The organism is Thermanaerovibrio velox DSM 12556 (genome assembly GCF_000237825.1).
Lineage (GTDB): Bacteria > Synergistota > Synergistia > Synergistales > Synergistaceae > Thermanaerovibrio > Thermanaerovibrio velox.
Genome location: NZ_CM001377.1, coordinates 1,757,281 through 1,814,951 on the forward strand (window position 1 = coordinate 1,757,281; position 57,671 = coordinate 1,814,951).

At 62.8% G+C, this 57,671-nt stretch carries 50 protein-coding genes and 1 pseudogene (1 of these 51 running past the window's edge); 12 read left to right on the plus strand and 39 right to left on the minus strand.

Annotated features, from left to right (window positions below):
* Positions 1-101 precede the first annotated feature (101 nt).
* Positions 102-2,678, plus strand: coding sequence for a PAS domain-containing protein (locus tag THEVEDRAFT_RS08465; RefSeq protein ID WP_425358259.1), 2,577 nt, complete (start codon positions 102-104; stop codon positions 2,676-2,678).
* 68 nt (positions 2,679-2,746) lie between these two features.
* Positions 2,747-3,946, plus strand: a complete 1,200-nt coding sequence (locus THEVEDRAFT_RS08470) for a M20 family metallopeptidase (RefSeq protein ID WP_006584315.1) — start codon at positions 2,747-2,749, stop codon at positions 3,944-3,946.
* A gap of 102 nt (positions 3,947-4,048) precedes the next feature.
* Here the strand turns inward: THEVEDRAFT_RS08470 and THEVEDRAFT_RS08475 are convergent, their stop codons facing one another.
* Entirely contained in the window at positions 4,049-5,818 is a 1,770-nt protein-coding gene (locus THEVEDRAFT_RS08475; protein ID WP_006584316.1) for a methyl-accepting chemotaxis protein, read from the minus strand.
* A 177-nt stretch (positions 5,819-5,995) separates the two neighbouring features.
* Positions 5,996-7,879, minus strand: coding sequence for a molybdopterin-dependent oxidoreductase (locus tag THEVEDRAFT_RS08480; protein WP_006584317.1), 1,884 nt, complete (start codon positions 7,877-7,879; stop codon positions 5,996-5,998).
* A 187-nt stretch (positions 7,880-8,066) separates the two neighbouring features.
* Here THEVEDRAFT_RS08480 and THEVEDRAFT_RS08485 point away from each other — a divergent pair, with 187 nt between their 5' ends.
* Positions 8,067-9,311 carry an MFS transporter gene (locus THEVEDRAFT_RS08485; protein WP_245522658.1) on the plus strand — a complete coding sequence of 415 codons (1,245 nt, stop codon included), beginning with the start codon at positions 8,067-8,069 and terminating at the stop codon, positions 9,309-9,311.
* Positions 9,312-9,421: 110 nt separating this feature from the next.
* Here THEVEDRAFT_RS08485 and THEVEDRAFT_RS09245 read toward each other — a convergent pair whose 3' ends face one another.
* Genes THEVEDRAFT_RS09245 through THEVEDRAFT_RS08505 form a run of 4 tightly spaced genes read right to left on the minus strand, consistent with a single transcriptional unit; the run spans position 9,422 to position 15,374 of the window.
* Entirely contained in the window at positions 9,422-12,175 is a 2,754-nt protein-coding gene (locus tag THEVEDRAFT_RS09245; protein WP_006584319.1) for a diguanylate cyclase, read from the minus strand.
* A gap of 17 nt (positions 12,176-12,192) precedes the next feature.
* A complete protein-coding gene (locus THEVEDRAFT_RS08495; RefSeq protein WP_006584320.1) occupies positions 12,193-13,431 on the minus strand; it encodes an HDOD domain-containing protein in 1,239 nt (412 codons plus the stop codon).
* A gap of 3 nt (positions 13,432-13,434) precedes the next feature.
* Complete coding sequence (locus THEVEDRAFT_RS08500) at positions 13,435-14,514, minus strand: C45 family autoproteolytic acyltransferase/hydrolase (RefSeq protein ID WP_006584321.1); 1,080 nt, start codon at positions 14,512-14,514, stop codon at positions 13,435-13,437.
* A complete protein-coding gene (locus THEVEDRAFT_RS08505) occupies positions 14,511-15,374 on the minus strand; it encodes a metallophosphoesterase family protein (RefSeq protein WP_006584322.1) in 864 nt (287 codons plus the stop codon). The genes THEVEDRAFT_RS08500 and THEVEDRAFT_RS08505 overlap by 4 nt, the downstream gene beginning before the upstream one ends.
* 106 nt (positions 15,375-15,480) lie before the next feature.
* Here THEVEDRAFT_RS08505 and rsmG point away from each other — a divergent pair, with 106 nt between their 5' ends.
* Entirely contained in the window at positions 15,481-16,179 is a 699-nt protein-coding gene (rsmG, locus tag THEVEDRAFT_RS08510; RefSeq protein ID WP_040825947.1) for a 16S rRNA (guanine(527)-N(7))-methyltransferase RsmG, read from the plus strand.
* Between the two features lie 110 nt (positions 16,180-16,289).
* On the opposite strand, the gene THEVEDRAFT_RS08515 is transcribed toward rsmG, so the two are convergent.
* Positions 16,290-17,732 carry an NAD(P)/FAD-dependent oxidoreductase gene (locus tag THEVEDRAFT_RS08515; protein WP_006584324.1) on the minus strand — a complete coding sequence of 481 codons (1,443 nt, stop codon included), beginning with the start codon at positions 17,730-17,732 and terminating at the stop codon, positions 16,290-16,292.
* Between the two features lie 200 nt (positions 17,733-17,932).
* On the opposite strand from THEVEDRAFT_RS08515, the gene THEVEDRAFT_RS08520 reads away from it, so the two are divergent.
* Positions 17,933-18,988, plus strand: a complete 1,056-nt coding sequence (locus THEVEDRAFT_RS08520) for a class I fructose-bisphosphate aldolase (RefSeq protein ID WP_006584325.1) — start codon at positions 17,933-17,935, stop codon at positions 18,986-18,988.
* A gap of 74 nt (positions 18,989-19,062) precedes the next feature.
* Here THEVEDRAFT_RS08520 and THEVEDRAFT_RS08525 read toward each other — a convergent pair whose 3' ends face one another.
* The 24 genes from THEVEDRAFT_RS08525 to THEVEDRAFT_RS08625 all read right to left on the minus strand — a co-directional run bounded on the left by THEVEDRAFT_RS08525 (position 19,063) and on the right by THEVEDRAFT_RS08625 (position 42,387).
* Positions 19,063-20,820: an NADH-dependent [FeFe] hydrogenase, group A6 gene (locus tag THEVEDRAFT_RS08525; protein ID WP_006584326.1), complete on the minus strand. Its 1,758-nt coding sequence runs from the start codon at positions 20,818-20,820 to the stop codon at positions 19,063-19,065.
* Between the two features lie 17 nt (positions 20,821-20,837).
* Positions 20,838-22,628 carry an NADH-quinone oxidoreductase subunit NuoF gene (locus THEVEDRAFT_RS08530; protein WP_006584327.1) on the minus strand — a complete coding sequence of 597 codons (1,791 nt, stop codon included), beginning with the start codon at positions 22,626-22,628 and terminating at the stop codon, positions 20,838-20,840.
* 14 nt (positions 22,629-22,642) lie between these two features.
* Positions 22,643-23,047 carry a (2Fe-2S) ferredoxin domain-containing protein gene (locus tag THEVEDRAFT_RS08535; protein ID WP_006584328.1) on the minus strand — a complete coding sequence of 135 codons (405 nt, stop codon included), beginning with the start codon at positions 23,045-23,047 and terminating at the stop codon, positions 22,643-22,645.
* Complete coding sequence (locus THEVEDRAFT_RS08540; protein ID WP_006584329.1) at positions 23,040-23,564, minus strand: NADH-quinone oxidoreductase subunit NuoE family protein; 525 nt, start codon at positions 23,562-23,564, stop codon at positions 23,040-23,042. The genes THEVEDRAFT_RS08535 and THEVEDRAFT_RS08540 overlap by 8 nt, the downstream gene beginning before the upstream one ends.
* A 138-nt stretch (positions 23,565-23,702) precedes the next feature.
* Entirely contained in the window at positions 23,703-24,332 is a 630-nt protein-coding gene (gene mobA, locus THEVEDRAFT_RS08545; protein ID WP_006584330.1) for a molybdenum cofactor guanylyltransferase, read from the minus strand.
* Positions 24,325-24,600, minus strand: coding sequence for a formate/nitrite transporter family protein (locus THEVEDRAFT_RS09990; RefSeq protein ID WP_425358260.1), 276 nt, complete (start codon positions 24,598-24,600; stop codon positions 24,325-24,327). Before THEVEDRAFT_RS09990 ends, mobA begins: the two co-directional genes overlap by 8 nt.
* Positions 24,539-25,120, minus strand: a complete 582-nt coding sequence (locus THEVEDRAFT_RS08550; RefSeq protein ID WP_245522660.1) for a formate/nitrite transporter family protein — start codon at positions 25,118-25,120, stop codon at positions 24,539-24,541. Before THEVEDRAFT_RS08550 ends, THEVEDRAFT_RS09990 begins: the two co-directional genes overlap by 62 nt.
* 161 nt (positions 25,121-25,281) lie before the next feature.
* Entirely contained in the window at positions 25,282-26,490 is a 1,209-nt protein-coding gene (gene hydF, locus THEVEDRAFT_RS08555; RefSeq protein ID WP_006584332.1) for a [FeFe] hydrogenase H-cluster maturation GTPase HydF, read from the minus strand.
* Between the two features lie 9 nt (positions 26,491-26,499).
* Positions 26,500-27,927: a [FeFe] hydrogenase H-cluster radical SAM maturase HydG gene (hydG, locus tag THEVEDRAFT_RS08560; protein ID WP_006584333.1), complete on the minus strand. Its 1,428-nt coding sequence runs from the start codon at positions 27,925-27,927 to the stop codon at positions 26,500-26,502.
* A gap of 113 nt (positions 27,928-28,040) precedes the next feature.
* The gene (gene hydE / locus THEVEDRAFT_RS08565; protein ID WP_006584334.1) at positions 28,041-29,123 is read right to left on the minus strand and encodes a [FeFe] hydrogenase H-cluster radical SAM maturase HydE; all 1,083 of its coding nucleotides are present in this window, start codon (positions 29,121-29,123) and stop codon (positions 28,041-28,043) included.
* Positions 29,120-29,458 (minus strand): TM1266 family iron-only hydrogenase system putative regulator, encoded by a 339-nt coding sequence (locus THEVEDRAFT_RS08570; protein WP_006584335.1) that lies wholly within the window; start codon positions 29,456-29,458, stop codon positions 29,120-29,122. Before THEVEDRAFT_RS08570 ends, hydE begins: the two co-directional genes overlap by 4 nt.
* Positions 29,459-29,806: 348 nt before the next feature.
* A complete protein-coding gene (locus THEVEDRAFT_RS08575; RefSeq protein ID WP_245522661.1) occupies positions 29,807-30,493 on the minus strand; it encodes a methylenetetrahydrofolate reductase in 687 nt (228 codons plus the stop codon).
* A complete protein-coding gene (locus THEVEDRAFT_RS09995) occupies positions 30,468-30,686 on the minus strand; it encodes a methylenetetrahydrofolate reductase (protein WP_245522662.1) in 219 nt (72 codons plus the stop codon). Before THEVEDRAFT_RS09995 ends, THEVEDRAFT_RS08575 begins: the two co-directional genes overlap by 26 nt.
* A gap of 51 nt (positions 30,687-30,737) precedes the next feature.
* On the minus strand, positions 30,738-33,158 hold the full coding sequence (locus THEVEDRAFT_RS08580) for a homocysteine S-methyltransferase family protein (RefSeq protein ID WP_006584337.1): 2,421 nt from the start codon (positions 33,156-33,158) through the stop codon (positions 30,738-30,740).
* 146 nt (positions 33,159-33,304) lie between these two features.
* Positions 33,305-34,450, minus strand: a complete 1,146-nt coding sequence (locus THEVEDRAFT_RS08585) for an NAD(P)/FAD-dependent oxidoreductase (protein WP_006584338.1) — start codon at positions 34,448-34,450, stop codon at positions 33,305-33,307.
* Between the two features lie 49 nt (positions 34,451-34,499).
* Complete coding sequence (locus tag THEVEDRAFT_RS08590) at positions 34,500-35,147, minus strand: response regulator (RefSeq protein ID WP_006584339.1); 648 nt, start codon at positions 35,145-35,147, stop codon at positions 34,500-34,502.
* The gene (locus THEVEDRAFT_RS10000; protein ID WP_040825449.1) at positions 35,147-35,932 is read right to left on the minus strand and encodes a sensor histidine kinase; all 786 of its coding nucleotides are present in this window, start codon (positions 35,930-35,932) and stop codon (positions 35,147-35,149) included. Before THEVEDRAFT_RS10000 ends, THEVEDRAFT_RS08590 begins: the two co-directional genes overlap by 1 nt.
* Entirely contained in the window at positions 35,883-36,350 is a 468-nt protein-coding gene (locus tag THEVEDRAFT_RS10005; RefSeq protein ID WP_040825451.1) for a hypothetical protein, read from the minus strand. Before THEVEDRAFT_RS10005 ends, THEVEDRAFT_RS10000 begins: the two co-directional genes overlap by 50 nt.
* A gap of 205 nt (positions 36,351-36,555) precedes the next feature.
* The gene (ggt, locus tag THEVEDRAFT_RS08605) at positions 36,556-38,280 is read right to left on the minus strand and encodes a gamma-glutamyltransferase (protein ID WP_040825953.1); all 1,725 of its coding nucleotides are present in this window, start codon (positions 38,278-38,280) and stop codon (positions 36,556-36,558) included.
* Positions 38,281-38,307: 27 nt separating this feature from the next.
* Positions 38,308-39,441, minus strand: coding sequence for a succinylglutamate desuccinylase/aspartoacylase family protein (locus tag THEVEDRAFT_RS08610; protein WP_006584342.1), 1,134 nt, complete (start codon positions 39,439-39,441; stop codon positions 38,308-38,310).
* Positions 39,442-39,452: 11 nt separating this feature from the next.
* The gene (locus tag THEVEDRAFT_RS09595) at positions 39,453-39,596 is read right to left on the minus strand and encodes a hypothetical protein (RefSeq protein WP_006584343.1); all 144 of its coding nucleotides are present in this window, start codon (positions 39,594-39,596) and stop codon (positions 39,453-39,455) included.
* Positions 39,597-39,609: 13 nt separating this feature from the next.
* A complete protein-coding gene (locus THEVEDRAFT_RS08615; RefSeq protein ID WP_006584344.1) occupies positions 39,610-40,899 on the minus strand; it encodes a TRAP transporter large permease subunit in 1,290 nt (429 codons plus the stop codon).
* A gap of 4 nt (positions 40,900-40,903) precedes the next feature.
* Positions 40,904-41,488 carry a DUF6305 family protein gene (locus tag THEVEDRAFT_RS08620; protein ID WP_006584345.1) on the minus strand — a complete coding sequence of 195 codons (585 nt, stop codon included), beginning with the start codon at positions 41,486-41,488 and terminating at the stop codon, positions 40,904-40,906.
* A 170-nt stretch (positions 41,489-41,658) separates the two neighbouring features.
* Positions 41,659-42,387: a Rossmann-like domain-containing protein gene (locus THEVEDRAFT_RS08625; RefSeq protein WP_006584346.1), complete on the minus strand. Its 729-nt coding sequence runs from the start codon at positions 42,385-42,387 to the stop codon at positions 41,659-41,661.
* Between the two features lie 160 nt (positions 42,388-42,547).
* Between THEVEDRAFT_RS08625 and THEVEDRAFT_RS08630 the strand changes: the two genes are divergently transcribed.
* Positions 42,548-44,203, plus strand: a complete 1,656-nt coding sequence (locus tag THEVEDRAFT_RS08630; protein ID WP_006584347.1) for a methyl-accepting chemotaxis protein — start codon at positions 42,548-42,550, stop codon at positions 44,201-44,203.
* 16 nt (positions 44,204-44,219) lie between these two features.
* Here THEVEDRAFT_RS08630 and THEVEDRAFT_RS08635 read toward each other — a convergent pair whose 3' ends face one another.
* Entirely contained in the window at positions 44,220-45,359 is a 1,140-nt protein-coding gene (locus THEVEDRAFT_RS08635; protein ID WP_006584348.1) for a glycosyltransferase family protein, read from the minus strand.
* A 75-nt stretch (positions 45,360-45,434) separates the two neighbouring features.
* On the opposite strand from THEVEDRAFT_RS08635, the gene THEVEDRAFT_RS08640 reads away from it, so the two are divergent.
* Positions 45,435-45,662: a hypothetical protein gene (locus THEVEDRAFT_RS08640; RefSeq protein WP_006584349.1), complete on the plus strand. Its 228-nt coding sequence runs from the start codon at positions 45,435-45,437 to the stop codon at positions 45,660-45,662.
* Positions 45,659-47,569 (plus strand): DNA topoisomerase (ATP-hydrolyzing) subunit B, encoded by a 1,911-nt coding sequence (gene gyrB / locus THEVEDRAFT_RS08645; protein WP_006584350.1) that lies wholly within the window; start codon positions 45,659-45,661, stop codon positions 47,567-47,569. The genes THEVEDRAFT_RS08640 and gyrB overlap by 4 nt, the downstream gene beginning before the upstream one ends.
* A gap of 74 nt (positions 47,570-47,643) precedes the next feature.
* On the opposite strand, the gene THEVEDRAFT_RS08650 is transcribed toward gyrB, so the two are convergent.
* Positions 47,644-48,117, minus strand: a complete 474-nt coding sequence (locus THEVEDRAFT_RS08650; RefSeq protein ID WP_006584351.1) for an Lrp/AsnC family transcriptional regulator — start codon at positions 48,115-48,117, stop codon at positions 47,644-47,646.
* Between the two features lie 386 nt (positions 48,118-48,503).
* On the opposite strand from THEVEDRAFT_RS08650, the pseudogene THEVEDRAFT_RS10180 reads away from it, so the two are divergent.
* The 3 genes and pseudogenes from THEVEDRAFT_RS10180 to THEVEDRAFT_RS08660 form a co-directional block, all read left to right on the plus strand.
* A pseudogene (locus THEVEDRAFT_RS10180) lies at positions 48,504-48,851 on the plus strand (alanine:cation symporter family protein); the annotation flags it as partial.
* Between the two features lie 109 nt (positions 48,852-48,960).
* Entirely contained in the window at positions 48,961-49,749 is a 789-nt protein-coding gene (locus THEVEDRAFT_RS10185) for an alanine:cation symporter family protein (RefSeq protein WP_281054541.1), read from the plus strand.
* A 62-nt stretch (positions 49,750-49,811) separates the two neighbouring features.
* A complete protein-coding gene (locus THEVEDRAFT_RS08660; RefSeq protein ID WP_006584353.1) occupies positions 49,812-50,585 on the plus strand; it encodes a dimethylarginine dimethylaminohydrolase family protein in 774 nt (257 codons plus the stop codon).
* A 50-nt stretch (positions 50,586-50,635) separates the two neighbouring features.
* Here THEVEDRAFT_RS08660 and cobO read toward each other — a convergent pair whose 3' ends face one another.
* Entirely contained in the window at positions 50,636-51,151 is a 516-nt protein-coding gene (gene cobO, locus THEVEDRAFT_RS08665; RefSeq protein ID WP_006584354.1) for a cob(I)yrinic acid a,c-diamide adenosyltransferase, read from the minus strand.
* A 102-nt stretch (positions 51,152-51,253) separates the two neighbouring features.
* Between cobO and THEVEDRAFT_RS10190 the strand changes: the two genes are divergently transcribed.
* On the plus strand, positions 51,254-52,111 hold the full coding sequence (locus THEVEDRAFT_RS10190) for a methyl-accepting chemotaxis protein (protein WP_006584355.1): 858 nt from the start codon (positions 51,254-51,256) through the stop codon (positions 52,109-52,111).
* A gap of 133 nt (positions 52,112-52,244) precedes the next feature.
* On the opposite strand, the gene THEVEDRAFT_RS08675 is transcribed toward THEVEDRAFT_RS10190, so the two are convergent.
* The 5 genes from THEVEDRAFT_RS08675 to THEVEDRAFT_RS08695 form a co-directional block, all read right to left on the minus strand.
* Positions 52,245-52,631, minus strand: a complete 387-nt coding sequence (locus THEVEDRAFT_RS08675) for a DUF6672 family protein (protein ID WP_006584356.1) — start codon at positions 52,629-52,631, stop codon at positions 52,245-52,247.
* A gap of 24 nt (positions 52,632-52,655) precedes the next feature.
* Positions 52,656-53,759: an ABC transporter permease gene (locus THEVEDRAFT_RS08680; protein ID WP_006584357.1), complete on the minus strand. Its 1,104-nt coding sequence runs from the start codon at positions 53,757-53,759 to the stop codon at positions 52,656-52,658.
* Positions 53,756-54,802: an ABC transporter permease subunit gene (locus THEVEDRAFT_RS08685; RefSeq protein ID WP_006584358.1), complete on the minus strand. Its 1,047-nt coding sequence runs from the start codon at positions 54,800-54,802 to the stop codon at positions 53,756-53,758. Before THEVEDRAFT_RS08685 ends, THEVEDRAFT_RS08680 begins: the two co-directional genes overlap by 4 nt.
* Positions 54,795-56,414, minus strand: a complete 1,620-nt coding sequence (locus tag THEVEDRAFT_RS08690; RefSeq protein WP_006584359.1) for a sugar ABC transporter ATP-binding protein — start codon at positions 56,412-56,414, stop codon at positions 54,795-54,797. The genes THEVEDRAFT_RS08685 and THEVEDRAFT_RS08690 overlap by 8 nt, the downstream gene beginning before the upstream one ends.
* A 133-nt stretch (positions 56,415-56,547) precedes the next feature.
* Positions 56,548-57,671 carry the 3' portion of a DUF3798 domain-containing protein gene (locus tag THEVEDRAFT_RS08695; protein WP_006584360.1) on the minus strand. It continues 70 nt past the right edge of the window, so 1,124 of the gene's 1,194 nt are visible here — the last part of the coding sequence; its start codon lies off the right edge, out of view; it ends in the stop codon at positions 56,548-56,550.

Consider the following 57,671-nt stretch of genomic DNA (forward strand, 5'->3'; position numbering starts at 1 on the left):
GCCCCTAGGGCCGCCCGATACTCCCGGGCGGCCCTTATCCTATGCGCTTTCAAAGTCCGGGACTTTAATTTAAAATACCTACCAAAGAGAGCCGTCGGGAGGTGACACGTTTGACCAGCCCCATGGACAATGATTTGCTGCAGGACCTCTTCCGCCGTCTCCCCCTTCCGTTCGCCCTTCACGAGATGATATACCTCCCCGACGGAAGGCCCCACGACTACCGCTTCATATGGGTGAACCAGGCGTTCCTGGACGCCCTGGGGCTCAAGGAGTCCCCGGAGGGGAAGACCCTAAGGGAGGCCTTCCCGGAGGTCCTGAAGGACTCCTTCGACTGGGTGGCCTTCTTCTCCTCCGCCGCCGCCGGGTACGGGGTGCGGAAGGCCTTGGTCTTCTCAGAAAACCTCAAAAGGCCCTTCAACGTCATCTCCTTCTCACCTCGGCCAGGGACCTTCGCGGCCATCTTCCAGGACGTTTCCGATGAGTTGAACCGGATAAGGCTCCTGGAGGAGTCCGGTGAGCGGATCAAGGCGATATCCCTGGAGTTCGAGACCGTCTTCGAGGGGATCCAGGAGGGGGCCTTCCTCGTAGAGGTTTCGGAGGAGGGCTTCAAATACCTCATGGTGAACCAGAATTACCGCGTGATAACCGGCATAGGGGACCTGGACGTCCGGGGGCTTAAGGCATCCCAATTCCTGGGGGAGGCCGCCTCCCATGAGATAGAGGAGAACTATCGGCTCTGCATATCCCGGAAGGAGACGCTTAACTTTAAGGAGAAGCTGGTCACCGGGGAGGGTATCCGGGTACTGAGCACGGTCCTCATACCGGTGGCCAACGGGGAAGGAGCCCCCCACATCCTGGGGTTCATAAAGGACGTCACGGAGCAGGAGAGGGCCCAGGAGGAACGGGATGAGGCCCTCTCAAGGTACCGGGCCATGTTCAACGACCACTCGGCGGTGATGCTCCTGATAGAGCCCAAGTCCGGCAGGATCGTGGACGCGAACCCCGCGGCGGCGAACTTCTACGGCTACTCGGTGGATGAACTGCGATCCATGAAGGTCCAGGACATAAACATCCTGCCCCAGGAAGAGGTGGAACGCCGGCGGCTCAAGGCCCTGAGCGGAAGGCAGCGGTACTTCCTGTTCCCCCATCGTCTTAGAAGCGGCGAGGTTCGCATGGTGGACGTATACTCCGCCCCGGTGGACGTCATGAGGGAGAAACTGCTCTTCTCCATCATATTCGACGTCACCGACCGGGAGAGGATACGGAAACAGCTGGAGGAGGAGAAGGAGCTCTTCAAGACCACCTTGATGTCCATAGGGGACGGGGTGGTGACCACCGACCAGTCCGGGATCATCACCTCCGCCAACCCGGAGGCCTGCCGGCTCTCCAACAGGTCCCAGGGGAGCCTTCTGGACGCGAACTTCTCGGATGCCTTCCCCCTTCTGGACCCCAAGACCGGGGACGTCCGGGATCCCTTGGGGGCAGCGTTGAAGACCGGGAGGACCCTCCACATATCCGAGCTGCTCCTGCGGGTCCCCGGCAACGAGCTGCACGTGTCGGGCTCCGCGTCTCCCATAAAGGACCAACTGGGGGAGGTCATGGGGGGGGTTGTGGTCCTGCGGGACATCACCCACGAGAAGAAGTGGCGGGATAGGATGCTATTCATGAGCTACCATGACTCCCTAACTAGGCTTCCAAACCGCAGGTTCCTGGAGGAGCAGATGGCCCAGCTGGAGGAAGAGCAGTCGTTCCCCGTGGCGGTCATGATGGCGGACGTGAACGGCCTTAAGATGACCAACGACGCATTCGGCCACGAGCGGGGGGACGCACTTTTGGTAGCCGCCGCCCGGCTGCTCAAGGGGGCTTGCCGAAGGGGGGACGTGGTGGGCCGATGGGGAGGCGACGAGTTCGTGCTGCTGCTCCCCGGCGCCACCCCCGACGGGGCCAGGATAGCGGCGGAACGGATAGCGGAGGCGGCGTCCAAAGCCAGGCTCGGGGACCTGGAGATCAGCATCGCCCTAGGATGGGGGGCCAAGGTGGATCCCTCCCAGAGACTGCATCAGGCCCTGAAGGAAGCGGAGGAGATGATGTACCGCCACAAGCTAACCGAGGGCAGGGAACAACGCCGAAGGATCCTGGACCAGATCTTGGCGTCCCTGGGGGCGAGATCCCACGAGGACGAGGGACACAGAAACCGGCTAAGACGGCTCTGCATCAACATCGGGAGCACTGGGGGGCTCAACTGGGAGGCCCTAGAGGACCTGGAAAGGCTCTGCCTGTACCACGACCTCGGCATGATAGCCGTACCTGCCAGGACCTTGCTCAAGCCAGGCGGCCTAGGCGAGCCGGAATGGTTAGACGTAAGGCGCCACACCGAGGTGGGCTACCGCATCGCCCAGAACATTCCGGAGCTGGCGGGAGTTGCGGACCTTATACTCCTCCACCACGAACGGCACGACGGATCCGGCTACCCCAGGGGGCTCAAGGGGCTTCAGATACCGGTTCAGTGCCGGATATTCGCCCTGGCGGACAGCTACGACGCCATGACCCAGCCAAGGCCTTACCGCACATCCGTATCCCCCAGGGAGGCGCTGAAGGAGATAGAGTCCCAGCGGGGACTTCTCTTTGACCCGGATCTCACAGACCTGTTCATCCGAGTGGTGTCCCAGGAGATCTGACCCCCGGGGGCATCGGGAGGACACAAGGGGACCGAAGGGTGCTAAACTCCACCCGGAGGTGATCCCAATTGACGAACCACGTGAGGCAAGAACAGGCCCTGGCGGAGGCGTTCCGCTTCCTGGAGGACCACCGGGAGGCCGCCTGCGCCATGTCGGATCGGATAGGGGACAATCCGGAGCTCGGGGGAGAAGAGATCAACACCTCCGGGGAGTTCAAAAGGGCTCTTTTGGACTGGGGATTTCAGGTTGAAGACCGTCTGCTGGGGCTTAAGACCGCCTTCCGTGGGACCTGGGGGCACGGACCGGTTAGGATAGCCCTCCTGGCGGAGATGGACGCGCTGCCAGAGATAGGGCACGGCTGCGGCCACAACCTGCACGGCACCGCCTCGGTCTTCGCCGCCCTGGCCCTGGCCAAGGCGCTGAACCCCTCGGAGGCCACGATCACGCTTTTCGGCACACCCGCGGAGGAGACCCAGGGGGCCAAGGCGGCCATGGCGGACGCGGGCCTTTTCGACCAGGAGGACCTGGCCCTCATGTTCCACTGCTGTTCAAAGGTGAACTTCGTGGACTACCGTTCCATGGCCATGGACTCCTTGGAGTTCACGTTCACCGGCCAGACCTCCCACGCCGCAGCGGCACCGTGGGAGGGGAGGAACGCCCTCAACGGGGTCAACCTGTTTTTCCACTCCCTGGACATGCTGCGCCAGCACGTGAAGCCCTCGGTACGCATGCACGGCATAGTGACGCTGGGGGGCACCGCCCCCAACGTGGTCCCCGGGGAGGCCAGGACCCATTGGTACTTCCGATGCCCCACCAGGGAGGAGCTGAACCCCCTCTTGGAACGGGTGCTCAACTGCGCCAGGGGCTGCGCCATGGCCACGGAGACCCAGGTGTCATGGCGGAACAACGAGACCAGCTTCGATGACATGATGCCCAACCCCCCGGCGGAGGAGGCCATGGGGGAGGTGCTCAAGGACCTGGGCTTCAACCTCTCAAAGGGACCGGGACCCTCGGGATCCACCGACGTGGGCAACGTCAGCCGCCGCTGCCCCGCCCTCCAGCCGGAGCTTGCCATCTGGGACGATCCGGTTCCGCTTCACACCCGGGAGTTCGCAAGGATAACCAAGACGCCAAGGGCCCACCAAACCCTTATACAGGGCGCAAAGGCCCTGGCCGCCATGGCCATGAGGGTGGTCTTCCAGGACCACCTGAGGGAGCGGATGCACCGGGCCTTCCTGGACTCCAAGGGGAATGATAGGACCGACTGAATCGGAGGAGGAGAACTACAAGGCCCGGGCAGGACTTTCCCCCCCGCCCGGGCGCTTAAGGCCGAACCCTAACCTCAAAGACCGGGCAGAACGCCCAGCACCCTAGGCAGGTAGCGGCACCGCAGATCCCACAAGGGCCGGGACGGAATCCCTGCCCTTGGCTCCCTCCTCAACCCTGAAGCGGTCCAGCTCAACGTTTATCCTCCGCACCAGCTCGGTAAGGCTGACCGCCCCCTGGGCCACCTGCTCCGCCGCAGAGCCCACGTCACCCATCTGGTGCTTCACCACTTCCGCCGACTGGGCAACCTCCCTTATCCTCTCCGTCATGGCCTGGACCGCAGAGGCTATCTCCTGGGCGCTTGCGGCCTCCTCCTCCGCGGTGGCCGCCATGTCCTGGGCCGCCATGGATATGCCGTTCAGGCTCTGGTTTATCACCTCAAAGGCCTCCAAAACCTTCCGGGAAAGCGCCTCCACCTCGTCGGCCCCCTTGGCGTTCTCCTCCACGGACTCCACCACCACGTTGAGATCCCTGGATATGGCCTCCGCTATGTCCGATATGCTCCTCGCCGCCTGGGCGGACTCCTCCGCCAGCTTGCGAACCTCCTCCGCCACCACCGCGAAGCCCCGGCCGTGCTCCCCCGCCCGGGCGGCCTCTATGGCGGCGTTCAGCGCCAACAGGTTCGTCTGGTCCGCTATCCCACCTATCTGAGACACTATGGTCTGGATGGCCTTGGCCCGCTCGTGCAGCTTCTCCACCATCTCCATGGAGCTCCTGGCCTTGTCCGCCACGGTCACTATGGACTCCACCGCCTGCCTCACAAAGCCCATCCCCGCGTCCTGCTGCTCCTTCGCCTTAACCACCTGCTCCGCCACCTCGGTGCTCTTGGTGGCCGCAAGGGACGCCGCAGAGGCCACCTCCTCCACGCTGGCGTTTATCTCCTCCGCGCCGGACGCCAGGTCCTCAAGGCCGGATATGGACATATCCGCGCTGGCCCTGGTCTCCTGAACCGCCGCGTTGGTCTCCTCCGCCATGGCGGAGAAGCTCTCCGCCTCACCGCTCACCCCACAGGCCAAGGACCGAATTTCCAAAAGGGCTCCCCCCACCCGGCCGCAGAGGTACTCCACGTTGGTGTACAACTCCCCTATCTCATCCTTAAACCGGTCGGGGGCCTTAAAGGACAGATCCAGTTCCTCCGCCATGTGCTTCACCGCGCCCCCAAGCTCCCTAAGAGGCCTGGTTATGGAAAGGGCGGTCGCCACCGCGAGGAGCAGCTCCAGGACGAGCACGGAAAGTGCCACCGCCCAGCCGATCCTATAAGCCCTCCGGGACTCCTCCTCCACCTTGGCGTTCTCCTGGTCCAGGACCCTCTTAGCCCCCTCCTCAAGGGCCGCCATGGCCGCCACGGCCCTCTCGGTCCTCCCCCTAGCCTGGGCAAGGAAGGCTTGGACGTCCCCGTCCGAAAGCCTGGAGGCCTCGTCCAGAACATCCATCATGCCCTTGAGGGCCTCCACCGCCTCCTTGTGGGCCTCCCGGGAACGCTGGTCCAGTTCAATGGTCCCCTCGTAGGCCTTCAAGGACTCCAACGCAGCCCCCAGGGCCCTTCGGCCCTCGGCGAAGCAGGCCTCCCTCTCCGCACCTTGAACCATGAGGCCCCTGTAAAGGCCTATCTCCCCCGCAGCAAGGTTGAACTTCGCCTCCCCGGCGTGGAAAAGGCCCACACCCCCCACCTGGTACATGGCGCGGGCCACTTCCTTCGCCCCCCCAAGCTTCCAAAAGAGGACGGCCCCCATGGAAGCCAAACCCAAACAGCCTATCACCACCAAGGCCCATACCCTGAAAGCCACCGAGAAACTGCGAAGAAACCGGAGCATCTCCACAACCTCCCAATCAACTTAATTAGATATGGTATCCTTAATTCTACGGACCGCCTTGGGGAAAGTCAATAAAGAGCAAACAAGTGGGGCCTCGGTCATACCCGCTGACCCTACCGCCCCCCCGGACTGCACCTGGGACGGGCGGGTTCTGAGGACCCGGGGCCCCGGTTGGGACTAGCCTTCCCTCCTCACCCTCACCATGGCCTCGGATAGCCTGGTGTTCCACCTAGGGGTTATATTGGGACCTATAAGGCGGTTGACCCCCTCCTGGCCGGAAAAGACCATGCACACCCCATTGGCAAGCCCATCCAGCGATGAGAAGCGGACCCGTGCCCGACCGAAGGGGGACTCGAGCCAACCCTCGTCCCCCTGGGCAATGCCGAGGGCCCTCAACTCACCGGGAGAAAGGCAGGCCCAAGGGCCATCCCCGCCTCCAGCCCACTCCGAAAGGGCCCAACCGTTCACCCCGTCGTGCCGGTGGGGGGTTATCAACTCAAAGAGGTCAATCCCCTTGGGAACACCCAGCTCCCAAAACCTTAAGGTCAGATCCTTCCCACCGGGAAACCTGAAAACCCCCTGATGACGCCGGGGATGCGGGAAGCGCCAAATCCCCTCCGCCACCTCCACAAGGCCGGGGGCGGACAGGACCGACCTCACCACCCGCTCCGCGGCGGAAACCACCGCGGGCCTCTCCCCCAGAAGAACCAAGAGCCGATCCAAGACCTCCCCCTCGTAGGGCACCGGCCCTCCCGAAACTTCCCAGAGGGGGTTCACCAACTGGATCAGATCGTGCCAGTAGCTGAAGACCACTCCCTTCGGCTGCTCCGGGAAGGGGGCCACCGGTATCACCAGGGAACAGCGCCTGGCGGTGGCGGAAAGCCTCCAGTCAAGGCAGACGCTGAACAGTCCTTCCCCCTTGAGGACCTCCTCCAACGTCCCCGCATCCTGGGACTGGGTCACCGGGTTGCACCGGGAGAACACCGCCACCTCCACCGGGGGCTCCTTCGCGTCCCCTATGAACCGACCCACCGAAGGCCTGGGGGCCCACCTGCCGAAGCAGTCCCCCACAAGGTCCGATGGCACCGGGGCCTCGTCGTCGGCGCTGAACACCATGCCACCCCCGGGCACGTCCTGGCTTCCCAACAGGAAAACCATGGCGTCCAACCCCCGCATCAAAAGGTCCCCGCCAACCCGCCGCTGAACCGCCCATCCAGCCCAGACGCTCAAGGGACCATCCCCCAAGAGGAACCGCACCATATCCTCCAGCGCCTCCTCCGACAAGCCCGAGACGCCCAGAACCTGGTCCCTCGAAACACCCCGGACCAGGGAGGCGAACTCCTCAAAGCCCTCGGATCCCTCCACCGAACAGACCCCGCTCTCCATGATCCTTCCGCAAAGGTAAAGAACCAACGGAAGGTCTGCCCCGGGGCGCACCGTCCACTTCACATCCGCCATGCCATCGGTCCTGGTGGGCCTCACGTCCACATACCCAACCCTCACCCCCAAGGACCTGGCCTTTGCCAATAGGGGCACGAAGTGGACGTTGGTCTCCGCCACGTTCCGACCCCACAAGATCACACGCCTGCTCCGCAGCACCTCCTCCGGCGGCACATGGCGCCTCACCCGGTAGGATTCCGCAAGCCCGGCTCCCCCCTCACCGCCGCACAAGGACCCCTTAAGACCGGTGAACCCCCCGAGGGCCCGGGAGAACAGGTCAAAGGCCCGGTTGTCAAGCCTCAGGTTGCCGGAACCGGTGGCCCAAAGAACCCGCCTCGGGTCCTTCCTCACCGCCTCGGAAAGCTTTGACGCAAACACCGACAGCCCCCTGTCCCAGGATACCTCCCTAAGCACACCCCCATCCCTCAAAAGGGGCTTAGTCAGCCTCCCCTCCCGCTTCCCAACCTGGCTCAAGAAACCCCTGAGCTTGTGACACACGAACCCGCCGGTGTAGGGATGATCCACCCGGCCCCGAACCTCCCCGCTAGCAGGGTCGAACGCAAAACCGCAGGCGTCCGGACAGTCGAACGCGCAGGCGGACAAGACACACTTAGGCTCCAAATCCCCCACCCCCATCAAAAACCCAAATAGCCCAGGCTGAGCCGCCATGGGTCTACAAGATCAGTCTTGCACGGCGTAAAGTCCCGGCGTGGACATGAAACCATATTAGCATATAGAATTCCGAAGGGTCTTGAGTTTTCCATCCCCCGCGGGGCATCGTCCTAAGCCCCTAAAAACCTACGAGAGGATGATGGGATTGAACAGCTCGGAAGGACGCCGAAACGGGGCGGTCATGCTGTACCTTCTGCTTCTTGCCGCCTACTTCATGTCCAACTTCTTCAGGATATCCCCGGCGGTGCTCCTCCCAAGGCTCGCCAGGGAGATGGGGATGACCGCCGCAGTCACGGGCTTCATATCAAGCCTCTTCTTCTACGCCTACGGGGGGGTACAACCCCTGTGCGGGGCCCTGAACGACCGGTACGGCCCCATGAGGACCGGGGCCCTAGGGATGGCCCTGTGCGCATTGGGCACCTTCATGTTCTCCTTCGCGGACAGCCCCGCCTCCCTTGGCATCGCCAGGCTCCTCACCGGTCTGGGGCTCGGACCCATCTTCTCCGGCGTCCTGGTTCACCAGGCCCATGGGTTCCCCAAGGAACGCTACGCCGCACTGACCGGCATAACCATAGCGGTGGGCAACCTGGGGGCGGTGATATCCGTAGCACCCCTGGGGATGAGCCTGGACAAGCTGGGACGTTTCAACACCTTCATCATCCTTGGCACCATCAGCCTCGCGGTGGCCGCCGCCATGTGGCTCTGCCGCTCCAGAGACCTGGTGGTAGGACAAAGCCCCAGGGGGACGTCCATGCTCAAAGGGCTCAAGGATGGGATGGCCCTGCTGCTAAAAGGCCACAGGGGCATAAAAGCCGCCACCCTGATGTGGGCATCCACGGTGGGGTTGCAGATATCCCTCCAGGGGCTGTGGGCGGTGGCGTGGTTCGAGGAGGCCTATCGCTGCGGAACGGGCCCCGCCAGGAACTGGGCCACCCTGATAGGGGTGGGCATGATGGCGGGCACGCTCCTCGGCGGACGGCTTGCCTCCCTTGCAAGGGGGCGTACCTGGGTTCTAGCCTCCTTCGGAGGCGCCATCGCCGCCTCCTGGGCCCTCTTCCTGGCGGTGATGCACCTCAAGGCCCCGCTCCCACTGGCGGGGGCCGCAGGAGCCCTAATAGGCGTCACCTCCGGCGTGGGGGTCGTGGCGGCCAACTCCGCCATAAACGACCTGGTTGACAGGGACCGCATAGGGGCCCTCATCGGAGCCGCCAACATGACGGTCTTCGCCTTCGTCATCCTCTCCCAGTGGGGCTCCGGGGTGCTCATAGAGGCCTTCGGAGGACAGTCATCCCTGGGGTTCCTCAAGACCTACGGGGCACTAACAACGCTCCTAACCCTATGCATGCTGCCGATCCTGACGGTGAAATCCTTCCGGCGCTGAGATCCCCAGGCAGCCACCTACCGGAAAGGCCCGCTCGAAAAGGGGAGGGGGACACCCCTCCCCTTCAACTTCAACGGGCCCGGCTATAGGGATCTAAAACACCACGCCCCTCAACCCTCAAAGGCCACAACCCGGTTCCTGCCCTCCCCCTTGGCCCGGTACAGGGCCTGGTCCGCATCGTCGTTGAGCCGGTCCAGGGACATCCCCTCCCGGAACTGGGCCACCCCAAAGCTTGCGGTGACCGGTATCAGCTCCCCCTGGTACTCCACGGGGGCAAGCTCTATCCCCCGCCTCACCCGCTCGCAAAGCCTCAGGGCCCCATCAATGGACGCCCCAGGCAGGACCATGAGGAACTCCTCCCCACCGTACCGCCCCAGGATGTCGTAGGGCCTTATGAGACCCTTCACCCGGCAGGACAGCTGACGAAGCACCTCATCCCCCGCCAGATGACCGTACCGGTCGTTTACGGCCTTGAAGCGGTCTATGTCCATCATGGCCACCGATAGATTCGCCCCCTCCCGAAGGGCCCTGCTAATCTCCCGCTCCTCCATCTCCAGCAAGGCCGCGCGGTTGTAGAGCCCGGTGAGGGGATCATGCCGGGCGAGGAACCGGAGCTTCCGCTGCACCTCCATCACCCTGGTGCCGGACAAAACCCTCAACGTCAGGTCGTCCGGGTCAAAGGGCTTCACCACGTAGTCGTCCGCCCCGGACGCCATGGCCCTCACCAGGTCCTCCTTGGTGTCCCTGACGGTTATCATGATCACATACGTATACCTCTCGCTGTCCGCCTCGGCCTCCCGGAGGCGGCGAATCACCTCCACCCCATCCATACGGGGCATCATGCAGTCCACCAGGGCCACGTCCACGGCGCCGGAGAGCAGGACCTTCAAGGCCTCCTCACCGTCGGAGACGGGAAAAACCCTTATCCCCCTGGGAGCGAATATCCGCTCAAGTCCCTCCCGGGAGGAACGGCTGTCGTCCGCCACCAGCATCCTCATACCCTCCGGGAACTCCACGTCCCGGAACCTCACGGACACCCCCATGGGAACCCTGAAATGGCTCATCCCAGATCCCTTCCACTGGCCGAAGGAAAGCGCCGCCCCCTTGAACTCGTGAACGGTCTTGAGGAACAGATCCTCATCCCCCTGCCGGAAGGACTCCAAGAGAACCCCCTCAAGACGGGCCATGTCGGACCTGAAGGTCTCCAAAAGGTCCGACCTAAGATCCGCCTGAGGGGGCACCCCCTGCCTAAGAGCCCAGGCGAGCTCCCCCAGGTCCAAGGGCTTCCGTAGGACCATCAGAAGCCCCTCCCTTATAAAGCGGTCCTCCTCTTCCTGCCCAACCCCGGCGGTGAGCCCCACTATCTTTGCGGAACTGACCTCCCTAAGACGCCTCAACAGGGTGAGCCCGTCAAAGGCCGGCAGGTTAAGGTCCATGAGTATGAAGTCGAACTCCTCCCCGGCGGCGATCTGAATGGCCTCCTCCGGGGATGCCACCCCCATTGCCTCAACCCCACACTCCCGCAAAACCCCACAGGCGGCGGCAAGGGAGGTGTTGTTGTCGTCCACCACCAGACCCTTAAGACCCTCCAGGGGACATCCGGTACCCACAGCGCCGCTCAAGGGGAGCTCCACCGTGAACGCCGTTCCATGTCCCCTCCTGGACCGGACGTTTATGTCCCCCCCCATACGGTTCACAAGCCCCTTCGAGAGGCAAAGTCCAAGCCCGATGCCGGAGGAACTGCCCGCAAATGGCACGAACAGCTGCTCCAGCTGCTCCTGGTCCATCCCCTCCCCACTGTCCTCCACCGCAAAGTACAGCTTGCCATCCGATGCCCATCCGGAGAGGGATATGTGCCCCCGCCGGGTGAACTTGAGGGAGTTTGATAGCAGGTTGACCAACACCTGCCTTATCCTCCTGGGATCCCCCATAACCCTGTCCGGAAGGCGATCGTGGAAGAACCGGAACTCCAACCCCTTGTCCTTGGCCCTAAGACCAAAGGAGGCCCCCAGGGACTCCATAAGCTCCACCGGAGAATAGGGGACGTTCAGGACGTCAAGCCTTCCAGCCTCGAGCTTCGAGTAGTCCAGGAGGTCGTCCAGCAGGCTGTTGAGGGTCTCGCACTCGCTCAAGAGCACCTCCAGCCTGTCCCGGTAACCAACGGGCAGGGCCTCCTCCCACATGCCCCGGAGAAGCCCTATTATCCCCCCTAAGGGGTTTCGGATCTCGTGCCCTATGTGGGCCAGGAAGGCATCCTTAAGCCGGTTCGCCTCCTCCAGGGCCCGCTTGGTCTCCTCCAGCCGCTGCACGTTGTCCTCCAGACGCCGGTTTAGGGACCGCACCTCCTCAAGCCTCATGGTGTTCTGAATGGATACGGCGGCGTAGGACATCAAGGCCCTGAAGAACGCCACCCCTATCTCCGGCACCTCCTCAGGGGTCTCCTCCAGGGACGCCAAGAAGACCCCCATTATCCTGGAGGGGGTACTGAGGGCCGCCACCAGGAAGTTGCCCTGGGGGAGGGACAGGAACATGGGATGCGGATGAGTCAGGGCCCACGCAAGGGTGCCGTCGGAGCTCAAGGCCTCCAGCACCCCTTGGAAGTCCAGATCCCCCTCATCCCCGGCGGCCCTGTAAAGCTCAAGCCCATCATCGGAGAAGAGCCGGCAGCTCCAGCGGCTGATCTTTATCAGGGATCTCGCCCTGTCAGCGGCCCGCACTATTATCCTCTCAACCCCGTCCTCGTCCCCTACCGATGCGGGGACCAACCCCACCGCCACCGCCAGTATGCGGTTTACCCGCTCCCGCTCCTCCTCGAGAAGCCGAAACCGCCTCTCCAGCTCCAACATCCTAGTAGAGGTGTTCATCGAACCCACCAAACCCCCTAAATAAGGAAGATCCTTCGTATCTCCGCGATCTGCCGGGCCGCCTGGGACACCACCACGGGCAGCCCCTCGGGCGGAAGCTCCAACATCCTTGGAACCGCCGGATCCACTGGAGGGGTAAGGCTCGATCCGGAGCTCCCCCAGCGCATGGCAAGGGCCACCGCGTCCGCAAGGTGAACCACCGACGCCTCCCTAGGCATGTCACATCCCATGGGGTCGTGATGCCCCCCCACGAGAACCCTTATGAAGTCCGGTATGTTCCACTCCTTCAGAAGCCGCTCCCCAAGGCGCCCGTGGTCAAAGCCCAGGTGCCTCCCCTCAAGCACGTAGGTGGGGACCCCCTCGAAAAGGGCCCCCTCCATCAGGGACTTCATCACCCAGGGGACCTTGGAGAAAAGGACCAGCCGGCCTATGTCGTGGAGCAGCCCGGACAGGAAGAACTGCTCCTCGTTCGGCATCTTAAGGGTGAAGGCTATCACCCTGGCGGTGACAGCACAGGCCACCGAGTGTTCCCAGAAGGCCCCCACATCCATCCTGGAGGAGGGAACCCCCCGGAAAGCCCCCATGGCACTCACCGCCATCGCAAGGGCGGTGAGCTGGTTGGTACCAACTATCGCCACCGCCCTCTGAATGGAATCTATCCGCTTTGGAAAGCCGTAGTAGGAGCTGTTAACCAGCCGCAGCAGCCGAACCGTCAGCGCCGGGTCCTTGCTCACCACCTCCGCTATCTTCGCCGCGGAGCTCACTGGGGAGTCTATGACCTCCCGGAGCTTGAAGTATATGGCGGGGAACGAGGAGAGCCTCACCTGCTGCCTCACCAGGTGCAGCATGGCGGGCAGCCCAACCCCCAGCTCCCCCAGGTTCAGCTTGGGCTGCTCCTTGGGAGGAGAGGGGATCCAACCGGGCGGGAGAGCCCCCTCCTCCAAAAGCCTCCGGGCCGCGTTCTCCACCGCCAGGTGAAAGAGCTCCTCCTCCAGGGGGTGCGACGGCTTAAACCACCGCATCACCACATCCCGGGCGGCGGAGAGGGCCTCCTCACGGCTTTGAGCCTCCTCCCGGATCGACTGGTCCTCCTCCCCCTCCACGTCCGCCCAGGGTATCCCCCATACCCTGAACATCTTAATGTGGCCCTCTTTTATCTCCACCCCCGCCCCCAGCATGACCCTGCCGTCCGGGGCTTTAAGGGGGGACGCCAGTACCATTCCGGGCCTTAGGTTCTCCAGGGAGACCAGCCCCACCGCCTATACCCCCAGATGCTCCGCAAGGTCCAGCCTGGTCCAGCCGGTGAGATGCGGCACCTTAAGCCAAAGCCGCCGGTTCTTGGGAGACCCCACCACCTGATAAACGGTGTAGTCGGAGGTGGCCCCCAGATCCTCGATCCGGGTGTCCAGGATCTCCCTCATCACGTCCTCGTCTATACCGCCCTTCAGGTTGTCCGCCAGGTTTATAAGGTTGTTCCTCCTGGTCACGCTGTACCAGCTGCGTTCATCCCGAGGCTCCGGCAGACCCCAGTTGGGGTTGGTGAAGTGGTTGGTGGCCACCAGGAGACCGGGCCTGACCACGGGGGAGGACTTCACGTCGAAAACCGGCCACTCGTAGCAGCGGGCCAGATCCTCGTCACATACGGTCACCACCGACGCGAACGCCGCCCGGACCGACAGGAAGTGAGCCTCCATCTCCTCTAGGCTTGAGGAGTCCAGCAGGAAAGAGAGGAGAGAAAGGGTGTTCGGTATCCTGTTCTGGTACCAGAGGTCCCCGCCGGAGGGCATGCCGTTGTTGAGCTCCAGGAACAACCCAGCCCCGTTGAGGGCGGTGGTAACGTAAAAGGTGCCTATGTACCCCACGATGCATACCGGCACCGAACCGTCCGCCGGCCTAAGACAAAGGGCGTTTATGAACCTTCCATAATCCTTGAACCTAGGCAGGTAGTCGTAGTTGCGCCCCACCACCAAGGGACCGCCGCCGGTGTACTCCCCCCAGGCGGCCACGCAGGAACAGTGCCCAACCAGGGACTCCACCGCCGCCACCTCCAGGGCCCCGAGGGCCAGGTGACGCCACAGCTCCATCCCGGATCCCTCCGCCATGCCGCGGACGAACTCCTTAAACCGGTGGGGATAGCAGCGGAAGAAACCCCCTCCAAGGGCCTTAAGATCCTCCTGGGACCTGCCAAGCTGCCCCATAAGATGCTCCTCCACCCCGAGACGGTAGAAGTCCAAGAGCTCCTGCCTCATCGACTCCCCATAGGCCCTGCCCATGTCCCTCCATGATCCCTCCAGGGATATAACCTTGAAGACCCCCACGTCCTGCCTCCTATAGGTCATCTCACATACCCCCCCATTGGAACCGTCTCAACCGCAACCCCCTCGGGACCCGCGGTCACCCGGTGATAGTGGTAGAACCCGTGGTCGGGATCACTGCTGTAGAGCTTAGCCCCACCACCCCCGGATACGGTAAAAGGAATGCCCCCCCAATGCCCTTGGAAGAAGCCGTGCACGTGGCTTGCGAATATGTGGCTCACCCCGGTGGACTTGAAAACCTCGAGCAGCTCCGCCGCCCCTTTGGGGTCCATGGCGTGCCTGAACCCCTCCCCCCGGGGGTCCTCCAGGGGCTGGTGCATGAACACCAGCTTCACCGGCGCGTCCGAGGACAAGACCCCTTTTATCCGCTCCAGCCTCTCCTTGGGCAGGGGACTTCCGTCCGCGTTGTCAAGGAGGAGGAACAGCACGTCCCCACGCCTGAACCAGATGTCCCGCCGGGAGCCAAAGATGCCCTCAAACCTGGGCCTGCCGCGGTCAACCAGCTCGTGGTTGCCCACCACCACCAGGAACGGCTTTTTAACCCCCCGGAGGTGCCCCAGGGCCTCCTGATACTCCTTATGGGTCCCCCGGTTAGTGAGGTCCCCAAGATGTATCAGGAACTCCCCCTTGTCATCCCTCATCTGAGGCACCAGAAAGCCGAAGCGGCTCCCCGGCCCCCTGGTGTCCCCCACCACCAGGAACGACACGTGAGGTCCCGCCGGGGACGAGGTTATCTCCTCCACCGCCCTGCCGTTCAATCCCCCCCAGGAAGGAGCCCCATGGGCGGGAAGTCCGAAGGAGGTCCAGGAGAGGACCCATACTAGGGTGAGTAAAAGACGATAAAACCCCCTGCGGACACCGGGGGGATAAGATCTAAAGGTCATCGTAGACAGCCCCCTTTATGGAAATGTTTTTTCATTGTACATCCACCCACTAAAAGCTTCCAGGGTATCCTATAATAGTGGATCCGCAAGGAGATTGAAGAAGGAGATGATTCCTTTGAAGATAGACCTGGAGGAGTCCTTCCGGCTAATGTCCCAGCACCGGGTGGAGCTGATGAGCTACGCGGCGCTCCTTAAATCCAGCAACGAGAGGGCCCGCCTCACGGGCCCCATGGACGAGGAGGCCATATGGGAGAACCACATAGTGGACTGCGGGGCCCTGGCCTCCGCCCTCCCAAAGGGGGCAAGGGTCATAGACGTTGGGACCGGCGGCGGGCTCCCCGGCATGGTCTGGGCCCTGTGCAGGCCCGACGTGGGGGTCACCCTGCTGGACAGCGTGGGGAAGAAGTGCGCGCTGGTGGAGGAGATGCGGCAGCTGTTGGGGTTAGGACCCGAAAGGGTCCAGGTGGTGTGCTCCAGGTCCGAGGAGTTCGCCAAGCTGAACCGGGAGGTTTACGACGTGGCCTGTGCAAGGGCCCTGAGCGATGCACCGGTCCTGGCGGAGCTCCTGTCCCCCTTGGTATCGGTTGGGGGGATGGTGTGGGCCATGAAGGGCCCCAAGGGGGCGGAGGAGATATCTGGCCTCGAGGGGCGCTGGAAGGAGCTGGGGCTGTCGGACCCCCAAGGGGTACCCTACGACCTGGGGGACAGGTCCAGGATGCTCATCCTGTGGCGCAAAGAATCGGAGTGCCCCTTAAGGTACCCCCGAAGGCCCGGCATGGCGGAGAAGAGGCCCTGGCACCGTTAGGCCCCCAAACAAGGCACAGGGGCGCAAAATCGGCACGCCAGCCCTGAACACCAGGATCCCGGGGGGGCAGGAGCCCCTCGGGATCCTTTAACTTTAAGCGGTCCCCGCCCTCAGGCTTTCGCGGGGGGCTGCCCTCCAGGGCCCGCCATGAGCTTCTGGGCCTCCATCATGAGCCCCAGGTACGGGTCGTCCACCGCGTTGTGGCTCGGGGAGTGTATGAAGTAACGGGCGAACAGGTCCTGCACTGTGGACCGGGCGGTTATTATGTCTATGAAGCGCTCCGCCAGGTGTATGGGGTTGTCCCCTTCGGTGGCCACCTGGAACCCTATGATCTGACCGGGCTTAAGCCCCTCTCCCCCCATGGCCACGGTGATGCGCCACATGCCGTCCCGGCCCTCCATGAAGGGATCCCTTGAACGAATCGGCACCGCCACCGACTCCGCCGGCATGCCCGCCCGGCGGGCGGCCTCCAGGGTCCACCCCACGGAGCCCCAGTGGAGGTCGAATATCTGGCTGACCCCCCACACGGTCACGGGGGGCAGTCCCGCTGGCATGCCCGCTATGTCCATGGCGGCCACCATGGCCTGCCTCATGGCCAGGGTACCTATGAGGGGGAGCATGGGCCTTCCGGTGGCGGCATCCTGCACCTGCGCCATGTCGCCCACCGCGTAGACCCCCTCGAAGGAGGCCCTCATGGCCTGGTCCACCACCACCCCCCTCTCAACCTTAAGCCCCAGGGACCTGGCAAGGTCCAGCCGGGGCCTCACGCCGGAGGCGAAGACCACGAAGTCCATGGGCACCGAAGACCCATCGGACAGGATAACCTCCCCCTGGCGGACCTCCTTGACGGTCACCCCAAGCCTCACGTCAACCCCGCGCTGGAGGAGCTTGTTCTCCACCACCGCCGCCAGCTCCAGGTCCAGGGCGGCCACCACGTGGTCCAGCACCTCCACCAACGTCACCTGCAGCCCCCGGTCCACAAGGGCCTCCGCCACCTCAAGGCCGATGGCACCGCTGCCCACAACCACCGACCGCTTGGCATCCCCGGCAAGCTTATCTATCTCGATGGCATCCTGGGCACCCCTCAAGACCTTCACGTTGTTCGCCAGGGCATCCCGGTGGTAAAGCCCGTCCCCCACCATCACGGTGGGACCCTTGGACCCCTCGGAGGCCAGGACCCCGGGCACCTGGGGGATCCACGGGGCCGCCCCCTGGGCCAGGATGAGCTTCTCATATCGCACCAAGACATCCCCCGAGCCGGTCCGAACCACCGCCAACCGGGAGGGATGATCCACCGAAACCACCCTGCCCCATATGGTGTCGTCCGCTATCTCCTTCGGGAGCCTTGGACTCTCCCTGAGGTCCACTATGACCCTTTCGGGCCCCCCTGGGATGAGACGCCTTCCGATTCCATAGGGTAGACTGCATATCACCGTGGGGGGCTCGTCCGCCACCATGGCGATGGAGCGGATCCCCATCTTCCTGAGCGCCATGTAGGACACCCTGCCCCCGGGACCTCCGCCGACTATGAGGACCTGAACCGACCTTTCCACGCTCCGCACCCCCTGAAAGTCCCATGGTCTGTACCCCGCCGGCCCCCGCCGGCAAGGGATGTTTGAACAGTTTACTCCAAACTTATATACCCTATACGGGTATATGTCAACGGGTTTGCCCCCCCCGGGCCCCCTTGAAATGCATGGGTTTAGCCTTAAAATTATATAAATCTATCCATAGAAAAGGGGGTAGTTAAGCGATGATGTCGTTAGAGGAGATAGAGGATATCCTGGGCCCCGATGCGGAGGACCTTTTAAGCCACCGATGCACCGGGATCCCCAAGGAGGACATCCACATCCCGGGCCCCGACTTCGTGGACCGGGTGTTCGTCCACTCGGACCGATCCCCCCAGGTCCTGAGATCTCTCCAGCAGCTCCTGGGGCACGGCAGGCTGGGGAACACCGGGTACCTGTCCATACTCCCGGTGGATCAGGGGGTGGAACACTCCGCCGCCGCCTCCTTCGCCCCCAACCCCATCTACATGGACCCGGAGAACATCGTGAAGCTGGCCATGGCGGCGGGCTGCAGCGCCGTGGCGAGCACCCTAGGGGTTCTGGGAATGGTGGCCCGCAAGTACGCCCATAAGATCCCCTTCGTGCTCAAGATAAACCACAACGAGCTGCTCAGCTACCCCAACTTCCACGACCAAACCCTGTTCGCCTCGGTGGAACAGGCCTGGGACATGGGAGCCGTGGCGGTGGGGGCCACGGTGTACTTCGGCTCCCCGGACAGCCGGCGGCAGATACAGGAGGTCTCGAAGGCCTTCCGACGGGCCCATCAGCTCGGCATGGCCACCATACTCTGGTGCTACCTGCGAAACCCCGCGTTCGAGAAGGACAAGGACTACCACGTGTCCGCGGACCTCACGGGACAGGCGGACCACCTGGGGGCCACCATAGAGGCGGACATAGTCAAACAGAAGCTGCCGGAGAACAACGGGGGCTACAGGGCGGTGTCCTTCGGCAAGACCCACCCGAGGGTCTACGAAGACCTGGTACCGAACCACCCCATAGACTACGTGCGCTGGCAGGTGGCCAACGGCTACATGGGACGGGTGGGGCTCATCAACTCCGGCGGCCCCTCCGGCAAGGACGACCTCCGGGAGGCGGTGCGAACCGCGGTGATAAACAAGCGAGGGGGCGGCATGGGGCTGATACTGGGAAGGAAGGCCTTCCAGAAGCCCTTCGAGGAAGGGGTCCGGCTCATCAAGGCGGTGCAGGACGTGTACCTGTGCGACGAGATCGAGCCCGCCTAGGTCTCACATCAGCCCCAGTGGAGGGGTGAAAACCGGCGAGGGGGGCCTTAAAGCCCCCCTCGCCTCCTTGGACCTTAAACGTCGCTGCGCTTGAAGTAGTGGGTGTGGAGCAGGTGATGAGCGGTCTCGCTCATGGGCTTGCCCAGGAACTCCTCGTAGAGCTTGATTATCTCCGGGTTCTCGTGGGACTTCCTGATGGGCTTGCCCGCGTCCTCCCTATAAAGGGCCTCCGCACGCTTGCGGACTATGTCGAAGTTCCCGTGGTGGTACGGCTGGCCGCCTCCACCCACGCAGCCGCCGGGGCAGGCCATTATCTCTATGGCGTGGAACATCTCTCCCCGGCCCTCCTTTATGGCCTGCAGCAGATGCCTGGCGTTCCCAAGGCCGTGGGCTATGCCTATGTGGAGCTTAAGATCCCCCACCTGCACCCAGGCCTCACGGCAGCCCTGCATGCCGCGAAGCTCCGTGAAGTCGATCTTCTCCAGCGGCTTCTTGGTGGCCCACTCCACCGCGGTGCGCACCGCCGCCTCGATGACACCGCCGGTGGTTCCGAAGATGACCCCTGCACCGGTGGACTCCCCGAGGGGCCGGTCGAAGTCCTGATCCTCCAGGGACATGAAGTCTATGTTGCTCCGCTTTATGAGGTGTGCCAGCTCCCGGGTGGATATGGAGATGTCCACGTCGGGGTTCCCGTTCTCGGAGAACTCCGGCCTGGAGGCCTCGTACTTCTTGGCAAGGCAGGGCATGACGGACACCACCACCAGCTTCTCCCGGGGGATACCGAGCTTCTTGGCGAAGAAGTTCTTGGCCACCGCGCCGAACATCTGCTGGGGAGACTTGGCGGAGGAGGGAACGTCCAAGAGCTCGGGGAACTGGTGCTCGAAGAACTTCACCCAGGCGGGGCAGCAGGAGGTGAGGATGGGCATCCTCACGTCCTTGTCACCCGCGAGGAACCGGTTCAGCCTGTCCAGGAACTCCGAGGCCTCCTCCATTATGGTGAGGTCCGCGGCGAAGTCCGTGTCGAACACGTAGTCGAAGCCCATCTGGCGGAGCGCCGCCACCATCTTCCCGGTCACCAAGGTCCCTGGCTCCAGCCCGAACTCCTCGCCCAACGCAGCCCTCACCGCCGGGGCGGTCTGGACCACCACCACCTTGTCCGGGTCCGCCAGGGCCTCTATCACCTGCCAGGAATAGTCCCGCTCCACCAGCGCGCCGGTGGGACACACCGCGGCGCACTGGCCGCAGAAGGTGCAGACCGTGTCCACCAGGGGACGCTCGAAGGCCGGGGCCACCACGGAAGAGAACCCGCGGTTGATCCCCGAGAGGACCCCCACAGTCTGGACGTCGTTGCACATGGTCTCGCACCGGCGGCACATGACGCACTTGTCCATGTCCCTCTCAAGGGCCGGGGAGTGGTCCTTCTTGTACGTGGACTCCTCCCCCTGGAAGCGCACCTCCCGGATGCAGAACCGCTCCGCCAGCTCCTGAAGCTCGCAGTTGCCGCTCTTGGCACAGGTGAGGCACTCCTTCGGATGATCTGAAAGGAGGAGCTCCAGCACGGTCTTCCGGGCGTTCATGACCCGGATGGTGTTGGTCCTCACCTCCATGCCCTCCACCACAGGGGTGGCACAGGCGGGGGCCAGGTTCCGACGGCCCTTCACCTCCACCACGCAAATACGGCAAGAGGCGCTCTTGTTCACCATCCCCACCGCATCGTCCAGCTTGAGGTGGCAAAGGGTGGGTATGTCAATGCCAAGCTGCTTCGCCGCGTCCAGTATCGTGGATCCCTCGGGTACCTTAACGTACTTTCCGTCTATGTTCAGGCTTATCATGGCTATCCTCCCGTGCTCTAGCTACGCGAGATGGCGCCGAACTTGCAGGCGCTGTAACAGGCGCCGCACTTCACGCACTTGTCCTGATCTATCACGTGGGGCTCCCGCACCTTGCCGGTGATGGCATCCGCAGGACATACCTTGGCACACAGGGTGCAGCCCTTGCACTTATCCGGCTCTATGACGTAACGCACCAGGTCCTTGCACTTCCCGGCGGGACAGCGCTTGTCCACCACGTGGGCCAGGTACTCGTCGTAGAAGTTGTCCATGGTGGACAACACCGGGTTCGGGGCGGTCTGCCCAAGACCACAGAGGGCGGTGTCCTTGATTATCAGCGCCAGCTCCCGGAGCCTTGCCAGGTCCTTCTCGGTGGCCTGCCCGCGAGTGATCTTCTCCAGGATCTCCAGCATCCTCTTGTTGCCCACCCGGCAGGGGGTGCACTTGCCGCAGGACTCCTCCACGGTGAACTCCAGGTAGAACTTGGCCACCGACACCATGCAGTTGTCCTCGTCCATGACGATCATGCCGCCGGAACCCATCATGGACCCCGCCTCAAGCAGGTTGTCGAAGTCTATGGGAGTGTCCAGGTGCTTCTCCGCAAGGCAGCCGCCGGAGGGACCTCCGGTCTGGACCGCCTTGAACTTCCGGCCGTCCCGGATGCCGCCGCCGATGTCGTAGATGACCTCCCGCAGGGTTATCCCCATGGGGACCTCCACGAGCCCCACGTTGTTCACCTTGCCCGCCAGGGCGAACACCTTGGTCCCCTTGGAACGCTCGGTGCCGATGGAGGAGAACCAGTCGGAGCCCTTGAGTATGATGGGGGGCACGCAGGCGAAGGTCTCAACGTTGTTGACGTTGGAGGGCTTGCCCCAGAAACCCCTCTCCGCCGGGAACGGGGGCTTGCTGACCGGCTCACCCCGGTTGCCCTCAAGGGACTGAATGAGGGCGGTCTCCTCTCCGCACACGAAGGCCCCGGCGCCGTAACGAAGCTCCACGTCGAAGCTGAAATCGGTGCCCATTATGTTATCCCCCAGGAGACCCACCTCCCGGGCGTCCTCTATGGCCTTCCGAAGCCGCTGCACCGCCAAGGGATACTCGGCCCTTATGTAAACCATGCCCTTGCTGGCCCCTATGGCGTAGCCGCATATGGCCATGGCCTCTATCACCGAGTGGGGGTCCCCCTCCAGGATGGAACGGTCCATGAACGCCCCGGGGTCTCCCTCGTCGGCGTTGCAGATCACGTACTTCTGGTCCGCCTTGAAGCGGCTCGCGATCTCCCACTTGAGGCCCGTGGGGAACCCGCCACCCCCGCGACCCCTAAGGCCGGACTTCTTGACCTCCCCGATCACGTCCTCGGGCTTCATGGTGGTGAGCACCTTGCCAAGTGCCTCGTAACCGTCCCGGGCGATGTACTCGCTTATGTTCTCCGGGTCTATGAACCCGCAGTTGCGCAGGGCTATGCGCATCTGCTTCTTGTAGAAGTCCATGTGCTTGGAGTCGGAGACCTCATGGGCGGTCTTGGGATCCTTGTAGAGGAGCCTCGTGACCTTACGGCCCTTCAATATGTGCTCCGCCACTATCTCCTCCGCGTCCTCCGGGGCAACCTTCACGTAGAAGGTGTTGTCCGGAGCCACCTTAACTATGGGGCCCTGCTCGCAGAAACCGAAGCACCCGGAGAGAACCACCTTAACCTCGTCCTGAAGCCCCTTGGCGGCCAGGGCGTCCTTAAGCGCCTGGGCCAGCACGTCGCTCTGAGAGGATATGCAGCCGGTTCCGCCGCACACCAGGATGTGCATCTTAACAGCCATGAATCGAGGCCCCCTTACTCGTGGGAGGTGCGGTAGCTGGTGGGGATCAATCCGTCCACCATCTCGCCCTTCTCTATCACGTGATCGAAGATCTCCCTTATGCGGTCCGTACCCTTAACGTTGCCGTATATCACCGGCTCCTCCCCGGGACGGGCTATCATTATGGTGGGCTCGCTGTGGCAGAAGCCCATGCAGCCGCACTGGGTGAACACCACGTTGTTAAGCCCCCGCCTCTTGGCCTCCTCTATCATCTCCGCCATTACCTCCCGAGCCCCGGAGGCGATGCCGCAGGTGGCCATGCTCACCTTGACCTCTATCATGTTCTCGATGTTCTGCCCCTTCTCCCGGATCTCCGTGCCCTCCTGAACCTGCTGCTTTATCTTCCGAAGATCCTCCAGGGACTTTATCTTGTTAGACATTGCAAGAGTTCACCTCCTGAGCCGCCGGAGCAGGCCTGTACTGGTCAACTATGCCGGGAACGTCCGCGGGGGTCACCCGCCCGAAGACCTTGCCGTTCACTATAACCACCGGCGCCAAGCCGCAGGCACCGACACAACGGAGGGTGTCCAGGGAGAAATAACCGTCCTCGGAGACCTTCCCCACCTTGACCCCCATGGCCTTCTCAAGCTCGTGAAGGACCTCCTCCGCCCCCCTCACGTAGCACGCGGTCCCCATGCACACCGAAACCGCCACCTTGCCCTTGGGCTCCATGGTGAAGAACGAATAGAACGTTACCACCCCGTAGACCTTCGCCAAGGGGATGTCCAGCTTACGGGCCACAAAAGCCTGGACCTCCTCGGGTAGGTAGCCGAAGATCTCCTGGGCCTTGTGGAGAACCGTTATCAGCTCCCCCTTCTTGCTCGGAAGCTTGTCTATGAATTCCTCAAGCTCCCGAAACTGCTGCCCACTCTCCTTGTCGCAGCAACAGCAACTCATCTTCCGCCCTCGCCTCCTTCGCTGCCCTCATGCTTTATGCATAGGAGCACAAGCTCGTAGACATTATAATTTCTACACCCCGGAAGCGCAATTTATCACAAGTCCCGTTTTTCAACTCGGAAAAATTTTTATCGCTTGCTATAAAAATTTTTCAATGGCCTCCAGCTCCCGCGGATCGTTGGCCCCCAAAAGGGACCTCCTCACCAGCTCGTGGCCCCCCACCTCCCAGGGCTCAAGAAATCCAACCCTCACCGACCGGTGAAAGTCCTTCATGCCCCTGCCCCCGAACCGCAAAACCTCCTCCACCGCAGCCATGCAGCTCCTCCGGTAGAACCCGTGAAGGGGCTCTGCATAACCCCCAACCCGCAGGAGCAAGGCGTCCAAATCGTCCCCCGCGAATTCCCACATGCGCCTTACCACCGCTCCGGACACCAAGGGCATGTCGCACCCCACCACGAAGGACCACGGGAAACCCGAGGCGGACAAAACCGCCCGAAGACCCTCCAGGGGACCCCTGTTAGGGACCGAATCCTCAACCACCACCAGGGGCGTCCCCTCCAGCTCCCCGGGGAAATCACCCCCGCCGCGGAAGGACGCCCCTATCACCACCTGGCAGAAAAGCCCCCGAAGCCTTAGCACCACCCTCTCCCACATGGGCCGGCCCTTAAGCCTCACCAGATGCTTAGGCCCCCCCATCCGAGACCCCAGACCTCCGCAAAGCACACAAAGGGCCCCCGGGATCGGGGGCCTAAAAACCTCCTCAATCATCCCCGCTCATCAGGGAATCCCCAAGGGCCTTCCAGTAGGCCACGGCCACGAAGACCGAAGCCCCCGCCACGTTGCCAAGGGTCACCGGCACCAGGTTGCCCAGATACCCCCAGAAGCTAACCACCGATATATCCACCCCGTGGGGCACAAAACGCCCCACCTCCATAAGCCCCAGGGCCAGGAAGTACATGTTCGCCACGCTGTGCTCAAACCCACAGACCACGAAGGCACTCACCGGGAGCACCACCGCCGCAGTCTTGCCGCCCACCCCATGAGCCCCATAGGACATCCAAACCGCCAAGGCCACGAGCCAGTTGCACAACACCCCCCGGAAAAACGACCTCCCCAAAGGGGATCGACATCTTAACCGCCGCGACCTTCAAGGCGTTCTCCCCCACCATCCCAGAGTCAAGGCCGGAAAGACGTATCAAGAAAGCCACCCCCAAAGCCCCAAGCAGGTTCCCCAGGTACACCAAACACCAGTTCCTCACCATCCCCCTCAAAGGAAGCCTCCCCGCCAAAAGAGGCATGGGCATAAGACAGTTCCCGGTGAACAGCTCCGCCCCCGCCACCAACACCAACACCAAACCCAACGAAAACGCAAGACCCCCTAAGAACCTGGTGACCCCCACCCCCACAAAGCCATAGCCGTCCTGGGTGACCACCGTGTAGAAGAAACCCGCAAGGGCTATGTAGGCCCCCCCAAGGAACCCCATCACCAGCGTCCTACCCAAGGGGGCCCCGCACTTCCCCGTGGAGACCTCACACAGCTTCCTCCCAATCTCCAAAGGACTGGACACAACCATCACCTCCGAAACCTATTCGCGTCCCCTCTTTTTATACAATAATTATGAAATATTGCAATTAGAGCAAAATAAAAGGAGGCCAGGAACCAGCTCCCGTGCCCCCTCCCGCAAAAACCTACTGCCCATGCCCTAAGGGCCCCGCATCATCCGGATGGAAGCAGCATCCCCACCGCCCGGTCCAATATGCCGCTCCTCAGGGCAAGCAGGACACCGTAGTTGGTCATGGGGACCCCATGGGAACGGGCCCTCATGATGCGGCTCATCATGTGCTTCCGGTTCAGCATGCAACCCCCGCAGTGCACCACCAGCGAATAGCCCCGGAGCTCCCGGGGAAAGTCGTTCCCCGCCACCACGTCAAACCCAAGCTCCGCCCCGCTCATCTCCCGAATTACCTGGGGAAGCTTCTCCCTGCCGATGTCCCCCTTGAGGGGATGATGGGTACACGCCTCGGCTATTAACACCCGGTCCCCATCCTTGAGGCTCATCACCGCCCTTGCCCCGTCCACCAGGGTCTTAAGATCCCCCTTGTAACGGGCCATGAGGATCGAGAAGGACGTGAGGGGCACCTCCGGGGGGAGCTTTTCCTTCACTATATGAAAAACCTGGGAGTCCGTTATCACAAGATCCGGATAACCCCCGCCCCTACGGAAGAACTCCAGCGACACGCCCAGCTCCCCAGCGGTGGCCATCACGCCAACGCAACGGTGGTCCAACAGGTCCCGCATCACCTGCACCTGGGGCAGTATGAGCCTCCCCTTGGGGGCCTGGATGTCCTGAGGGGCCACCAGGAGAACCACCTGTCCAGGAGACAACAGGTCCCCCACGATGGTGTCCCGCTCCCAACCCTCCGGCACCGCCTCCTGGATGGCCTCCTTCAAAAACTCGATGCCCTCCCCGGTCCTGGCGCTCACCGGGACAAACCTTATCCCCAGCTCCCCCTCAAGGCCCCCTAGATCCATCCCCCCCACGTCAACCTTGTTGCAAACCCCCACCACCGGGATGCCGCGGCCCTTGAGGCCCTCCAGCCACTCCCGCTCCATCGAAAGATCCCCCGCCGGCGGGGACACCACCAGAAGCGCTAGGTCAGTCCTGTCCATCACCCGCAGGGTCCGCTCAACCCTCAGCTCCCCCAGCTCCCCCTGGTCATCGATCCCCGCGGTGTCTATGAACACCACCGGCCCTATGGGCAGCAGCTCCATGGCCTTGAAAACCGGGTCCGTGGTGGTCCCAGGCATGGGGGATACCAACGCGGCGTCCTGGCCGGTAAGGGCGTTTATGAGGCTCGACTTGCCCGCGTTCCTCCTGCCGAATATGGCTATGTGAAGCCTGTTGGCCTTAGGGGTGTCCAACATGGATGCCACCTAGAACCTAAGGTCCCGCTCTCCAGACTCAATCCGCCCAAGCATACCCCGGGCGGCCTCCCGGGCCTTGGGGTTAGGAATGGACTCGAGCTCCCGCTCTATCAACGACTCCCCAATGACCTTGGCCTCATCATCCCCGTAATCCAACAGGAACTCCTTCAACGTGAGAAGCCCATTGGGCTGACATACGTTACCTATCTGCCCCGACTTGGCAAGGCTCATGAACCGGTCCCCCGTGCGGCCCTCCCGGTAACAGGCGGTGCAGTAGCTCGGAATGTAGCCGCTCCTCATTAGGCTCTTTATTATCTCCATGGGGGACCGGTGATCCCCCACCTCGAACTGGGGCTTCTCATCCACCGGACGGTTCACGTAGTGCTCCGCATACCCCCCGACCCCGGTGCATGAGCCGGCGCTTATCTGGGATATCCCCAAGGATATGACCTGGTCCCTGAAGCCCGCCTCCTCCCGGGTGGAAAGGATCATCCCCGTGTAGGGGACCGAAAGCCTTATGACCGCCACGACCTTCTTGAAATCATGGTCATCCACGGGCCGGAAACCCGAAAGGTCCACCCCATGGGCCTTCCTCAACCGGGGCACCGATATGGTGTGGGGCCCCACCCCAAAACGCTCCTCCAGGTGCTTGGCGTGGTAAAGCATGGCCACCGTGTCGTACACGTGATCATAAAGGCCGTAGAGGACCCCAAGCCCCACGTCGTCTATCCCAGCCTCCATGGCCCGGTCCATGGCGGTGGTGTGCCAGTCATAGGAGCTCTTGGGCCCCGAGGGGTGCATGGCCTGGTAGGTGGGCCGGTGATAGGTCTCCTGGAACAGCACGTAGGTCCCTATCCCCGCCTCCTTAAGGCGACGGTACTCCTCCACGGTGGTGGCGGCGATGTTCACGTTGACCCGCCTTATGCTGCCGTTATCGAACTTGAGGGAGTATATCTTCCCTATGCACTCAAGTATGTAGTCCAAGGGGCAGTTCTCCGGGTCCTCCCCGGCCTCCAACGCCAGCCTCTTGTGCCCCAACCCCTCCAGGATCCGGACCTCCTCCTCCAGCTCCTCCATGGTGAGCCTGCGCCTCTCAAAACCCCTGTTGGAACACTTGTAACCGCAGTAGGCACACTGGTTCACACAGTAGTTGCTCACGTACAGGGGGGCGAAGAGCACTATCCGGCGGCCGTAGATCCTCTCCTTGATCTCCCGGGCCATGTGAAACATCCCCTCTAGGACCTGGGGATCCTTAATCTGCAGGAGCGCCGCGGCCTCCAAAGGCTCAAGCCCCTTGGCCTCCCGGGCCTTCGCAAGCACCTGCTCCACAAAACCCCGGTCCTCCGCCAAACAAGCCCCGCGGTCAACCGCCTGAGAAACCGCCTGGTGATCGATGAAGTCCGCCCTGTCCGCCGCCCTAGCGCTGATCACTCCCATACCTTCTCGCCTCCCATTACTCTTGAGGAACAAGCCGGGAAACCTCGGACCCGCTCCAATGAAAAGTGCCCCTTCCTCCCGTGACTACCCGTACTGCCAGCCACAAAAACCCCCTAAGGCCTCACCGCGTCGCCTCGACCCTTCGAGACCTTGAGGCCAAGCCCCTCTATCAGAGCCTCAAGCCTCCTTCGCTCCTCCGCTATGGGAAGATCCTCTCCGTGAGGCTTGGGGTATATCTCGTACATCCTCCGGTACCTATGGGGCTCCAGCTTCTGCATCACCACGTTCGCCCCGGAGAAGAACGCCATGTCCCTCCCCTGCCGGTCCAACACCCCAAGGGCGGTGGTGGCGGGAAGGTGCGGACGACGGCACACAAGCCGGGCCAGGGCCACGGTCTTCAGCGCCAAGAACGGATCCCCGTTGGGGGAATCCCCAAGGGGCGTGCCAGGGTGGGATATGAAGGGACCTATGCCCGCCATGTCCACGTCGAGCTTCCTTAAAAGCAACACGTCCAACACTATGGACCTGAGACTCTGCCCGGGCAGCCCCACCATGAAACCGCTGCCCACCTGATAGCCCAGCTCCTTGAGCTGCCTAAGGCACTCCATGCGGCGCCGGAACGACGAGTGGGGATGCAGACGGTCGTAAAGGACCTCGTCACAGGTCTCGTGCTTCATCAGAAACCGGTCCGCCCCGGCATCCCGGAGATACCGGTAGTCCTCGTAGGTCCTCTCCCCGATGCTCAACGTTATGCCCACGTCCTTGTAGGACTTTATCCTACCGATGATCCTGCCCAAGACCTCCCTGGTGTACCCCCCGTCCTCCCCGGACTGGAGCACCAAGCTCATGTAGCCCGCGTCTATCGCCTCCCGGGCGCAGGAGACTATCTCTTCCTCCCCCATCCGGTACCTCTCAAGCCCCCGGTTGTCCGCCCTAAGCCCGCAGTACAGACACCGGCCGGAACAGTGGCTCGAGAACTCTATGATCCCCCTTATGTGCACCTCATCACCGAAAATGGAGCGCTTGACCCGGTCCGCCCCCTGGAACAGCAGCTCCGCCCCCTCCCTATCCAGGGAGAGCAGCCCCTCCATCTGGTCCAGGGTCGGAAGGTAACCACCCACCATGGCGTCCACCAACTGCCGCAGCTCCTCCAAGGACAGCCGGCCTGGGTCCGCCACCTCCAAATGGGAACTCAAACCACATCCCTCCCCAAGACACCACCGGCGGCCTTAGCGTAAGCGGCCTTCACGGATACACCGGGTATACGGCCGATCCGGCCGGTCATGGCGCTTATCTCCTCCTCGGTCCCATCCACGATGACCGATATGACCGATACCCCCCGGTCCCTGTAGGGGATACCCATCCTCCCCAATATGATCCCCGCGTAATCATGGAGCACCGAGTTCACCCGATCGGACATCCCAAGGTCCTCCACCACTATTGCCACCACCCCAAGCCTGGACCTGCCGGATCGGTGATCCATTGAAACACCCCCAAAACAAACTGCCCCGGCCTGCCTCTGCTCAACCACTCAACCGGGCCCCCAAAGGGACAAAAACAAGCGCCCCAGACCCACAGGGCCAAAGGGCGCTTAAAAGGCATGCCCGCAAGGTGCCAAAACCCGCAGGCTAAAAACACATACCCCAGCACCCCTCCCCATGGGACGCCCCAAGGGCCATCCTCAAGGTCGGCGGAGCTTAACGACACAAAACGCCGCTGCAAGGCTGAACCCAACCCGCAGCGCCTTCCCACCGCCTCCCCGGAGGCAATACCTTCGGGTAGGAGGAATGGAAGAGGGGCGTACTGAAACCACCCCGCTGGTTAACATGATAACATTCCCTCCCCAAGGGTACAAGGGGAACCCTGCAGCGGGAGGGGACTACCCCCTCCCGCTCACCAGCCCTATGTTGTTCATTATCCGCCTCGTGGTGTCCGGACGGTTCATTGTGTATATGTGCACCCCGTCCACCCCAAAGGCCAACAGATCCACTATCTGCTCCGTGGCGTAAGCCACCCCCGCCTCCGCCAGGGCCCCAGGATCATCCGCATACCGGGCCACCATCCGGGTGAACTTGGGGGGGAAAGACACCCCGCAAAGGGACACTATCCGCTCCACCTGCTTCGGATTGAGCACCGGGAATACCCCCGCCAGCACCGGCACCCCTATCCCCATGGCCCTTATCCTCTCCATAAAACGGTAGAAGAGCTCGTTGTCGAAGAACAGCTGGGTGACCAGAAAATCCACCCCCGCCTCCACCTTCTCCTTGAGGTACCGAAGGTCCTCCTCAAGGTCCTCCGCCTCCACGTGCCCCTCCGGATACGCCGCGGCGGCTATGCAGACCTCGTCCCCAAAGGCAAGCCTAAGGTGCCTTATGAGGTCCACCGCATGGGGAAACGCGGGATCCCTGGGAACCCCACCGTCCCGGGGCGGATCCCCCCTCATGGCAAGCAGGTTGTACACCCCCTCGTACATGAGGTCCTCCACCATCTCGTCCACCTCCACGGGACCGTGGCACAACCCGGTGCAGTGGGCCATCACCTCAAGGCCAAACCGGTTCTTCACCACCGAGGCTATCTCCAGCGTGGAGTCCCTGGTGCCTCCCCCCCGCCCCGTAGGTGACGCTCACGAAGTCCGGCTTGAGATCCCTTATGGCCCCAAGGGTACGATAGACCTCCTCCACCGGGACACCCCCCCTGGGAGGGAATATCTCAAAGGAGACCACCGGACGGCCCCGCCGAAACATGTCCTTTACGAACATCCCAATCCCTCCCAATCACAGGGAAGCCCCTTCATGAGCCTCTCCACCAGCTTAGCACGCCCCCACCGCATCGTAGGACATCCCATCCGCCCCAATGGACCGGGCATACCAGGGACTCACCGCGGCACCCCCCACTATCACCTTGAAACCACAGCCCCTGCGGTGGGTCTCCTCTATGACCTCCTTCATCCTGGGCACCGTGCTGGTCATGAGGGCGGACAGACCGACCACCTGGGCCCCCTCCCTCAGGGCGGCCTCCACTATCCGCTCCGCCTTAACGTCCTTCCCAAGATCCACAACCCGGTAACCGTGGCTCTTCAACACCGTGGCCACCACGTTCTTCCCCAGGTCGTGAAGATCCCCCTCCACGGTGGCCAGCACCACGGTCCCCCGGCTGGCGCTGGAACCCTCCCTCAGCAGCTCCTCCTCCGCCAGGGCGCACACCGCGGAGGCCGCCTGGGCAGCCTCGATCAGCTGGGGCAGGAAGAACTCCCCGGTCTCGTAACGGCGACCCACCTCGTCCAAGGCAGGCACCAGGTGATCCGATATGACCCCAAGGGGCCCCTCCAGATCGATCAAACGCCGGGCCTCCCCCAACGCCCCCTCCTCATCACCATCCAGAACCTTGGCCGCCAGGGGGGAGAGATGAACTTCACCGTCGGGGGCCTTGGACCCCCCCACAGCCCCTCCCTCGGGCTGCTTAGCCTTCAACGCTCCCAATGCCCCACCGGAGGGCACGTCACACCAATCGGCCCCAAAGGCCATGAAGCAAGACAGCCCCTTATCCCTTCCCCTCAGGGCATCACAGGCTTTAACAATGCCCATCAGCTCCCGGTCCAAGGGGTTGCATATCACCATGTCCAAACCAGCCCCCATGGCCATGGCGAGGAAGGACCGGTTAAGCAGCCCCCGGGCGGGAAGGCCGTGGGACACGTTGCTTATCCCAAGGGACGTAAGCCCTCCAAGGGCCACCACCTCACGAACCGCCCGGAGGGTCTCCAACCCGTTCGCCTCCCCGGACCCAAGGGTCAACGTCAGGGGATCGAAGACTATCCGGCTGCCCGGGAAACCCTCTTCCCGGGCAGCCTCAAGGACCCGCTCCGCTATCCGGGCTCGCTCAAGGCCGTCCTCCAGTATCCCCCGGTGATCTATCAAAAGCACCGTAAGGGCCGCCCCATACCTCATGGCAAGCCGCATCCCAAGCCTAAGCTGCTCCTCCTTGGCGGTGACGGAGTTTATCAACGGCACCCCCGCAGCCTCCCTAAGCCCCGCCTCCAGCACGCCTAGGTCGTCGCTGTCCAGCGAGATCGGCAGGGGCGCGGCGGACTCCACCGCCCACACCGCCTCCCGCATGGCCCTCACCTGGTCTATCTCCGGAAGCCCCACGTTAACGTCTATCACCGAAGCCCCCGCCAAGGCCTGGGAACGGGCCTCCTCCTTCACCGCCCCGTAGCGGTAGAGACCCACCTGCTCCCTTATGGGGGACTTCCTGGACACGTTTATCCGCTCACCGATTATGCCAAGGGGCAGTCCGGGGCCGAAGGAGAATACCTTGGACCTGCCGCAGAGCCTAAGACCCCCGGCAGCATCCGTTGCCGCCAGGGACCTATTGGCCGCCATCGCCGCCAGGGCCTTCACGTGCTCCGGAGTGGTGCCGCAGCAGCCCCCTATGACCGACGCCCCGGCTTCCAGCAGCGCCGCACACCCCTCCGCAAACTCCTGAGGCCCCAGGTAATCCCCCGCGGAGGGCACCCCCGCGTTGGGATACACCCAAACGGGCAGGCTTGCGGCACCCGCAAGGCGCCGCACCACCTCCACGTAACCCCTGGGCCCCAGGCCGCAGTTGGCCCCTACCCCGATGGCCCCCACCGCCTCCGCCCAAATGGCCGCGGCCTCCGGGGAGTCACCGCTAACAGTCCTGCCATCCCGGTCAAAGGTGAAGCTCACCACGAAGGGCATGTCCTCCCTAACCCGCTTCACCGCCTCCACCGCCGCCTTGGCCTCCTTGAGGTCCAGCATGGTCTCCACCAGGATGAGGTCCGCCCCGCCCTCGACAAGACCCCTCACCTGGGGCTCAAAGGACATGACCGCCTCTTGGAAGGACATGTCCCCCAGAGGCTTCAGCATATCCCCCGATGGCCCCACAGATCCCGCCACCAACACCTGGTCCCCCGCGGCCCGGCGGGCCAGCTCCGCGGACCTCCTGGCCAGCTCCTCCGCCCTGTCCCCAAGTCCCTTCAAGGACAGCTTCCGCACGGAACCGCCGAAACTGTTGGTCTCTATGACGGCGGCCCCGGACGCCACGTAACCCCTGTGGACCTCCAGAACCGCCTGGGGCATGTGAAGGCACATCTCCTCCGGAAGCATCGGTGGATGCCATCCCCTCTCCGCCAGCTGGGTTCCCATGCCGCCATCCAGAACCAGCGGGGACCTCAAACCCCGGAAGAACTCCCTCACACGCCGTTGCTCCAACAAGACCACTCTCCCTTCCAGTTTGACCTGCCATGCAGCCCCGCCCAAAGGCGAGGACCTGGGTTTTTTAAGGAGGGATACTATAACAAAAGCCCCCCTCAAACAAGGGGGGCTTGTACACCCGCACCGCCGGGGAGGTCCTTGGCTCATATGCAGGCGGGCTCCGGGAACAGATCCCCCTCCTCAAACCTCGATAGCCGGAAGGGCCGGATGTCCACGAAGGTGGGAACCCCCTGCAGCATCTCCCTCACCAGCCGGCCCCCACTGGGGGCGAACTGAAGGCCGTGGCCGCTCCATCCACAGTTGACCATGAGCCCCTCCACGGGGGTCCAGTCTATTATGGCCTGTCTATCCGGGGTAATGTCGTAAGGCCCGGACCACTGCCGCACAACCCGTACCCCCTTAAGGATAGGCATCCGCTGAAGCACGCTGCGGCATACCCCCTCCAAGAAACCAGGGGATACCTGGACTTCACAGGTCTTGGGCTCCAGAGGATCGTCCCTGCCGATTAGGAACGTGCCGTTAGGACACTGCTTGAAATAAGCCCCATCGTCTAAGCACAGCACCATTGGACACCCAAAGGGCTCCACCGGCTCGGTGACCAGTATCTGATGCCTCTCCGCCGCTACCGGCAACTCCACCCCCGCAGAGGCCGCCAAAGGGGCGGACCAGGGCCCGGCGGCCAACAGCACCACCGGAGCATGCCACTCCTCCCCCATTACGCTGACCCCCGCCACCCGATCCCCACGGACCAACACCCGGTCCACCGGGCTTTTCATCATCACCAAGGCCCCGTGCCTCTTCGCCGCCTCGGCGTAGCCGATCGTAAGACCATGGGGGTTGATGTGACCGTCCTCGGCACAAAACGCCCCGCCGATCACCCCGTCAAGCTTTAAATAACCCCACCTGGACCGGATCTCTTCCGGATCCAGTATCTCGGACGGTATGCCAAGGGAGTTCTGAAGCTCCACGTTCAAACGGAGCTGCCCAAGGCTCCTATCCGTGTAGGCAACCCATAGGTAACCCCACTGGGTGAACTCCAGATCCAGCGGACACCGCAGCTCCTCCTGAAGGTTCCTGAAGACCTGCACGTTGTACATGGCGAGCCTGCAGTTCACCTCGGTCCCAAAGTGCTGCCTTATCCCCGCCGCGGACCTGCCGGAACCCCCGGCGGAGAGGTAACGACCCTCGAACAGGGTCACCTTAAAACCCGCCTTCGCCAGCTCATAGGCAGCGGAGCACCCGTGTACCCCGCCCCCCACCACGATCACGTCACCGCCGCTTTTCCCCATGACATACCCCCCTCTTGCAGGGGATTATATGCCTGGGGTGCACACTGTTTCAAATATTTAGACCGCTCTGCCTCCCGCCAGCCCGGTAAAGCCGATAAACCAACCTAGGACGGCCGGGGCGCCCGTCCCCCTCCGCCTCCTCGCGCTCCACAAGACCCCGGGTAACCAGGTACTCCAGGTAGCGATGGGCGGTGGCATAAGCTACCCCCATGCGGCCCGCCATCTCCTCCGCGGTGACACCCCTATCCCCCGACTCCTCCAATATCCCCTTGGCCCGCCTTATCTTCTCCTCCGACAATCCCTTCCGACTCTCCCTCCAAACCCCCTTAACGGATGCCGAAAGGCGCTTCAGGAGGTTGATCCTGGAACAGAAGTCCGCAAGCCTTATGGGCTTGGTTATGAAGTCCTCCGCCCCCTCCTCCAGCAGGCGTCTTGCCGCCTCGGGGTTCTGTTCCACCGTCAGCATGGCTATGACAGAGTCCGGAGCTATGGACTTCGCCTGCCTCAGCACGTTTAGCCCCGACATCCTCGGCAGGTGGTAGTCCAGAAGGTATATGTCCTTTGCTCCATCCCTAACCCAAAACAAAAACCTATCCACCGAGGTGGTGGTCTCAAGGTCCCAGCCCTGGGTCTTGGCCATGGCGGTCAAGGTGAAAAGTATGGCCTCGTCGTCATCAAGGGCCCCGATCCTCAGCATCAACCAGACTCCCCTTCCCGCGCCTCCGGGACGAACAGGGCGGCCTCGCACCCTCCGTCCTCGGGACTCCGTATCTCCAGGAAACCCCCAAGGGAATCCGCGGTATCCTCCACGAATGTAAGACCGGTACCGAAGGAACCGCCGCAGAAACCGGGCCCCCGATCGCGGACAACAAACTCCACTCCCCCTGAGACCCTCCGGCAGACCAGGACAACCTCCCCACCCCACCGGGCCCCATTGTCTATCAGGTTCACCAGGGCCCTGGACAGCCTCATGAGGTTGGCCCTTATGTACAACCCCAACACCTCCGGAGACAGGCTCTCCACCACCCGGTCCCGATAGGGCATGGGGCTTATCTGGGAAAGGCACAGGTCCACCACCTCCCGGACCGTCACGGCCCTCACCGCCTCCCCGGACAGGATCTCCTGGATCATCCGATCCATCCCATCCGCCGCCTCCATCAACAGCTCAAGCCTGCTGTCCGAAGGGCTCTCCGCTAACATCACGTCCCCAAGGCCGGTTATAACCGTGAGGGGGCGCCGAAGATCGTGCACCAGCTGCTGAAGCTCCCGAAACACCCGGGCCCTCCGGCCCTCCTCCCTCATCTGGGCCAACATCCTCTCCTGGCTACGAATGAGACGAAACTGCCGTTCCTGAAGCACCTTCCCCATTAAGATGGCCGCCCCGGAAAGAGCTCCCGCCAAGGACAGGCCGAAACCGAGCAGTCCTATCCAGTCAAACAGCCCCTCCTCCCCCATGGCCGAGGCCATCCCCTTCACCGCCATGGATAGCTCCCCGCCGCCGAAACCGTAGGGGGGTCAAGGAGGGACAAAGATCCAGCCATTGGATGGACAGGACCACCAGTCCCATCACCAACCCCCTGTCCAGGACCCCCTTCAGGGGGGCCGCAAGACCCCTTATGAGCAGCACCGAAAGAAGCGATACCAGCGCTCCGGTGCCAAAGTGAAGACCCGATCCCCCGGTGACGGCCCAGGAGACACCATAGGAAAGGGGGATGCCCACCAGCACCACCCCAAAACCCGCCCACCCCCTTATGCCCCCGGGCACCGCATCCCCAAGGATGAGCCACCCCCAGTAAAGCAGGAGGGCCCTCAGGGAGTTCATCCCCACCAGCAAAAGGGCCCCCTGAACCAGATCCCCCGCCAACACGCTCAGGGCAGCTCCTTTCAAGAAACGAACCACCAGAAACCCTCCTAAACGGAGGGTACCTGCCCAAGCTGCAAGCATAGCCGCCCCGACACACAAGGACCAAAGGCGGCCCAATCGTCTCGGCCGGATGATCGTCATCAACCCCATGGGATAATTCTAGAGCCAATAAGACCGCCGGGGGCCATAAAGACCCCCGGACCCTCTGCTAAAGCCACTGAAAACTCAACTCCCCACGGCCCTAGAAGCCTACGGGCACCCCCAACCTCCGGGAGTCCGCACCGCCGTTAAGGCCGTTGGCAGAACCGAATATTATCCCCTGGGCAGTGCCGAACGTGCCGGACTTGGGCTTGACCTCCACGTCGTGCCCCTTCAACCGAAGGAACTCCACAACCATGGGGTCTATCCCCTCTTCCGCGTAAAGCTTGCCCGCCTTGCCGCCGGACACCAGGTTGTATATCCTGGGCTGCTCTATGGCGTCGTCCATGGACATGCGGAAGTCCACGGCGTTCATTATTATCTGGGTCACCGCGGTTATTATCCTGGTGGCTCCTGCCGCCCCCACCGCCATGAAGGGCTTGTCCTCCGGGGTCAGCACCACCGTGGGGGACATGGACGAAAGGGGCCTCTTCCCGGGCTCCGGGGCGTTGACGCTCTTGGGGTCCGAGGAGAAGTCGTCCATCTGGTCGTTCAACACCACCCCGTAGCCGGGCACTATGACGCCGGAGCCGAAGAAGTAGTTTATGGTGTTGGTGGCCGCCACGATGTTGCCCGCCTTGTCCGCCACGGAGAAGCTGGTTGTGCTCACCCGCTCGTTGACCTCCCCTCCCACGTAATGGGATACCGGGGAGTCAAAGTCCCAGGGGTTGCCAAAGGGCACGTCGGACGCCACCTTCTTGAAGTCTATCCGCTCCGCCTGCCTATTCGCGTAACCCTTGCTGGTGAGCCCCGTCACGGGGACCTTCACGAAGGCGGTGTCCGCCATGTACCTGCCCCGGTCCGCATACACCAGCTTCATGGCCTCCGCCATCACGTGCAGGTATGAAGCGGAGTTGTGCTTGAGCTCCCCCATGGGGAAGTTCTCCAGGATGTTGAGCAGCTCCACCACGTGGGTCCCGCCGCTGGACGCCGGGGGCACCGAGTATATCCGGTAACCCCGGTAGGTGCCGAACACGGGCTTGCGCTCCATCACCCGGTAGGACTTGAGGTCCTCAAGGGTCATCTTGCCCCCATGGGCGTTAACCGCCTTCACCAGCGCCTCTCCTATGGGCCCCCCATAGAAAGCCTCCTTGCCCTGGGATGCCAGGATCCTAAGGGTCTTGGCCAGGTCCTTCTGGACGCAGATCTCCCCCGCGGGCATGGGAAGGCCGTCCTTGAAGAAGGGCACCGAGGCGGGGTCGTTGTAGGCCTGGAGCTTCTCATACTCGTCGGTTATTATCTGACTCTGCATGGGGTGCAGCTTAAAGCCCTTCTCCGCCAGCTCGATGGCGGGCTGGGCCACCTGGGCGAAGGACATGGTGCCGTACTTCTCCAACACGTAGAACATCCCCGCCACGAAACCCGGAACCGCCACCGCCTTGCCGCCGTTTATGGACCACTTGCCCTTCTTGGCCTCATCGGAGGCGAACATGTCCTTGGTCGCAGAAGCAGGAGCTGTCTCCCTATAGTCCACCACCACGGTCTTCCCGTCCGCGGTCCGAATGGTCATGAAGCCCCCGCCACCTATGCCGGAGGCGTTGGGCTCCACCACGTTGAGGGCCAAGGCCACCGCCACCGCCGCGTCCACCGCGTTGCCCCCCTGCTTCATTATCATAACCCCCGCCCAGGAGGCCAGTTCATGAGCGCTGGACACCATGCCGTTAGGGGCGTAAACGTCCCCAGGACCCGCCATGGCGGAGCTAGAGAGCAAAAGACACACCAACATCAAGGCAAACGCCAGACCGCCCGTCCACTTCCTCACAGTCATTCCCCCTTCCACAACACCGGGCCTCCTTTAGTTCAAGGCCTGCCTCTTAAGAAACGCCCCTATCCCCAGGGATACCATCTCCTCGTACGCGGGAACCCCCTCTATCACGACCCCCCTCTCAGAGTTGAAGTCCGAAAAAGCGCTCACCACCGACATCACCGTGGCCAGCTGGCGACCCACCCGCTCCTCAATGGGCTTGCCCTTGGAATCGTAGGGCACGAAGAGACGCCCAAGCCCGGAGGCCTTGAGGTACGCCTTGTCCAGCCCGGTCTTCACCAGCCTCTCGTCGGTCCGCCCCCTGAGACGACCCTGACTTGGATTGGCCACCTCTATGAGAAACGGCATGGCACCGGTGCCATCCCCCCACTCCCGGTGGCTCAAACCCCTAAGCTTCTTCGGGGATGGCTCCAACCTCATCTCTATGCCGGACAGCTTGAGGTCCATGGCAGCCCCGGCGGCCACCTCCATGGACTTCTCGTGGGCCACTATGGCGTCCACCACCGGGTACTCCGGGGACGCCTCGTGAAGGTCGAACGCCAGGTCCACCCTCTCCCTGCGAAGGAGCTCCATGATGGCGTAAGCCAGCCGCTCCGCAGGGGTACCCGCCGGATCGCCCGGGTAAGCCCTGTTCAGGTTCCTGCTCTCGTTCCCCGAAAGGGCCTGACCGGAGGCCTTATGAACGTAGACATCCGGCACGGGCCACATGATAAGAGGGCTTACGTCCCTTGATCCGTACCTGAAGCTCCTCTCAGACCCATCCGGAAGCTTGAAGGATATGCGGCTTGGTGACGCCTCCTGAGGCTGATTATGGGTGAACCCCGAGGCGTTCCCAAAGGGGACCACTATGAGACGGCCACGCTTCACCCTTGCGTTCTCCAGCATCACCACCGCCGAAAGGTAGCCCGCGGGCTCGTTTGGATGAGTACCCCCCAGGACAAAAACGGTGCCCCCCTTCTCCGGCCCCTCCTGAACGTAAACCTCCGTGTCCACCCCGGTACCCTTTATGGAGGGAAGGTACTTGGACAGCATCTCCATCCGGAAGCCCGGGGCGGGAAACACCCGATCCCTTGCCCACATGGCCCTGAAGTCCCTGGCGGCGGCAAAACACAGGATCCCCGCCAGGGCCAGCATGACCAAACCACTGGTTCTGGTGGCCTTCATCGCGACATCACCTACTTGACCCTAAGAAGCCTTAGAACCAGGGGGATGGCCACCATGGCGGCGGTGGCCTGGGTCATGAGGTCCTCCCCCTTGATGCACCGCTCCACCACCAGGATCAGCACGGCCGCCACTATGATCAGATATACCAAGGTCAAGAAAGCTCCCTCCTCACTTTAAAAGGGCCGCCAAGGGATTGGCCGCCGCCACCATGCCCAATCCCCACAGGACCGTCAGCCCGGCGGGGACGATGCAGTGCCGGAGCACCCTGAAGTAGTCCTCCTCACCGGCCACCTGGGCGGCGAAAATGCCCGCCAACGCGGTGGGTGGCATGAGGTCCCCGAGCCCCGCGAGCAGCGCCAGGGCGCTGGACACCACTACCTGATCCTTGCCCAACAGGGCCAGCACGAAAGGAACCCCCAGCACCGACGCGGAACCGAAGGCGGAGACCGCGCCGAACAAGGGTATGCTTATCCCCATGACCGGATACAGCAGCGCCAAGGGCACCGCAAGACATGAGACCACCAAGAAACCCCTAACCCCCGTGAGGGTCATTATCTGGATGAACATGCCGACCCCCATGAGTATCCCCAACACCGGCATGGCATCCCTCACCGCCTCCCGGGCCACCGAAAGGGGGTTGGACCTGCGGCCCACCAGGAAGGCCGCCCCGGAGGCCAAGAGGAACTGCAGGGGCATCCCAAGGCTCAAAACCCCCTTGAACAGGCTCTCCAGCCCCATAAGGCCCACCAGAACCCCGAAGGGCAGGAAGAGGAGGGGAGTCAAAGGCACCTCCTCCATGGCCCTAAGCTTCGCCTCAAGCTCCTCGGACTCCCCCTGGAACCCCTTGAGGTGGGGCAGCAAGAGCCAAAGGGAGGACAACACCGCCAACGGCACGGTGGCGAAGAGAAGGGGCCGGGTGAAACCGACGTAGGGCATGTCTATCCCGCCCCCTATTATCATCACCGGTATGTCTATGGGAGGGGCTATCATGCCGTATATGGCCCCCATGGCGATGGCCGCCGCCCCCTTCGCCTTGGGAACCCCCAAGCTCACTAAAACCGGCGCCACCAAGGCCCCGGTGGTGAGGCAGCTGGCGGTGGAGGAACCGGTGATCATCCCGGGAAGCATTATCAAAAGGGTCACCGCAACGCACAGAAGAACCGGATGGCCCTTAAAACGCCTCACCGTCCAGGCCGCCAGGGAGTCCAAAAGTCCGCACCCCTGGACCGCCTTCATGAAGATCATCGCGCAGGCTATTATCAGCACCGTGTCCAGGTAGCCGAACATACCCTCCACAAGGTGCCTCACCGGAAGGCCGAAGCCGCCGAAGAGCGCCCCCGCCACTGAGGCCAACCCCATGGCGATGGATATGGGGAGCTTGAGACGAAAGGCCCCCAGGGCGAAGGTGCCGACCATCAAGACCGCCAAGGCCCCCTCGGGCCAGAACCAGCTTCCCATGGGACTACTTGGACACCCCCCAGGCGGAAAGCTGGGCCATCATCGGACCCGTCACCGCCTGGATGGCCTCAACCTCCACCACCTTAACCCCCTTGGGGGCCAGCTTGGTCATAAGACCGTCGTCGTTGCCCCCCTTCACCACTATCACCCCGTCCGCCTTAGGCACCGCCGCCCCAGCCAGGTAGTCCGTAAGCTCCCCTCGCCTGCCCTTGCCTCCCACGTGCATCACCAGGATCTTGACCTTCTTGCCCCGGGCAGAATCCAGAAGCTCCTTAACCCGGTCCCGCTCCTGCTCCTTGTCTATGCCCGCGGCCCCAAGACCCTTCATGCTCCCCCCAACCACGGCTATGAGCACCTTGTGGTCCTTCTGAATATCCTGGGGCTTCATCATGGCCTCGTAGCTGCACTCCAGACCGGCCTTCTTGAGAAGCACCCGCACCATCATGGCATCCGGGCTCTGGCCCACCGAGGTGACCGCCACCTGGGCCGCCAGGGCGCTTGATACCCCAAGGCACAAACCCCATACCATGGCCGCCGATACGGCACACAGGACCAAAGAACGCCTTACGCCGCCACGAAAAACGAACAAGATAAACCGCCTCCCCATCAGGACTTGGGATCTGCAAGGCCCGCAAAGGCCGGACATCCCAAGAAAATCCTAGGGGAGGCGGTCCGCAAGGAGAAGGGGTTAATATCTTTTTTCTATCCCCTATTCATCGCGCCGCTGAAGCGCTGAACCTGGAGACCGGAGTTCAAGGGTTAATCACACAAGGGACCACCACACAGAAGAACCCTGTCGGTGAAGGGATCGAAGAACCTGGTCCCGCAGCCCCGGGATACGATCCTCATTAGCGCCTGGGGGCTCTTGACGGACCTGCCCAGCACGGCGCTGACGGAGGTTTCCTTGTACACATCCCAGCAAAGGGGCGCCGAGGGCCCCGCCACCCAGCAATCCCTGGCGAGCTCCACGAACCTCTCCCAGGTGCCGTTCACTATGGCGCTGGCGGAAAGCACCACCAGGTCGCACCGGGAGGCCATGTCCAAGGCCTCCTTGTCATCCAGCCCACCGCATCGGTGATGGTCCGCGAAGAATACCTTGGCATCCAGGGCCACCAGCTTGTTCTCCAAGGGCTCCATGCGCCCCACCATGAGCACCTCAGCCCCCGGCTCCACCCGGGGGATGGCTCCGCTAAGCTCCCCCTCCACGGGAAGCAGTCCGTTGGCCACCGCAAGGGCCACCGCCCTGTCCCCGGGACACCGGGAGGAGCTCAACCCCAGGGCCTCCGCGGCATCCACCGGGAGGGACGACAGGATCGCCGAGGCCTCCTCCTCGGGCATCACCATATCGGAGAACGAGTACGCCAGCCCCACCCTTCCGTTGTCCAGTAGCGCGGCGGTGTACCTAACCCCCCTAACCACCTCAAGGACCATCCTGCCCGACGCCTTAGCGCAAGCCAGATCCCAAAGCCGCTTGTCAAGGCTGCCCATGAAAAACCCACCTCCATAAGCATTCCGCCTCAAAATCCAGTCTGCCACCCCGTCGGGACAACAGGATACGGTGATTATTATAAGGATAATCGAGCACAATGTTCCATCTATTTACTAGAATATCAAGAAATATGTACTGTTTTTAATGGAGGTGTAACCGATGAGACCAAACCAACCCTTGCCTCCCGAGGGGGATTTCATAACCGACCTTGGGGGGATAGAGCTTGGCATTGAGGACCTGGCGGGGGCCATGGATGTGTTATCCGCTTCCATATCCTCCATAGAGGAGGAGTCCTCCCGGGTGGCAAGGGCGGGGGAGGAGATGAACCTATACGCCCAGGAGATGCTGAAGGAGCTGGGGGACAGCGCCAGGGAGGCGAAGAGGTCCATGGAGGAGATGAGGTGGGCCCTCGAGATCGGTCTTAAGGTCCAGGAGGAGGCCCAGAGGGACCGGGACAGGCTCCGCAGCACCGCCGAGGCGGTCAACGCCATGGTGAGGTCCGCGGAGTCCGTGGCGGACTCCATAGGGCGCATAACCCAGGTGCTGGGGAACATAGCGGACATAACCACCCACATAACCGCCATAGCCAAGCAGACCAAGCTGCTCTCCCTCAACGCCTCCATAGGGGCGGAACGGGCTGGAGAGCACGGCAGGGGTTTCGCGGTGGTGGCGGAGGAGGTGCGCAAGCTGGCCGCCAGGACCAGCGAGGCGGCATCCAAGATAAGCGACCTCGCGTCCTCCAGCAGGGCAATAGGGCAGGAGGCGTCGGAGAACATCGACCGGGCCCTCAACCTATCCAGGAACGCCTCGGACCGGGCGGAGGCCACCATGGAGGACCTTAAGGACATGTTCGACTCCCTTTCCCACATAGGCTCCTCCCTCCGGCTGGGGGCGGAAGGGGCGGCAAAACAGCACGAAAGGGCCGAGAGGATGTCTAAGAAGGCCCGGATCATGGCGGACAGGGCGGAAGAGCAGGCGGGGCGGCTCAAGAGGGTGGACGGCAAGATCAAGGAGAACCGGATGATCATGGACTCGGTCCCCTCAAGGCTCCAAGGGGCGGAAGCGGCCCTTACGAGGCTCCACGGGTCATTGGGGGCCCAGGACGGGGGGGTGCCCTCCATCGGCTCCATAAAGGAGCGGGGGGTGCTCCTGCTGGGCATAGAGACCGACGACTTCGGGAAGTTCCACTGGTGGGAGGGTGATTCCCCAAGGGGACTGGACGTGGACCTCGGGGAGGCCATCGCACGACGCATGGGGGTTGGCCTTAAATGGGTGCCAATGGCATGGGGATCCGGAGAACCGGGGACCATAACCGGCACTTGGACCCGGGGAAGCTTCGAGGGCTTCGACTTCCTGTGCAGCACCGCCACGAAGCTGCCGGAGCGGCTTAAGCTCTGCACCTTCTCCAGGAGCTACTTCCAGAGCGGACAGAGCGTGGTGGTCCCGGACAGCTCCCCGGTGGAATCGCTGCTTGACCTCAAGGGGCTCAAGGTGGCGGTTACCAGGGGTGCAACCAGCGAGAAAGCCGCCAGGGAGAAGCTCAAGGGCTCAACCATAGTTCCGCTTCCCACCGCCCAGGATGAGGCGAAGGCCCTTAGGAAATGCGAGGTGGACGCGCTGGTGGTGGACCGGCCGGTGGCCTGGGCCTTCCTCAAGGAGAACCCGGGATGGCGGGAGCTCAACGTGTCCCTGTCGGTGGAGAACTTCGGGCTGGTGATGCCCAAGGGTATCTCCACGGCCCTCAAGGTCCTGGTGGACCAGGTGGTCCTGGCGGAGCGGGACAACCTGAGGAGGAAGTACTTCGGAACCAATTAAGCCCCGTGTTGTGCCCTCATGATAGGACCGCCCGGGCGATCCGCATGGCGGCCCCCCGGTTAAGGTTGGTCATCTCCCTGAAGGCCTCCAACATGGGGGCCTTCCTCTCCGGGTAGGCCAGGAGCTCCGCCGCCGCCCTAGCCAGATCCCGGGGCTCCAAAGACCCTATCAGCTCCGGCACCACCGGACGTCCCGCCAGGCGGTTGGGGAGGCTCACAAACGGCAGATTCCTCACCTTGCGGGAAACCAGGGCGACCTTAAGCTGCCTTAACCCCCATAGCCCCCAGGGGATCAACCCCAAAAGGCCGTCCAGGGGGATCTCCCAGGCCCGGTTGAGGGGCAGCACCACCAGGAGCGGGACCCCCAACGCCGCGGCCTGAAGGTTGTTCGTGCCGGGAAAGCCCACCCAAAGCGCCGGGTTCCCCGGAAGGGCCCCATCCCAGGTCACCCGCATCCGGAACGTCACCCCCGGGCGGGACACGCGGACCCATGAGGGCCTATGGGCCCCTTCCGGGTTACCAACAGATCCAAGCACCCCCAAGACCACCTGGGGATCCAGCGTGGGGGCTATGGGGAAGACCGGGGTGATCTGGGGCAGGGCCTTCACCATCTCAGACGCCGCCTCCACCATGAATGGCAGGCCGTTCACCGCCTCAAAGGGTCGGCTGCCGCACATGAAGACCACCGGCACCCCCTCCACCGCCCCGCAGGAGGGGGGAAGGGCGTCAAACACCGGCCAGCCCACCAGGACCGCACGGCCCCCTTGGGCCCGTATGGCCTCATCCATCTCTGCGCTCGGCACCAGGTGCTTCCTGATCCCCTTGACCGTCCGGCCCCGGCCGATGTAGGCGTCCACGGGACATCCCATCAGCCGCCCCAGGAGCACCGCCAGCTTCACATCCCCCCCAAGCCTCAAAAGCCTGACCTCCCCAGGGCCATCTCTCCAAGGACGCTCCCGGAGGAACCTCCCCAATGGGTACACCCTGTCCGCCACCCGACGGGCGGCCTCAGCCTCCCCGCCGCTGGCGTACTGACAGGGAGGTATGACCGCGGTCAAGGACACGTCCCCCAGGGACCTCAAGGCCGCCGCCACCGGGGCAGCCCATCCCATCAGCTCCCCCGGGGAGTTCACCAGCATGTGGACCTGCCAGCTCAACGAAGCACCACCATTCATGATAAAATAAGCGTTCAACGGTCACTTAGATTATAGGCCACCAGGAGGCGTCTTCAGTTGTTCCTCATCTTAAGTTCCAAGGATGTAGTTTGGGCCCCCCGGGTGGTGGCCCTCATAAGAAGCCCCGGCGGCACCTCGGTGCACCTCAAGGACCGGGGGGTTTTGGAGAGCCATCTCAGCCCCGCATCGATCCTCCGGCGCTCCACGGAGCTGGGGCTTGTGGTTGAGGGGCTGGAGGAAGCGCCCAAAGGGGCCTCTGACAAGAAGAAGGAGAGAGAGCGATGAACGCACCGGTTTCTCAGTACACCGCCAAGGACATACAGGTACTCGAGGGGCTATCGGCGGTAAGGAAACGGCCCGGCATGTACATAGGGGACCAGGGCCAGCGGGGGCTTCACCACCTGGTCTACGAGGTGGTGGACAACGCCATCGACGAGGCCATGGCGGGGTTCTGCGACACCATACAGGTCACGGTCCACCCGGACGGAAGCGTTTCCGTGGAGGACAACGGCCGGGGCATACCGACCGAGATGCACCCCACCATGGGCAGGCCCGCGGCGGAGGTGGTCTTGACGGTGCTTCATGCGGGTGCCAAGTTCGACAAGAAGGCCTATCAGGTCTCGGGAGGTCTCCACGGGGTGGGCGTATCGGTGGTGAACGCCCTGTCCGAATGGCTGGAGGTCACCATTTGGCGGAACCGCAAGGAACACCGGCAGAGCTACCGCCGGGGGGTGCCGGTGACGGACCTTGTGATCGGGGAGGACACGGACAAGCGGGGCACCCGGGTGCACTTCATGCCCGACGGGGAGATCTTCTCCACCCTGGAGTTCTCGTCCGACGTGCTTTTAGGGCGCCTGAGGGAGCTGGCGTTCCTAAACCCCGGGGTCACCATAATCTTCACGGATCTGCGGCAGAACCCGCCGCTTGAGCGGAAGCTACACTTCGAGGGGGGCATCGCGTCATTCGTGGAGTACCTCAACCGGGGCAAGGAGGTCCTCTTCAAGCCCCCCATGGTGGTGAAGGGGGAGAAGGACGGGGTCATAGTTGAGGTGGCCCTTCAGTACAACGACACGTACCTGGAGCGGATCTTCGCCTTCGCGAACCTGATCAACACCGTGGAGGGGGGAACCCACGTCTCGGGCTTCCGGACCGCCCTCACCCGCATAATAAACGACCAGGCCAGGAAGGAGAAGCTCCTCAAGGACAAGGACCCCAACTTCTCCGGCGACGACCTCAAGGAGGGGCTCACGGCGGTCATATCGGTGAAGCTTTTGGAGCCCCAGTTTGAGGGGCAGACCAAGACCAAACTTGGGAACGGGGACGTGAAGGGGATCGTGGACTCCGTGGTCTACGAGGGTCTCAAGGTTCTTCTGGAGGACCAGCCCCAGGTGCTGCGCCCGGTGGTGGAGAAGGCGGTGAAGGCCCGGCAGGCCCGGGAGGCGGCGAAGAAGGCCCGGGACCTGGTGCGCCGCAAGTCCGCCATGAGCGGCATGGACCTTCCGGGGAAGCTGGCGGACTGCTCGAACCGTAAGCCCGAGGAGTGCGAGCTCTACATAGTGGAGGGGGACTCCGCAGGGGGAAGCGCCAAGATGGGGCGGGACCGGTCCTTTCAGGCCATACTCCCCTTAAGGGGGAAGATCCTCAACGTGGAGAAGGCCCGGCTGGACAAGATCTTGTCCAACGACCAGGTGCGCACCATAATCCAGGCCCTGGGATGCGGGGTTGGGGACGAGTTCGACTACTCCAAGCTCCGGTACCACAAGATATTCCTCATGGCGGACGCGGACGTGGACGGGGCCCACATAAGGACCCTGCTCCTCACCCTGTTCTTCCGCTACATGCCCCAGATAATAGAGAACGGGCATCTCTACGTGGCCCAGCCGCCCCTCTACCGGGTTCAGGAGGGAAGGAACGTGCACTACTGCTACTCCGACCGGGAGCTCCGGGAGCTCATGCAGCGCCTATCGGGCAAGAAGGCGTCGGTGCAGCGCTACAAGGGGCTCGGGGAGATGAACCCGGAGCAGCTCTGGGAGACCACCATGGACCCCGCCAACCGGGTCATAAAGCGGGTGGAGGTGGAGGACGCGGTCCTGGCGGACGAGCTGTTCAGCATCCTCATGGGGGACGCGGTGGGCCCCCGGCGGGAGTTCATCGAAGCCCACGCCAAGGAAGTCCGGAACCTGGACGTTTAGCATCTTCAACGGGGCCCCCGGGGAAGCTCTCCCCGGGGGCCCCGTTATACCGACCCACAGGACCAGGTGCTGCCCTAAGGCCTCTCCCTGGGAGGGGTCACCCTGCCGCTGCCCCCCATGACGGGCAGCACGATCGATGTGACTATCCGGCCGTGCTGGGACAGCTTTGTCAACAGCTCCTGCAGGAACTCCATGGAGGGTATGAGGGCCTCCATGTAGAAGTCGTTGGAGCCGGTCACGCTCCAGCAGCGGATGACCTCCGGCACCTCCTCCAGGGCCTTCATCACCACGTGGTCCGGGTTGTTGTACACCGACGACACCGCCAACATCACCCGGAACGAGTAACCCACCTTCCTGGGGTTCACCACCGCCCGATAACCCTCTATTATCCCCTCCTCCTCCATCCGCCTCACCCGCTCGATAACCGCCGGCGTGGAGAGCCCAACCCGGCGCCCCAGCTCCTTGTAGGATATCCGGCAGTTCTCCTGCAGAACCTCCAGTATCCTCCACCCCGTGGGGTCCAAAAGCTTGCTGCAGTCAGAGCTCATCCGGCAAGCCACCTCATAACATGCGTAAAGTATTTAATAAAACCACCTAATTTTATCACCTACGGGAGACCTTGCGGCTAAAACCCATCATTCCACAGAAAACCTGGGTTTGATAACCTGTGGCGCAAGTAAACCCAGGGGGAAGACCGGGGATGCAGAAGGGGGTTGAGCAAATGAACTTCTTGGACCTGATAAGCGTAATAGTTTGGGACTACATGTGGGGCATGCCGCTGGTGCTGACCATTCTGGGCACTGGGGTATATCTTACGTTCAAGACCGGGGGGTTTCAGTTCCTCGGTTTCCGTTCCGCCGGGGCTAACGCCGTCAAGGGCATGTTCAAGCCCGGGGAAGGGAAGGGCAAGGGGCTTCTGTCCTCCGCGGAGGCCATGAGCGCCGCCCTTGGCACCACCGTGGGGGTGGGGAACATAGGTGGTGTGGCCACCGCCATAGCCACCGGAGGCCCCGGGGCGGTATTTTGGATGTGGGTGGCCGCCACGGTGGGGATGATAATAAAGACCGCGGAGATAACCTTGGCGGTGCACTATCGGTCCACCGACGAGAAAGGCGGGACCTACGGGGGCCCCAACTACTACATGAAGAAGGGCATAGGGGATGAGATGGGGCTGAAAAAGGTCTTCAAGGCCCTGAGCGGCCTTTTCGCCTTCGGGTTCCTCACCTCCTACTTCATAAACATCCAGACCTACACGGTATCCGAGGCGGTTAGCAACACCTTCGGCATCCCCATGACATGGGTGGGCGTTGTTTATACGGTCTTGCTATACGGCATGATAAGCGGGGGGCGTCAAAGGGATAGGTCGGATAGCCTCGTGGCTGGTGCCCTTCATGTGCATATTCTACATATTGGGGGGAGGGCTCATCCTGCTGCGCTACCTGGATCAGCTGCCCAAGGCCCTGTACCTCATCGTGAGCTCCGCCTTCACCGGCAGCGCCGCGATGGGGGGCTTTGCGGGAGCGGCGGTGTCCCAGGCCATGAAGGTGGGCTTCGCCAGGTCCGTGTTCAGCAACGAGGCGGGTTGGGGCTCCGCCCCTATGATCCACTCCACCGCAAGGGTTGATCACCCGGTGAGACAAGGCCTCATGGGCATCTTCGAGGTCTTCGTGGACACCTTCATCATATGCACCGTGACCTGCCTGGTCATAGTGGTGACCGGCAAGTGGTCCAGCGGACTGGACGGGGCCACCCTCACCCTGTCGGCCTTCGAGACCGGCATAGGCCGGTACGGAAGGCTGGTGCTGGCCCTGGCGGTCTTCATCTTCGGCCTTACCACCTCCGGGGGGGTCTACGCCCAGATGGAGGTGGTGCTCCGGTACCTCCTGGGGAACTCTGCCTGGAAGGACCGGCTGCTCGGCTTCTACAAGTGGACCTACCCGATACCCAGCCTTCTAATGGTCTACGTGGCGGTGTGGTTCGGGCTCCCCGGGACGGTCGTATGGGTCTTCTCGGACGCCTCCACGGCGCTTCCCATCTTCGCCAACGTGGTGGCCCTGTGGCTCTTGGCCCCCAAGTTCCTATCCCTCCTGGAGGACTACCGGACAAGGTACATGAGGGCCCCCCAAGGGGAGACCCTAAAGCCCCTGGTACCGCCGTTCTACGACGAGCAGTCCGCGTGATCTGAGGGAAGGCCTGGTCATTTCAGCGTTTTAGAATAAGACAATAAAGGAGGATGAGATCCATGGAGTTCAGGAACGTGATAGTGCGTACCCCCGGCAGGTCCGTCACGGAGGGCATAACCTCCTGTCCGGAGCTTGGGAAACCGGATTACCCCCTCGCCCTGGAACAGCACCGGGAGTACGTGAGGGCCCTCGCGTCCTGCGGGGTCAACGTAACGGTGCTGGAGCCCCTGGAGGAGTATCCGGACTCCTGCTTCGTGGAGGACACGGCGGTGATAACCAGGAACTGCGCCATAATAACAAACCCCGGGGCCCCAAGCCGCAAGGGGGAAGTGGAATCCATGGCCCAGGTGCTCAAGGGCTTCTTCCCGGAGGACCGGATAGAGTTCATCCGATCCCCCGGCACCCTGGAGGGGGGGGACGTGATGATGGTGGGGGACCACTTTTACGTGGGCCTCTCCGCCAGGACGAACCAGGAGGGAATAGACCAGTTCCTATCCATACTTAGCCGCCACGGCCTCAGGGGGTCCGCGGTGCCCCTGCGGGAGGTGCTGCACCTCAAGACCGGGGTCAACTACATAGAGGACAACAACCTGCTGGTCTCCGGGGAGTTCGTGGACCGCCCCGAGTTCAAGGGCTTCAACCGGATAGTGGTCCCCCCAGAGGAGGCCTACGGGGCCAACTGCATTTGGGTCAACGGAACCGTGCTGGTCCCCAAGGGGTACCCCACCGTGGAGAGGGCAGTCCGGGACCTGGGCTACCGGGTCATCACGGTGGACACCTCGGAGTTCCGAAAGATAGACGGGGGCCTCTCCTGCCTGTCCCTACGGTTCTAGGATCTCCCGGGCCCCGGAGGAACCGGGGCCCATTGCAACTGAACGGGGGATCAGTACTCTATCCCCTCCCGGGCCTTCACCCCCTTCTGGTATGGGTGCTTGACCTCCCGCATCTCGGTCACCAGGTCCGCCGCGGCGATGACCTCCTCCGGGGCATAACGGCCGGTGAGGACCACCTCGGTCCTCTCGTGCCGGCCCCCTATCACCTCCAACACCTCCTCCACGTTGAGGAGCCCGTAGTCCATCGCCACGTTCACCTCGTCCAGGATCACCAGGTCATAGGCCCCGGAGCTCAGGGCCTCCCGGGCCAACTCAAGCCCCCGACGGGCCTCGCTGAAGTCCACATCCCTGGCACCTCCCTTGGGCACGTAGTCCGCCGTGCCGGTCCGGACCAGCTCAAAACCCTCCAGGAACCCTGCCCCCCGGATCTCCCCGTAGAAGTCCCAGCCCTTCAAGAACTGTATCATCTTGACCCTCCGGCCGTGTCCCACCGCCCTCACCGCAAGCCCCAGGGCCGCGGTGGTCTTGCCCTTGCCGTTCCCGGTGTAAACTTGAACCATCCCCATTTATGCACACCCCCATGGTCTGGTAAAATTCGCAAAGGACTATGAACTAAAGCATACCACGTCGTGTGGTGCCAAAACCTTTGGTGAGGGGGTCTTTGAGATATGGCAGACATGAAGATAGGTTTCATCGGAGGAGGCGAGGGGGCCCTCAAGATAATGCGTCACCTCATGAAGCTGGACTTCAAGATCGCCGGGGTGGTTGACATCTCCGATGACGCCCCCGCCATGAGGGAAGCCCGTCAGCACCACATACCCACCTTCAAGAGGATGGAAGACCTGTTGAGCCGTCCCTGCGACCTGGTGATAGAGGTCACCGGCAGGGACTCGGTGGCCAAGGAGGTGGAGGAGAAGAAGTCCCCCAGGACCGGCCTGCTGCGCTCCCAGGACGCCCGGTTCCTCTACGACATAATCGCCAAGGAGGATGAGAACTCCCGGGTCATAACCCGGCAGATCGAGGAGATAATAAAGCTCCGGAAGGCCCTTTCGGAGATACTTAAGCCCCTCAAGGAGGCGTTCGACTCCCTGGCATCGGGGAACAAGGACGTGGAAGGCACCATGAAACCCATGCTGGAGGCCATGGAGCGGCTCACCCAGGAGACCCAGCGGTCCGACGAGCTGGTTAGCACCATACATGCCATAGCCAGGCAGACCAAGATGCTGGGGCTCAACGCCGCCATCGAGGCCGCCAGGGCGGGGGACATGGGCAAGGGCTTCGCGGTGGTGGCGGACGAGGTGCGCAAGCTGGCGGAACAGACCACCGCCTCGGTCCAGGAGGTGGGGGACGTGCTCACCGACATAGCGGAGATCTCCAAGGCCCTCGGGGAACCCATAAAGCAGTTCAGCGCCGTGGCCCAGAACAGGGTCAAGACCATAGAGGCCATAAAATCCCAGGTGGAGAGCCTGTCGTCCATGGTGGCCTCCGCGGAGGCCGTGGAGGCCAGGCTCCGGGAGATCCTGTAGGGTCCTTGGGTAAGGCCCGCTGGGCCCCAGGGACCAGGGGAGCATCAAGCCCTCTAAAACCCATTAAACTCTACGGAGGGGAACCCCTTTGGGGTTCCCCTCCTCTGTCAAGCCCTAGGTTGCCGTCTACGGCCTATTCGTTCCCCGGGGGGGTGAGCATGCAAGGCAGCCCCTCCACCAGGGCCGGCAACGACACCATGGCCCTGTCCTCGGTGGAGAAGGATAGGGTGGTCTCCACGGTCTTCGTGACTCCCCCGTTCTGGTCCAACAGCTCCACCTTTATGGGCACCCGGGGGCCTCGGACCACCACCACGTCCCGGTCGTCCGCCATGAACTCCATGGGTTCCCCGGAGCCTACGGTGACCCGCAGGGATTCGATGGGCTTTAGGTCCTTTCCGGACAGGGTTGCGGCCTGGTTGTCCAGGAACAGCTGGTGCTCCTTGCCCAGCACGAACAGGACGGCGCCCAAGGCCACCAAAGCTCCCACCAGCACGAGTCTTATGAGGTTTCTTCTAGTCAAGCGGAACACCTCCCCTCACGGGCCTTAGGCCGCCTGGCCCCGGAGGGAACGGCGGGCCCGCTCCCGGTCCTTCTGTCTCTTCCAGGCGTGAAGCGCCAGGGAGATGGCGATTATGCCGTAGGAGACGAAGACCCGGAAGTACTCCCCAAGCTGGGCCTGGCCTATGAGCTGCTTGCCCGCCATGGGGGACACCACGAACATGAGGTGGAACAGCACCACCCCCAGGAACACGTTGCCGATGGTGGCCTTGGCGACGGTGGCGCCGCCGATGAGCAGCGCCGCTATGGCGAACATGCCCGCCTGGTCGTGGCTGTTGTATGTGTTCATGGTGCCTATGTTCTGGAGGAATATTATCTGACCGTAGCAGGCCAGCACGGTGGAGATGATGATGGCTATTATCCTGGTCTTCTCCACCGGGATGCCCGCCGAGTCCGCCACCGCCATGTCCTGTCCTATGGCCCTCATGTCCTGGCCCAGCTTGGTGCGCTGGAACCAGAGGATGAATAGGCAGAAGGCCCCTATGACCAGGTAGGTGGCCAAGGGCACGCTTAGCTCCCCTATCTTGAGGGGTATCAGCTCGTCCAGGCAGTGCCTTATGCCCTGCAGGTTGATGGCGTTCCTTATGCCGTAGCCCCTGGAGAGCACCAGCTCCGCCTTCCTTATGGGTATGAGCTTGCCCATTCCGTATAGCACCAGCAGCTGGTAGAGGCCGTTGATGAAGAAGCCCAGGATGTAGCTGGTGACCATCTCCCGCCCCTTGGCCCGGTTAAGCACAGATCCGCACACCCAGCCCAGGAAGACCGCTATGGGGGTGGCGATGAGGGCGGCCAGCAGCATTCCCGGCAGCCCTGAAACGGACCAGTCGGAGATGAGGATGAGCCCTATCTGCCCCGCCATGGCCCCCAGCACCATGCCGAAGTTGAGCCCCATTCCCGCCAGGATCGGGATGAGAAGGGAGAGAACCAGGAAGGAGTTCCTGGCCACCCGGGTCATCATCTCTTGGATGAGGTAGCTGGCGGTAAACCCGGACAGGGGTATCGCCACCGCCGACAGGGCGATGAAGATGATGGGCACCGCGTTGCTTATGAGAAGCCGCTGGATCTTTTCCTTCATGTTGGCGTCCTTCATCTCTTTACCTGCACCTTTCTGGTCAAAGCGTAGAGGATCATGCCGTTGCTCACGATGATCCTTATGACCTCGGACATGTCGGTCTGCATTATGCTGTTTATGACCGACGGGGTCATGGTCAGTATCCCCTGGAAGAGGAAGGTACCCACGATGACGTTCAGCATGGAGGCCTTGTTAACCGAGGCGCCCCCCAGGAGGATGGCCGCCACCGCGGGGAACGCCATGTAGAAGGGCCCCATGTAGAGCTGGATGAAACCGAAGCTCTGCTCGTACACCAGGATGCCTATGGCCCCGAAGACCGTTGAGAGCACCACCGAGACGATCCGCATCTTGTCCACGTCGATGCCCGACGCCCTGGCGAACTCCGGGTTGGACCCCACGGCGGTCATGGCGGTGCCGGTCTTGGTCTTGAGGAACCCCCACATGATGAAGCACATGAGGGCGAAGAAGAGGAACATGCCGGTGGGGAAGTAGAAGTTGGGGCCTATGTTGAAGGCCAAGAAGTCGCTCAACACCTTGAGCCAGTAGCCCTGCACGCTTATGGTGGTTCTAAGGCCGGAGCCGCCGTATCCCCATATCATGTTGGGGCTCTTGTAGGGGAGCAGAAGCCACGCCATGCACATGAGGGCCACGGAGGAGAAGCCCACGTAGGTGGCTATCATCATCTCGTCCCCCTTGACCCGGTTGAGCAGAAGCCCGTAGCCGTAGCCCAGCACCACCGCCAGTAGAACCGCTATGGCCATGGCGGTGAGGAACCCCATCATGCCGGTAACGTTGAGCTCGATGCTGGTCACGGCCCCCACAAGGCCGGCGATTATCCCAAGCGGCAGCCCGAAGTTAAGCCCGCACCCCGACTGGACCATGGGGACCAGGGCAAGCACCATGACGCCGTTCATCCCCACCCGCACCAGAGTATCGCTCAGGGAGGTGTCCACCCGGACCCCCACGAAGGGGGCCGCCACGAAGAGGGAGACCAGGAAAAGCCCTATGATGACCCTGGGCCAGCCGGCGGCCTCTATAAAGGACTTAAGCTTATCAGTCACAGGCCTTCACCTTCTCTTCCGTTTCAACCTTGATCTCTCCCATCATGAGGAGCCCGAACTCCTCAGAAGGCGCCTTGGCGGGGAGCACCCCCGCTATGCGGCCCTCGTCCACTATGGCTATGCGGTCGCATATGGACCTGAGCTCCTCCAGCTCCGACGAGGTCATCACTATGGTGGTTCCGTACTCCCGGTTGTAGCGCCGCAGGGTGTCCAGCACCAGCTTCTTGGCCCCCACGTCTATGCCCCGGGTTGGCTCGGAGACGAAGAGCACGTCGGGGCGCACCACGAAGGCCTTGGCAAGGCAGACCTTCTGCTGGTTGCCGCCGGACAGCTCCACCGCCCTCTGCTTTGGGCCGGTGCACTTTATCTCCAGGGCCTTTATGTACTCGTTGGCGCACTCCTCTATGGCCTTGTCGTCCCTCCACTTGATGAGGCCTCCCATGAGGGGGCGGATGAACTTCTCCTGGATCTGCATGGCGGTGAAGGCTATGTTCCAGTCTATGCCCTCCTGGAGCAGAAGCCCCACCCCCCGCCGGTCCTCGGATACGAAGGCCATGCCGGCCCTCAAGGACGCCTCCGGGTCGTTCAGCTTTATGGGCTTGCCGTGGAGTTCCACGTGGCCTCCCGCGGCGTAAAGCCCCATTATGCCGTTGGCTATGCCGAGCTTCCCCTGCCCCGCAAGGCCCCCGATGCCGAAGATCTCCCCCTTGCGGACCTCGAAGGACACGTCCCGCACGGTCTCGCCGGGCATGTCCACCCACAGGTTCTTCACCGACAGGATGGGCTCACCAAGGGAGCGGACCTCCCCATCCTCCGCGTGGGACTCCTCCACCTTGCGGCCCACCATCCAGTTGGCTATCTGCCGGACCGTGACGTCACAGGTCCTGGCCTCCTGGACCACGTGTCCGTCCCGGAGCACCACTATCTTGTCGCAGAGGTCTATGACCTCCTGGAGGCGGTGGGATATGAATATGACCGAAAGGCCCTTGGCGGTGAGGCGCTTCACCGCCTTTATGAGGATCTCCGCCTCGGACTCGGTGAGCACCGCGGTGGGCTCGTCCAGCACCAAAAGCTTGGTGTTGCTCCTGTCTATCTCCCGGGCTATCTCGGTGAACTGCTTGTGCCCCACCGGCATCTCGGAGCAGAGGGTGTCCGGTTCGATGTCCACCCCCAACACCGATATGGCCCTCTGGGCCCTCTCCCTCATCACCGGCCGGTCCAGAGTGCGAAGCCGGTCGCCGAAGACCTCCACCAAGGGGTTGTACAGGGTGGACTCCCGGTTTAAAAGTATGTTCTCCGTGGCGGTGAAGCCCGGGATCAGGGAGAACTCCTGGTGCACCATCCCTATGCCCGCGTCCAGGGCGTCGAAGGGGGACTTGAAGCTGACCTCCCGGCCCTGGAAGAATATCTTGCCCTCGTACCCTCCGGTCTGGTGGATCACCGGCATTCCGAAGAGTATCTTCATCAAGGTAGTCTTGCCCGCCCCGTTCTCCCCCACCAACCCCAAGGCCTCACCGGGGTTCAGGGTGAAGGAGACGTCCGCAAGGACCCTGTTGCCGTAGTACTCCTTACCCACATGCTCAAGCCTTAATATGGGCTCCACAGCTCCCAAAGCGCTCACACCTCTCTCAAGATCTCGGGGGATCCGCTGCTATGCATCTAATTTCACATTACACAGATAAAGCCACGAAGAAAGGAGGGGGGCGAAAGGCCCCCTCCCGGGCATCGTGCGGGACGCCTTCCGCCTACTTTATCTTGAAGTACTTCTCCGGGACCTTGACGGAGGTCATGCCCAGGTAGCCCTTGCCGAACACGTAGGTGTCCTGGTAGACCAGCACGTGGTTCTTCTTCCTGACCCCGGTGCCCATGTCCACGTAGTAGCTGCCGTTCCACTTGGCGCCGGGGGTGAACTTGGCGTAGCAGTCCATGAGGGCTTTGAAGTCGTTGAGCTTCGCCTTCTTCTCCACTATGCGCTTCCCGAACTCACCCAGCGCTGCGGTGGTGGCGTAGCCGTAGCTGTAGGCCCAGGTGCCCATGCGGCCCTTGCCGCCCGCCTTGATGACCGCCGCCTCAACCTTCTTGAGGATCGCGGGCCAGTTGCCCTTCTCCTTGGAGAGGTCTATGCCGAAGGCCCCGGGGTAACCCATGAGGGGAGAGGGAAGGTCCGCCTCCACGAAGTAGCCGCCGTAGGCCGCCACCTGCTTCAAGAGGGGCTCCGTCTGGGCGTCGTTGGTGCAGAAGAAGGCGGCGTTCTTGCCGTACTTCTTTATCCACGCGGGCACCTTCTCGAGGATGAACTGCTGGGCCCCCGCCACGCCCACGTCGCTGGTGGGGTCCGGGGCGGTCTCGAAGGCGAACTTGAGCCCCAGGTCCTTGCAGGCCGCCTCCATGATGTTGCGGCGCCTGGAGAGGAGCTCGTAGCTCATGTGCCGGGGGAAGGAGATGTGAACGAACGCGTTGGCCCCCATCTTCTTGGCCGCCGCTATGATGAGGTAGCCCCTGGCCACGTTGTCCGCGTTGATCGCCAGGTCCGCGGCGGACTCGATAACGCCGGGATCCTCGTGGGGCTCACCGGCGAAGCACAGGATGTCCGGCCGCTTCTCCTTCACCCTCCGGAAGGCCTCGGTGGTGCCCGGTATGGCCTGGTTCACCACGATGACCTTCATGAGGGGGTCGTCCGCAAGGCCCACTATCTGGGATATGGTGGTCTCCATCTCGGACATGAAGTTGTCCGGGTAGGTGAGGTGCTTTACCATACCGCCCTTGGCCACGTCGCCATACTCCTTGATGAGCCGCTCCGCCCCCCTAAGGTCGTCCTCCGACTGGGAGACCGTGCCGGTCACAACGCCGATGTGGAACTTGGCCGCCC

What these genes read in the sequence shown, in the direction of transcription:
- THEVEDRAFT_RS08610 (WP_006584342.1), bottom strand. Translation starts at nt 39,441, where the DNA reads ATGAAGGCCACCAGAACCAGTGGTTTGGTCATGCTGGCCCTGGCGGGG.
- THEVEDRAFT_RS08625 (WP_006584346.1), bottom strand. Translation starts at nt 42,387, where the DNA reads ATGGGCAGCCTTGACAAGCGGCTTTGGGATCTGGCTTGCGCTAAGGCG.
- THEVEDRAFT_RS08530 (WP_006584327.1), bottom strand. Translation starts at nt 22,628, where the DNA reads ATGGCTGTTAAGATGCACATCCTGGTGTGCGGCGGAACCGGCTGCATA.
- THEVEDRAFT_RS08650 (WP_006584351.1), bottom strand. Translation starts at nt 48,117, where the DNA reads ATGAGCTCTGACTGCAGCAAGCTTTTGGACCCCACGGGGTGGAGGATA.
- cobO (WP_006584354.1), bottom strand. Translation starts at nt 51,151, where the DNA reads ATGGGGATGGTTCAAGTTTACACCGGGAACGGCAAGGGCAAGACCACC.
- mobA (WP_006584330.1), bottom strand. Translation starts at nt 24,332, where the DNA reads ATGATTGAGGAGGTTTTTAGGCCCCCGATCCCGGGGGCCCTTTGTGTG.
- THEVEDRAFT_RS10000 (WP_040825449.1), bottom strand. Translation starts at nt 35,932, where the DNA reads ATGGCGGTGAAGGGGATGGCCTCGGCCATGGGGGAGGAGGGGCTGTTT.
- THEVEDRAFT_RS09995 (WP_245522662.1), bottom strand. Translation starts at nt 30,686, where the DNA reads ATGTTCGTAAAGGACATGTTTCGGCGGGGCCGTCCGGTGGTCTCCTTT.
- THEVEDRAFT_RS08505 (WP_006584322.1), bottom strand. Translation starts at nt 15,374, where the DNA reads ATGACCTTTAGATCTTATCCCCCCGGTGTCCGCAGGGGGTTTTATCGT.
- THEVEDRAFT_RS08475 (WP_006584316.1), bottom strand. Translation starts at nt 5,818, where the DNA reads ATGCTCCGGTTTCTTCGCAGTTTCTCGGTGGCTTTCAGGGTATGGGCC.
- hydG (WP_006584333.1), bottom strand. Translation starts at nt 27,927, where the DNA reads ATGGGAGTGATCAGCGCTAGGGCGGCGGACAGGGCGGACTTCATCGAT.
- THEVEDRAFT_RS08660 (WP_006584353.1), top strand. Translation starts at nt 49,812, where the DNA reads ATGGAGTTCAGGAACGTGATAGTGCGTACCCCCGGCAGGTCCGTCACG.
- THEVEDRAFT_RS08520 (WP_006584325.1), top strand. Translation starts at nt 17,933, where the DNA reads ATGATGTCGTTAGAGGAGATAGAGGATATCCTGGGCCCCGATGCGGAG.
- THEVEDRAFT_RS08585 (WP_006584338.1), bottom strand. Translation starts at nt 34,450, where the DNA reads ATGGGGAAAAGCGGCGGTGACGTGATCGTGGTGGGGGGCGGGGTACAC.
- hydF (WP_006584332.1), bottom strand. Translation starts at nt 26,490, where the DNA reads ATGTTGGACACCCCTAAGGCCAACAGGCTTCACATAGCCATATTCGGC.
- THEVEDRAFT_RS10190 (WP_006584355.1), top strand. Translation starts at nt 51,254, where the DNA reads ATGGCAGACATGAAGATAGGTTTCATCGGAGGAGGCGAGGGGGCCCTC.
- THEVEDRAFT_RS08500 (WP_006584321.1), bottom strand. Translation starts at nt 14,514, where the DNA reads ATGACCTATAGGAGGCAGGACGTGGGGGTCTTCAAGGTTATATCCCTG.
- THEVEDRAFT_RS09245 (WP_006584319.1), bottom strand. Translation starts at nt 12,175, where the DNA reads ATGAACACCTCTACTAGGATGTTGGAGCTGGAGAGGCGGTTTCGGCTT.
- THEVEDRAFT_RS08535 (WP_006584328.1), bottom strand. Translation starts at nt 23,047, where the DNA reads ATGTCTAACAAGATAAAGTCCCTGGAGGATCTTCGGAAGATAAAGCAG.
- THEVEDRAFT_RS08590 (WP_006584339.1), bottom strand. Translation starts at nt 35,147, where the DNA reads ATGCTGAGGATCGGGGCCCTTGATGACGACGAGGCCATACTTTTCACC.
- THEVEDRAFT_RS08630 (WP_006584347.1), top strand. Translation starts at nt 42,548, where the DNA reads ATGAGACCAAACCAACCCTTGCCTCCCGAGGGGGATTTCATAACCGAC.
- THEVEDRAFT_RS08485 (WP_245522658.1), top strand. Translation starts at nt 8,067, where the DNA reads ATGATGGGATTGAACAGCTCGGAAGGACGCCGAAACGGGGCGGTCATG.
- THEVEDRAFT_RS08680 (WP_006584357.1), bottom strand. Translation starts at nt 53,759, where the DNA reads ATGAAGGACGCCAACATGAAGGAAAAGATCCAGCGGCTTCTCATAAGC.
- ggt (WP_040825953.1), bottom strand. Translation starts at nt 38,280, where the DNA reads ATGACTGTGAGGAAGTGGACGGGCGGTCTGGCGTTTGCCTTGATGTTG.
- THEVEDRAFT_RS08540 (WP_006584329.1), bottom strand. Translation starts at nt 23,564, where the DNA reads ATGAGTTGCTGTTGCTGCGACAAGGAGAGTGGGCAGCAGTTTCGGGAG.
- rsmG (WP_040825947.1), top strand. Translation starts at nt 15,481, where the DNA reads ATGATTCCTTTGAAGATAGACCTGGAGGAGTCCTTCCGGCTAATGTCC.
- THEVEDRAFT_RS08525 (WP_006584326.1), bottom strand. Translation starts at nt 20,820, where the DNA reads ATGATAAGCCTGAACATAGACGGAAAGTACGTTAAGGTACCCGAGGGA.
- THEVEDRAFT_RS10185 (WP_281054541.1), top strand. Translation starts at nt 48,961, where the DNA reads ATGTGCATATTCTACATATTGGGGGGAGGGCTCATCCTGCTGCGCTAC.
- THEVEDRAFT_RS08615 (WP_006584344.1), bottom strand. Translation starts at nt 40,899, where the DNA reads ATGGGAAGCTGGTTCTGGCCCGAGGGGGCCTTGGCGGTCTTGATGGTC.
- gyrB (WP_006584350.1), top strand. Translation starts at nt 45,659, where the DNA reads ATGAACGCACCGGTTTCTCAGTACACCGCCAAGGACATACAGGTACTC.